The organism is Limnospira sp. PMC 289.06, assembly GCF_032350395.1.
Classification (GTDB): domain Bacteria; phylum Cyanobacteriota; class Cyanobacteriia; order Cyanobacteriales; family Microcoleaceae; genus Limnospira; species Limnospira platensis.
Genome location: NZ_JARPLC010000023.1, coordinates 1 through 49,014 on the forward strand (window position 1 = coordinate 1; position 49,014 = coordinate 49,014).

The following is a 49,014-nucleotide window of genomic DNA, read 5'->3' on the forward strand; positions in this document are numbered from 1 at the left end:
TCAGTAGCGTTACTCATTTTTTACTCACTTGTTACTCTGTTATGGTTTTGAGTAACACCTAAGTAACCGTAGAATAGGGGTTGTAGGCTATGTAGACGCTTTTAGTCCTGGCAATTCGCTCGGTCGCTGCCGGCGCTACCTGGTGGGATGCGATCGCCTCTAAAGAAATTCAAGCGGCTTTCGAGATCTCCGATTCGAGTCCTGAGTCTAACAATACCGCCTCTGACCTGCCACCTCTGACAAAGCGTGAGCAAGAAATTCTCGCTCTGATGGCTAAGAGCCAAAGTAACCAGGAAATTGCCGATGCCCTTTATATCTCACCTGGTACCGTCAGAGTCCATGTCCACGCTATCCTGCAAAAGTTGGATGTGCGCGATCGCACCCAGGCTGTTATCCTGGCTATGCAAAATGGTATGCTCAATTCCTGATAAGTAAGGCTTTCTTTTGAAGGGCGATCGCATATCATACCAGCAATGCTTGAAACGCCTGATTCCCCAGGCTTCGTTTATTTTGGTGTTCAACTCCTCGCCAGTCCAAAGAGTGTAGGAAAATCCGCGATCGCACTTCTGGGCTGTTGGTTTCGGGGGGGCGATCGTATCATGATCCTTGTTACCCGAGTTGAGTTTCACCCTTCTAGGCAGATATCATCTAATTTTAGACCATTCCCCATTGCTCAAATCTCGAAGTTCTGGCAACTCAAATTGAGCCTTTTTCCAAGCCGGAGTTTCGGCAAAAATATCTTCGAGTTTCAATAAGTGAGTTGGAATGTTTCCCGGAAAATTATCGTGAAATGCTTGTAAACGATCCGAATATCCTTGGGTGTAGCCAACTCCCGATAACATGATGCCAATATCTGCATTGTGAATCACCAAATTACCACAAAAATCCGCAGTAAATGAAGCATCTAAAGGAATGCGATAAAGTTTGCATTGAAAATATATTTTTTTGTTACCAAGTACCCCATAACCATCAATTCCGCCATCCTTTCCTGGGGAACCGGGATGCAAACCGAGGTGAGCAGCAAAACGCCGCCCCAAGTCTTGCTTGACTGCTTCTGATGAAGCAATGATGCCATTAACTAAAGCACCTATTTCCAAATAATCCATATCCCTAAACTTGTTTGTCCTTGACAATCGGCAAAGTTGCACCTAGGATTAAATTTTCATACATTAAACTGATTCCCAGAAAAATACATTCATCGATATTTTCTTTCATGCCCAATGCTTCCAGTTTATCAGATATTTCTGTATTTAGTTCGAGCGATCGATGATATCTGCTCTGTTGGGCTGGATGACTGATCCTGTCTTGTTGAATCTTCAAATCATGTCGATAGTTTTGGATTTGTTTTTGTTTCCATTTTGTCCAATTTTCTGCCAAGTCTTTTTGGGATTGTGTTTGTTCTGCTTGGATTTGCTGATTGACAAAATGAATATAGCTGATCGCCCAATCTGGCAACTGTTGAGTTCCAGTCCTCAGCGCTTTGGAGAGCGCGACTATTTTGTTAATTTCTGATTCGGTTAACTGATATTTTATGCTGTGATTTTCCTGGTTTTTTAGGCGCTCAAAGTTGTGAATACCTTGGGCGATCGCCTCATCTTCTATCCTCGTGCTTGATGAATCTTTTTTAACCATTGTATTGGCTCCTATTTTTCCTACAATTAATCCTCTATAAACTCAGCAAAATAAGAGTATAATTCTTGATGCTGTTCATCATCCCAAATATATTGATACTCTTCATAAATTGCATCTTGAATTTCATCTTGCAAATCTGGCATCTGGGAAGCAGTTCGACAGTTTCGAGGTTTTTCGTCAGATGGTATTCGGGATACAACATCCTCAACTGATTCGGCTGGTATACCTAAAGGTACAATAATAACTTTGGGGTTAAACCCGATTTTAGATTCGAGTTTCGAGATCACTTTTAGAGTTCTCGGAAGATTACGCAGAGCCTTCTTTTTTTGAGACTTATTGATGGGAACCAAAATTAAATCTGGATCGTTTCACAGTATCACCTGAACTGTATTTTGAAGAGGGGTATCAATATCTAAAACGACATGATCGAAATAAGCAGGATTAGCTTTTCCTTTGAGTGACCCTTTATCTTTATCCCAAATCAGTTTACTATTTTCTAGGTCTTCTGAATCTTTGGACTGTGTGGGTATTTTACCTTTGGTGAAGAATTGCCAAAGGTCTGCTTGATCATCACAATCAACGAGAAGGACGCTATATCCCCGACTGAGTAAGACACCCGCTATATGGACGGCTAACGTGGTTTTTCCCACCCCGCCATCGTTATGAGTACAGAGAATAATCAAATTTCCGCTTCTCCCCGGCTCATGCACAGACTAGATTATCCCAATTATAGCGGGAAAGATGGTGCGATCGCACTTCTGGGCTGTTGGTTTCGGGGGTGCGATCGCCAATCTTTATCTCCCGTTCTCATCCTCTCCCGGCAAAAAATCATCATTTAAAATATCCGCGATCGCGTAGGGACACTCCGCCGGCAATACCTCCAACGGCAACCCCGTCTCGTCCTTCCCCTGTCGTCGTGTCCGGGGATACGCCCACAAAATCGCCTCCGGTAAGTAATTCTTCAAACTCGGCGAATCTTCCAAAATATCTAAAATTCGCGTGCGATGTTCGGTGATACTTCCCGCCCAACTTCCCGTCCGCAACTCCGGTTGAAATTCCCACTTGAGTAAGTGCAATAGCGTCATCGCCAAATTGCTGCGAAGACTGCTGCGTTCCCGCTTACTCATATCCTCAATTTCTTCGAGCAAGTTTTCCCAGTCCACTTGGTCATAATTGCGATCGCGCAATTGTTCCAATGTCTCCTCAATCCAGAGGACGTAATCTTCGCAGTAAAGTGTTGTCAATTGCTGTTTCGATAACGTCATATCCGATGATCGCCGATACGGGGTTTAAGGTTGATTCTGAGTTTCGGAAGTTCGATCGCCCTTTGTGTAAGTTTTGACTTCAGAATAATTCAATATTTTTTGATCTTGAGTGAGTAAGAATGTGTCATAAACTTTGGCTGTGGCAACGATAATTTGATCGGCAGGATCCGAATGAAATCCAGACAATTGACTTGATTGAAGTATAATTGGAAGGCTCAGTTCTAAAATTTGAACTCCCGGATAGCTTAAAGCAAGTTCTAGCCATTCATCGACAGAACAACTAAAACTCAATCGGTTTTTCTCGACTAATTGAGCAACCTCCCAACAAGAAATGATGCTGATCCCCAGACCACTTTTTTGATGGGTTTGAATGCTCTCCTGGTTTTGGGGAGATAACTTGGGGTTTTCATCCACCCACCAAATCCAGATATGAGTGTCTAGAACGATCATAGCAATGCTTCCCAGTCATCTGCTGCGACGGGTTGGTAGGGATCGTCATAGTGAATCACCTTCCCATGCAGGGGTTGATCTTGGCAGGAAGGCTGTCGCGATCGCATATCCTTTTTGACCGTTTTCAAAATGGCTTCAATAATCAGGATACGCTCTTCTATCGATGTACCTTGTATTTTTTTCAGAATTTCTGATTCGATCATTTTTTTGGATGATATAATGGTTGTTTTGAGTGCGATCGCCAATCTTTATCTCCCGTTCTCATCCTCTCCCGGCAAAAAATCATCCTTTAAAATATCCGCGATCGCGTAGGGACACGCCGCCGGAAACACCTCCAATGGTAACTGAGTTTCCGCCCTCGCTTGTTTTCGCGCACTGGCATAACATTCGTCCACGACACTGGCGAGATAATTCTGCCAACTCGGAGAGGATTTTAACGCCCGACGGATACGCCGACGGTGTTCGATAATACTCCCCTCCCAGCTTCCGGTTCGCCATTTCGGTTGAAATTCCCACTTGAGTAAATGCAGCAATACCACCACCAAATTATTCTCAAGGCTGTGGCGTTCCCGCCGTCCCATGTCTTCGATTTCCTCGATTAAATTGTCCCAATCTACGTCATTATAGTGGCGCGATCGCAACTGGGCGATCGTCACTTCCAGCCATTGGAGATAGTCTCGATCGTAAAGCTGTTTGATATGGGATGGCGATGGTATCATAATTCTGGTGACTTAATCAAGTTTATTATAGCCTGAAAGATTGGGCGATCGCACTTCTGGGCTGTTGGTTTCGGGGGTGCGATCGCACTTCTGGGCTGTTGGTTTCGGGGGGGCGATCGCACTTCTGGGCTGTTGGTTTCGGGGGTGCGATCGTATCAAAAATTAAACGGGTTGAAAAAGCGATCACAAAATTTTCCCGATCAATCTAACCATTGGCCATGAAGTGGTTAAATGATGCTATCATCGACTACGTTTTATTTGTTTCAATCTCTGTAAAATCTTTTCGGCACAAGCAATCGCTTTTTCCTCTGTCATACAGTCTTTTGCTTGAACCCTTTCAACATAAACTCCTTCTCCATGAAGCATCTCAGTTCTTTCATGAGCTTTTGCTGGTGACTCTGTGTGGAAAGTATCTCCATCTACTTCAACAATCATAAAAACACCTTCTCGAACAATAACGAAATCAGGTTCAATTCTTTTTCTATTACAACCTCCTCGAACAAACACTGGTAGAGGAGCAAAGGTAATTTCTTGGGTTTGTAATGCTTTATATAAATTGATCTCAGGAGGAGAACGAAATAAAAGACCATCACATTTTCGCGAAGCTATGTTGTCTGACCTGACGCGACCTTGATTGTTGATTTTACCGGATTCACCAAATAACCATTGCCAAGCATCTTTTCTCCATTCGGGTTTGCTCTCAAGCTTTGGTGTAATTGTTACACCATTAACATTCTCATTAAAAGTCCGATTGACAATATCCTTGACGACAACGTGTATTTTTGATTCATAATCACCTATATTAGAACGTTCTTTAAATTTTCCATATATGTATAGCGGGACTTCTAGCTTGAGAATTTTTTCTTGTGATTTATTGTTGAGTTCGATATATGGATCAGAATCTACAAGAATGGCAACAATGTCCGTATCGCCCTCGTTTGCAAACGTTATAGCTACGACTCTAATTAACTCATCTATCTGGTATTCTAATTTTAGAGATGCCGGAATTATGCTGGACTTTTCACACGGAATATATTGAAAAATTGGTCGGCTTGATATATATTCTTGTGGGAGTAGCTTGCATCCATCAAGCATCAAATATTTATTGTAAATTTCAAGGATTTTTTGAACTTCATCAAAATGTCTGACGATGGGATGCAAGGTTTCACACAAGAAGTTTAGGAAATAACTGCTATCCTGATAATCATTTAGCCTGAAACGATCATCGTAGAATATCCAGTCATTTTCCCAATCATCATTGTTTATACGATGCTGCCAAATATCACTTTGTGCATTCTCAAAACGAGAATCTGTTGAGGGTAAATTTTCGAGGGTATAAAGCCGGTTCAAGAAGTCTATTTCAGGTAATCTGCCGTGCCAAGAATATTGTTCCCAATCAACGTTTTCAACAATATCGCGACGAGTAATCTCTGTAATTTCCATTTCTTTTTAACCAAATTTTGATGCCGAGACCTTAGTTGATTTTCTGACCCTGGGCGCAGGAGCGCCCCGCAGCATCCCTTCTGTACTCAAATCTTCATCAATTTCTTCCCAATGCAAACCATATCCACCGCCGCAAATCTCCCAAGCATCTCGCTGTTCTGGCGTGGCATGGTATAGCTTAGGATACCAAACTAAAGGGACGGAAATTGCACGGCCATCCATCAAAAAGACTTTTATCGAATCCTCATCAAACGAGACATCTTTCACCGCCGAAGTATTCATGTAAAAACCCCCATAAAATCTATCGGTTGTCTTGTACATTTTCTTCTATTTTACGCAACTCCCTTGCACTGAAACAAATATATCAGAAAATATCCTTAATTGCTGGCATTTCAAGCTACAGCAAACTCGGTCAACTTGCGAGTCTCCGGATCGTGAAACGCCAACACGATATCCTCCTTCGGTACACCCTCCCTCAACAACTCAGTTGCAATGCCCTCCTCCGTCCAATCCTCCTCAATATAAATTTTCTCATTTTTGATCCGAACATACACAGAAGCCGCATTCACTCGCCGATTATTTTTCCAACCTACATTAAACCAAAGATATTGACTTCTTTCATCGTCAAATATCAGGATTTCATCGATGTCTGGATCGGGGATTTGGGATGATAGCTTATCATATTGACTCAGAACGTCTTTGATGATATTTTGATAATGGGCTAATTTATCCATTCTACAATCTCCTCATTTTTAATATCAACAACTAACATTAAAACTTGAAATTTTTGCAAAATTAGTTCGATCGCAACCTGCTTAAAAAATTTTTCATAAATGCTTTTACCAACTGCCAAGTAAACGGGACTTCCAGGATGGGTGACAGAAAGAAAAGTTTGATAAATCAAATATTGACCCAATGCCGTCTCAAATTCGCCCATCGGAGAACGCCCGATAAAACTTTTCACTTCGATGACGATCTGTCGCCCTCCTTTCGTCGCGGAAATCGATTTTTTGCCAGCTAAATCTGCCATCAATTTGACTTCTGCATACTTGATGAAATATGGGTCGAAAGTAATCGTCTACCCGTCCTTTATCCGTGCATTTTTGACAGCATCATGGTAAAGATCCTTCGCTGGCATCGTCTTTCTTTATCACTGTGCAGGGAAGGCGCGATCGCCTCCCCACCATTCTACACCAAAGCCGGGAAGGCGCGATCGCCTCCCCACCATTAGATAAGCTAGTTGCTTAATGCACCAGCCGGGATACCCAAAACATCCTCAATTTTCGGCATTTGCTCAATAGGAATCACCCGACCCTCATCTTCAAACCCAGCAATTTGATCAAAATTCAAATAGCGGTAAAGATCCCCCGCAAACGGGTCGATTTTCTGGGTGATAATCTCCATATATTCCTCAACCGTAGGAATGCGACCCAACAGCGCACAAACCGCCGCCAATTCAGCCGAACCCAGATAAACCTGAGCCCCCTTACCCATACGGTTATTAAAGTTGCGAGTCGAAGTAGAAAATACCGTCGTATTATCTTCCACCCGTGCTTGATTTCCCATACATAGAGAACATCCAGGCATTTCCGTCCGCGCCCCAGCAGCCGCAAAAGTACCATAAACCCCCTCTTCCCGAAGCTGTTGTTCATCCATACGAGTAGGCGGACAAATCCACAGACGCACCTTCACCGGACCCGCACCTTCTAACACCTTAGCAGCAGCGCGATAATGTCCGATATTAGTCATACAAGAACCGATAAACACCTCATCGATTTTGTCACCCGCACACTCAGACATCAGTTTCACATTATCAGGGTCATTAGGTGCCGCCACAATAGGTTCAACGATCTCATCCAAATTGACCTCAAGAATATCCGCATACTCAGCATCTGGGTCAGCTTCCATCAACTCAGGATTAGCTAACCATTGTTCCATTTTAGCAATCCGACGGGTTAAAGTCCGAGCATCCTGATATCCACGAGCAATCATATTCCGCATTAGCGCAACATTCGATCGCAAATACTCAGAAATAGTCTCAGTTCCCAGCTTAATCGTACAGCCAGCACAGGAACGTTCCGCAGTAGCATCAGTCAACTCAAAAGCCTGTTCCACCTTCAAATCAGGTAGACCTTCCATCTCCATAATCCGGCCATTGAAGACATTTTGCTTATTCTCCTTACCTGTGGTCAGCTTACCTTGCTGCATCGCCACCCAGGGAATAGCATTAACAATATCCCGCAACGTCACACCCGGCTGTAATTGCCCCTTAAAGCGCACCAAAACCGATTCTGGCATATCCAAAGGCATCGCCCCCAAAGCCGCCGCAAAAGCCACCAAACCCGAACCAGCCGGGAAAGAAATACCCAAGGGGAAACGGGTATGAGAATCGCCACCAGTCCCCACCGTATCGGGTAACAGCATCCGGTTTAGCCAGGAGTGGATGATACCATCTCCCGGACGCAAAGCCACACCGCCACGGGTAGCAAAGAAGTCGGGAAGTTGCTTGTGGGTTTTGATATCCACAGGTTTCGGATAGGCTGCGGTGTGACAGAAACTCTGCATAGTCAGGTCAGCAGAAAACCCTAAACAAGCTAATTCCTTCAATTCATCCCGCGTCATTGGTCCGGTAGTGTCTTGGGAACCTACGGTGGTCATTATCGGTTCGCAGGAGGTACCTGGACGGACTCCGGGGAGTCCGCAGGCTTTCCCAACCATTTTTTGCGCTAGGGTAAAGCCAACTCCGGTATCTTCTGGCATAGCAGGACGGGCGAAAAGTTCACTGGGGGTTAGTCCCATTGCTTCGCGGGTTTTGTCGGTCAGGCTGCGACCAATTAACAAGGGAATTCGACCCCCGGCGCGTACTTCGTCTAGGATAGTTTCCGGTTTTAGGGTGAAGGTGGAAATAACCTCCCCGGCTTCGTTGGTAATTTCGCCTTTGTAGGGGTGAATGGTAATCACGTCCCCGGTTTCTATTTTGCTGACATCACATTCTATCGGGAATGCGCCGGAGTCTTCGGCGGTGTTGAAGAAAATGGGGGCGATTTTTCCACCTAGGATATAGCCTCCCCGCCGTTTGTTGGGTACAAAGGGGATATCTTCCCCAATATGCCACAGGACTGAGTTAATGGCAGATTTGCGGGATGAACCAGTCCCCACTACATCCCCAACATAAGCTACAGGATAGCCTTTTTGTTTGAGTTGGGCGATGGTTTGTATACCTTCGGGCATCCTTGACTCTAGCATGGCTAGGGCGTGCAGGGGGATGTCTGGTCGGGTGGTGGCGTGGGGGGCGGGGGAAAGGTCGTCGGTGTTGGTTTCCCCAGGGACTTTGAAGACGGTGACGGTTATGGCTTTGGGGACTTTCGGGTTGCGAATGAACCAGGCGGCGTTAGCCCAAGCGTCTAGGACTTGTTTGGCGTAAGGGTTGATATCTGACAGGGCTAGAATGTCGTTGAATGCGTCAAATACTAGGGTGATTTTGCTTAGGGCGTTGGCGGCTTCGCTGGCAATATTGGAGTCGGAAGACTTGAGGAAACTTACCAGGGATTGCACGTTATACCCCCCTACCATTGTACCTAGTAGGTCGATCGCTCCTTGGGGACAGATGAGGGGACTGCTGATTTCCCGTTTGGCGATCGCTGTCAGAAATCCCGCTTTCACATAAGCCGCTTCATCTACTCCGGGGGGAATGCGATCGCGCAATAGTTCCATCAGAAACTCTTTTTCCCCCGACGGTGGGTTTTTCAGCAGTTCGCACAGTTCTGAGGTTTGCTCCGCAGTTAGGGGTAATGGCGGAATTCCCTGTTGGGCGCGTTCGGCGGCCTGTTGACGATACGCTTCTATCATTCTTCTGTTCTCCTTGTCGTTTGATTATTTTATGCTACCTAGAATCCATCAAAATTGGCTAGGATAATTGACCCATTATCCTTCTGATTCCATCTCATGGTTTCCCCTTTGGGCTTTGACCATCAATAATTTCATTTCCCCGCTGGGCTCCATTGGAAACTAGATTAGCCACATAATATCGAGTCACATAAAACTGTATTTTAGGCAACATTTCCCGATTTTGGCTGCCTCCACTTCTCATCACCTCCTTGGTTCGGTGATTTTCTGCTGCTGAAAATACCCTACAAATTGCCGAGAAGAATTTGCCTGAACCGGAAGCTGCCACTACAATTTATGAACGCTAGTAGACTAATATTATACTACAATTACCGCCCAGATTATCTGTATATTAACTTTGATTATATAGATTGGCTATTGATCCCCAATCTGTTAAAATTTAGTAAATTTGTCTAACTATCTAGGTGTATTTGCTAGAAAAATAGTAAAATTATAGTGTAATATAGGAAGCATTAGACTACATGGGCATCTGCTCGGTAATCACAAGCTATTACCGTTGCGGTTGTTGATTCAATAATTTTCAGGACTCCCAAAGTGGCTGGCCAACATCAAAAAGCGTGTCAAGATCAATTTATAGACCCCAAGGGACAGAGCGATCGCCATCACACAGAATTTTCCTCGGAGAGTGAGAAAGTGTCACAAACCCCTCAAGAAATTATGTCAATGCTGGTCGAGTCTCTACCTCAACCAGCCATGGTGAGTGACGGTGATGGCATCATTATCTATTGTAACACAGCTTTGCTAGAAATATGGCAGGGGTCAAGAGAAAATCTCATCGGACATCAAGAATCCTTCATTTATACATCAATTAACCATTATCAGCAGATTCGGGAACAGTTTGAGCAAGGCAATGTCATAGACTCGGTGGAAATTCAAATCCGCCTGTCAGATCGGCGGACTGGTTGGGTATGCCTATCTATGCGATCGCTACCTTTAACCCCTGAACCGGTTATTCTGACAATTTTCTCACACATTAAGACTAATCTAAGCCGCCCCAACCAAAAGCAGCTAGACAATGAGGCTAGTTATCAAGCCGCCGTCGCCAAATTTGGACAAATTGCTCTCACCAGCCCTGACCTTGACTCTCTGATCGGGAAATTGATTACTCAGGTCAAGGAAACATTAAAAATTAGTCGCTGCATGGTTTTGGAATTACTACCCAATCATCAGGCTTTTTTACTACATTCGGGTATCGGTTGGCGACCAGGGCTAGTGGGGTCTGCTCAAATTACCGCCTCCCCTAATTCCCAGGCGGGTTACACTCTCCAACAGGGTGAAGCCGTAATCGTTCAGGATCTGCGAGTAGAAACTCGTTTCCCTGGAACCCCTCTGCTACACAACCACAAAATTGTCAGCGGTTTGAGTGTGATTATTCCCGGACCCAAAGGGGCTAACTCCAAGCCTTGGGGGGTGTTGAGTGTACATACCCGCCGACCTCATAACTTTACCTTAAATGAAGTACATTTTTTAGAGGCGATCGCTCACATTCTCGCCACGGCGATCGAGAGACAGCGGGCTGATGAACGGCTACAATTGATGGAACGAGCCATAAACAGCAGTCGCAATGGCATTATTATTACCGATGCTACCGACTCAGACAACCGGGTGATTTTTGCTAACTCAGGCTTTGAGAAAATTACCGGATATTCTCGCCATCAGGTCATTGGTCGCAATTGTCGATTTCTTCAGGGTAAAGACAGTGACCCCAAAGCCTTGGCGGAGTTACGGAATGCCATTGAACAGGGCAGAGAATGTAATATTGAATTACAAAACTATCGCCCAGACGGTAGCAGTTTTTGGAATGAATTGTCAATTTCTCCCGTCTACAACAGTCAAGGCTTTCTCACCCATTTTATAGGCATTCAAACCGATATTAGCGATCACAAACAGGCGGAAGTTACCCTGTTATCGAAATCCCAAGCCCTGGCGCAGTTTAGCAGCAAACTTAAACAACTACATCGCATTACTACCCGTCTTTATCCTAGCCTAGAAGCTAGGTTTCAAGACTATCTACAGACCGGGTGTGAATTGCTGCAAATGTCAACAGGTTTAATTGGTAAAATCTCCGCCGGAGTCTATAGCTTAGAATTTGTTTATCCTCACTCCGACTTATTTACCATCGGTCAAACTGCGAACATCGCCGACACCTTTTGTGCTAAACCATATCACACTCAGGAAACCGTTACCCAAACCCAAGCCGGTCTTGACCCGGAATGGAGTCAAGTCCAAGCCTACCAGACACTTACATTAGAATCTTATATCGGTACTCCCATTTGGGTAGGCGATCGCATTTATGGGGTACTGAGTTTTGTTCACCAACCACAGAGAACTGTACCCTTTAAATCAGAAGATCGCGAAATTATTGAATTGATGGCACAGGGTTTAGGAGACTTCCTCGCCGCCCAAGAAATTGAACAGCGACAACGAGAAGCTGAACAAGCCTTGCGAGAAAGTGAAGAACGTTATCGGATGTTAGTAGAACTCTCCCCCGACACCATTGCTATTTACTGCGATGAGCAAATTGTTTATATTAACCGCGCCGGGTGGCAATTGTTCGGGGCTGAAAAACCCGAAGATATCATCGGTCGTTCCATTTATGATTTTCTCGATTATGACCAGACCGCAGTTATTCTCAACCAAAAATTACCCGGAGAGTCACACCGTCAATCTGTGGGTCTTTTTGAACAACAATTAATCCGCTTAGATGCCAAAATGATTGATGTGGAAATTGCCGGAATTCCCACTAATTATCATGGTCGTGATGCCATTCAAATCATTATCCGCGATATTAGCGATCGCAAACAAGCCCAAGCCCAACTACTCCAAGCTGCCTTTTATGACCCTTTAACTGAACTCCCTAACCGCAGTTTATTTAACCAAAAACTCTCCGAAGCCTTACGGCGTTCTAAACAGGACTCTAATTATCAATTTGCGGTTCTATTTTTGGATCTAGATCGCTTCAAAGTTGTCAACGACAGTTTAGGTCATATCATCGGTGATTTCTTGCTCATAGAAATTGCTCATCGCCTAGAAGTCTGTGTTACCAACCCTGGGGATACCATCGCCAGATTAGGGGGGGATGAGTTTACCATTTTGGTTGATCACATTTCCGACCCCCAACAAGCCTTAGAATTAGCCGGAAAAATTCATCAAGAACTCAGCCAGCCTTTCTATATCCAAGGTCATGAAATTTTTACTACTGCTAGTATTGGTATTGTACCCAGTCGCGGGTACGCCTTGAAAAAATCAGCAAACACCGACAACTATCACTGTTTATTATATAACAATCCTGAAGATTTTCTCCGAGATGCAGATATCGCTATGTATCATGCTAAAGAACAGGGAAAGGCGCGATCAGAAGTTTTTGATTTATCAATGCACACCCAAACCCTCGCCCTTCTGCAATTAGAAACTGATTTGCGTAAAGCCATATTTGGATATCAGCAACTTAATCTTACACCCCATCACATCTCTAGCTCAGAGTCCAACCCGTTAGCCTCAGCCATCTCTGATGTATCTGTCATGCCTAATCAACTCCCCAGTTTAAATGACTTTATCATTCACTATCAGCCAATTGTCTGTTTAATTACTGGTAGGATAGTCGGTTTTGAAGCCTTGGTGAGATGGATACATCCTCGCCGAGGATTAGTGTCACCTGCTGAATTTATCCCTGTAGCTGAAGAGACCGGATTAATTGTTCCTTTAGGCGCTTGGGTCCTGGAAGAATCCTGCCGTCAGCTTAGTAGTTGGAAACAACAACTTCAAAGCTGGGATAGGTCTCCCCAATCCGTTTATTCTACCTTAACTATCAGTGTCAATTTGTCTGGTAAGCAACTCAATCAGCTTAATTTTATAGAACAAATTGATGCCATCTTAGCCAGAACTAATTGCGACCCGAAAAGCATCAAACTGGAAATTACCGAAAGTATGTTAGTTGAGAACTTCCAGACGGCTTTGATTGCTTTAGCACAACTAAAAGCACGCAAAATTCACCTAGCTATTGATGATTTTGGGACGGGATACTCCTCTTTGAGTTATCTGCATCAATTACCACTTAAAAGTTTGAAAATCGACCAATCATTTGTACAGCGATTACAGGAAGAACCCAGTCATTATATCGATAAATACAATCAGCCTCAGCAAATTATCAAGGCTATTATTTCCCTCGCTCATAACTTGGGGCTAGAAGTTACCGCCGAAGGTATTGAGACTCGACAACAGATGCAGTTTTTGCACCATCTTGGCTGTGATTATGGTCAGGGTTATTTGTTTTCTAAACCTTTACCTGCTGAAGAAGCTACTCAATTGATGCTTAACTCTGCGATCGCATATTCTAGCGAAAAATCACGCTTCTTTTACGGTTAATTTACCCTCCGTTGATGATGGTCTACAACCGTGAAGATACTCATCAAAATCCTGCCCATAATATAAGTTTTGCTAATTTGTCTGGGGAGATAAATTTGAATCGCAAAATATTGTTAAGAATTGTTGCGATTTTGTTGAAAATCCCTCGCAAATAGTTGACGAGATTATAGGGGTTGTGGTATCCTCAAATAAATCGCACCCAAGGGGTTACTATGCCTTGATTCAAAAACAGAGGCTACAACCCTCATTCTATCGCCCAAAAATTTATTCTCTGACCAAAATATTAAATTTGCGATTCACGAGTTTTTGGGTAAAATCCGGGGGCTATTTTTGGGGGTCTTGACAAAAACGACATTTTGTGCGTAGACGTTTTCCGGGTAGTTCAACTTCAGGGTTGACGGTAATAAATAATAATTTGTTTTCTAAACCTTTACCTGCTGAAGAAGCTACTCAATTGATGCTTAACTCTGCGATCGCATATTCTAGCGAAAAATCACGCTTCTTTTACGGTTAATTTACCCTCCGTTGATGATGGTCTACAACCGTGAAGATACTCATCAAAATCCTGCCCATAATATAAGTTTTGCTAATTTGTCTGGGGAGATAAATTTGAATCGCAAAATATTGTTAAGAATTGTTGCGATTTTGTTGAAAATCCCTCGCAAATAGTTGACGAGATTATAGGGGTTGTGGTATCCTCAAATAAATCGCACCCAAGGGGTTACTATGCCTTGATTCAAAAACAGAGGCTACAACCCTCATTCTATCGCCCAAAAATTTATTCTCTGACCAAAATATTAAATTTGCGATTCACGAGTTTTTGGGTAAAATCCGGGGGCTATTTTTGGGGGTCTTGACAAAAACGACATTTTGTGCAGTAGTAGCTTCCCCGGATAGTTGAACTTTAGCGTTGACTGTAATAATAATTAGTTTCCTGACGATCGCCATTAGCAACCATACCCAAAATGGGGACTCCAGCCATTTCCAACTCTCGCATAGCCAGACCAAAAGCTGATCGATCAGTTTTTCCCAACCCCACCACCATCATCAACCCATTGGTGTGGGAAGCCAGCAAATTAGCGTCAGCTAAACCCAACAGGGGAGCAGTATCATAGACAACTAAATCAAACTGTTGTCGAAGTTCAGCCATAACTTGCTGCATTCGCGCGCAAGCCAGCATTCGAGTCGGGTCAACTGGTAAAGGACCAGAAGTTAAAACAAACAGATTTTCGTCCGATGGCGATCGCCTAATCAAACTCTCGATCTCCATATTACCAGCGATCGCATCACTGAGACCCTGTAAATTAGACACCCCCAACATCGAATGAATACGGGGGTTACGCAAATCAGCATCTACCAATAACACCCGCTGACCCATCGCCGCCGCCCCAATCGCTAAATTTAGGGCTACAGTAGACTTACCATCTGCAGGTCGTGCGGAACTAATCACACAGGAGTTGATTGGTGATTCCGTAGCCAATTGGCGTAAATTAGCCGTAAGTGATCGGAAAGCCTCGTGAAACACAGAACAGGGGACCATCGACAAATTTGGTAAAACATCGCTCTCCCCAGTCAAGCGAGAATTAGCCGGAAGCATCAAAGCATCATCGCTGGCTGGAATTACCCCTAACAGGGGAATGGGAGTATTCTCGGCTATTTCTTCGCTGTTGTGGAACACATTATTAAGGCGATCGACCAATTGAGCTATAATCATTCCCAGGCCTAAACCCGCTAATCCTCCCCAAGCCAGATTTAGGGGAATATTCGGCGAAACCGTCTCTAGTTGTCCGGCTGGTAGGCGAGGAATCATTGGGGGGGCGATTAATTGCCAGGATCTAATAGGCGGTTCTATAGTTAATTCTAGTTCCGCCTGGCGATCCGATAAGTCATTTAGTCGGGTGGTAGCGGTTTCTAGCTCCTGATTTAAGTCCCTGTAGCGGCGGATGACTTCCGGTAAACTTTGAGAGTATTCTTGTAAACTGGTCGCTGCTGTTTGTAAAACGCGATCGCGTACCTGTAGCATTTCTATCTGATGGGCTGTTACCATCATCTGCTGAATTAATCCCATTCGCAGCGAGTCTTGGTGGCTTAAAATACTGGGGTCTACAGTAGTTAAATCTTGACCCAAAACCCGCACCGCCTCTTCTTGGAGTAATGGTAATAAATGATTGCGTTGGTCTAACAAAGATTGAATTTGTGGGGATGTTTCCTTAAACCTAGCCGACTCTACAGCTACCTCTGTTTCCACAGCCAAGAGTTTTTGTAGTAGGGTTTGATAGCGAGGAGAATTTGTTAAAGCCGAAGCCATCATCGCCTGTTGGGGGTCCAGTCCTAGCTGTTGTTGTAGAGTTAAATACCGAGAATTTTCCTCTTGGAGTTGGGTTTGGGTTTGTAGTCTTTCCGTTTCTATCATCCCTAAGCGATCGCTTATTTGACGACTGGTAACTTCCGGCGTAATCATCAGATGTTCCTGCTGAAGATTCACAATTTCTCGTTTGAGGTTATTTACCTGGGTCACTAGGGGATTAATTTTCTGGTTAATCATCTCCAGCTTTTGGCTAGTTTCCGACGGACGTTGTAACCCCCGATGATATTCCAGATATCCCGAAGCGATCGCCTCCAGAATAAACTTAATCTTTTGCGGTTCACTATCTTGGTAACTCACCTCTAAAATCTTAGTACCCTCTAGCATTTGCAATTCCAAGGGACTCCCAGAGTTATCATTAAATAGAAACCGATAATCAACTTCCGGGTAGCGACTTTGAATATTCTCCAAAATATCAGCCATCACCTGGGGACTTTTTAGCATTTTTAACTGAGATGCTTCGTCTAACCCCCCCAGTTCATCTGAGGAACTTATTAACAGTTGAAACGTCCCTCTATACTCAGGTAATTGTTCAACCGTCCACCAATAAACCCCCGTTACTGTTGTCGCAGCCACACCCAACACCACCAACCAGCGCCGACAAAACAGATCCGCAATTTTCCCAAATATTCCCCTCTGTTTAGCCGTCATTATCTCAACATTTCTCGCTTCCAAATCTCCCGGATACCAGGGGGAAAATTCCATCCCTCCCCTAGGTGAACTCCGAGTATAAATCATCGATAACTGAGAACGTCTAGCCTTCTTCATGATGCTACTTTAACCTTTACTATTTAGGTGCGCTAACTAATTATAAAATGAGTTTTTCACAGTCTGAAAATCCCCGCCCTAAAAGATACTTATAAACCGCAGAAAACCCAAAACATTATTAATCGGACTTAAAGTATTGACAACCGTACCCACACCCTCCCGAAAAGCCGCACCCCCTGAACGGTTCACCATAACTACATCGTTATTTCTCAGAACCGGATTATTAGCCTCATTCACATCATCCGATAGATTAACCGAGATCACCCTTCGAGAAACAGTCCCATCCGGAGATATACGGATTAGTTCTACCCCATTGGAGTCAGCCTGACCCCGTTTCAAACCCCCCGCCGCCAGAATCACCTGATTTAGGGAACTATTAGGCGGCACCGTAATTGTCCCCGGCTGTAGAACCTCCCCCACCACACTAACACGCATTATACCCGGAGAAAAACTAGCTGTTGCCACATTACCAGAAACTGTAGCATCTACAGCCTGGGCTTTAGGCACAATAATTGTATCCCCTCCCTGTAAAGTAATATCCTCCTGGAGATCCCCCTCTTGTAGAAGTTGCCATAGGTCAACTATAACAGTTTGTTCCGTCCCGGTGCGACTAATGCGCCGCACCCGAATTTGTCGAATATCTGCTTCCGGCGTAATTCCTCCCGCCACTTTAATAGCCCTGGTGACTGTAAACACCCCAACCAAATCAACTCCAGCTATACCTCGCAACTCCGATACATTTTCCCCCTCAGTCGCAGCCATGGTGTCAATGCTAAGGATATGGGTTCCCGGTCGGTTCACCTCCCCCACCACCGCCACATTAATCGGTCCGTCAGCATTACTAGCAAAATTAGCACTAGATAACTGACGCGCTTCGTGGCGATTAATATTTGTAACAGTCGGAATATATATCCTATCTCCATCTCTCAGGGCTAGATCTTGACTCAGATCACCATTTTGGAGAAGTTCCCACAAATCAAGATTAACAATAGTCTCCTCACCTCCCACCCCAGGACGACGGATTTTTACCTGGCGAATATCGGCGCTAGTAGTTATTCCCCCAGCCATTCGCAAAACCCCCGTTACTGTAGCAGCACTAGAAACACCCCCCATATTTTGCGGCTGGGAATTACCCGATACTGTATAAGAACCGGGTCTTTTAACTTCTCCGGCGATCGCCACTTGAACAGGTCTCCTCTCCCATAATTTTACCGTGATCAGTGGTCTTTGTAAATATTCCCCATATCGTTCTTTTAGCAGGTCAGAAACTTGCTCTATCGTCATTCCCTGAACCGCCACTCTCCCAATTAACGGGAGGTTTAAAGTTCCATCTACTGACACCTGATGACGGCCTCTTTCCCCACTATATTCCGGCACATTAAAAATATCAATTTCTATGCTATCACCCGACCCTAAAATATATTCCCCAGATAACACAGGAGACAAATTACTAGACCCATTATTATTAGACCCATTATTAATCGTCGGCATGGGTGGCGGTGGTAAAAACTGCCCCCAAGCTGGGAGAGGCATCAACAGCCAGGTCAAACAAACACCGGAGACTTTGAACAGGAAAAAATAGAGGTTTTCGGTTTTATAAATAAACCCGTTTTTGAGGATTTTATGTTTGATGATATTGTGCATTTAAAATTATCCGCCTATTTTCAGAATCGCCGAATTGTGTTATAAATATATTTTGTCATTGACAGTTGCCGGGATTCATGGAACAATTGAACACAGATGTTTTAGTAGTTGGTGGAGGTACAGGGGGAACCGCCGCCGCCCTCCAGAGTGCCCGTCGTGGCGCTCATACTATTTTAGTCAGTGAATTTTCCTGGTTAGGAGGAATGTTAACCTCCGCCGGAGTAGCTGCACCAGACGGTAACGAATTAGTAGCCTTTCAGACAGGTTTATGGGGTGCTTTTTTAAGAGAACTTAGACAAAAACAACCCACTGGTTTAGACTGGGGATGGGTTAGCTTTTTTAATTATGACCCCCGCATAGGGGCGCAAATTTGGTCAGACTGGGTAAAATCCCCAAAAAATCTACATTGGATTTCTGGATATGCACCCCTAGAAGTATTGCGGAAAGGCGATCGCATTACTGGGGTCAGATTCAAAGATTTTACCATTAATGCCCAAGTTACCATTGATGCCACGGAATTAGGGGATATTTTAGCTCAAGCTGAAATTCCCTATCGCTGGGGTTGGGAATGGCAACAGCAATGGCTTGAACCTAGCGCTCCCATTAAACGTAACCAATTTACGGATAATTGTCCAGTACAAGATCCCACCTGGGTAGTCTTATTACAAGATTTTGGCACAGAAGCCCCAGCCATTAAACCTACCCCAGAAGCAGATTTTAGCAAATTTCAGGGGGCTTGGGATGGTTACGACCCCCAACAATTCCTCAACTATGGTCGCCTACCTGGGGGGTTAATTATGATTAACTGGCCCCATAAAGGTAATGATTACGGAGTAGGATTAAATCGTTTGATGGCTTCAGCCCCACAAAAACAGGCATTCTGGCGGGAAAGTCTACAGCATAGTTTAAATTTCGCCGCCTTTATTCAACAGCACCTAGGAAGGCGCTACGGCTTGGCTGAGAACATATTTCCCCATACTCTATCAGCTTGGAAAACTGACCTAGGCTTAACTCCTCAGCAACTGGGCGCTTTTGCTATTCACCCCTACTACCGCGAAAGTCGCCGCCTGTGTGGAGTCCAAACTATTACAGAAAATCATATTTTACCTATCTCAGAAGGTCGCGTCGCCCCCTTACCTATAGACCACAATGGACAATGTGAGGCGATCGCCATTGGTAATTATCCCAATGATCATCACTACAGCGCCGGGTTACTACCAGTTAAACTTAAACTACTGCGCTGGGGAGGTCGCTGGACGGGAACCCCCTTTACTATCCCCTATAGTGCCTTAATTCCAGAAACTACAGAAGGCTTAATTGTCGCTGAGAAAAATATTTCCGTTTCCCATATCGCTAATGGCGCTACCCGTCTACAACCTGTGGTTTTGGGTATCGGACAGGCGGCGGGAATGGCTGCGGCTTTATCTGTCCAACAGCGCATATCTCCCCGAATGCTATCAGTGCGATCGCTTCAACAAGCACTATTAACTGACCCCATAGCCCCCGCCGCCATTATTCCCCTGTTTAACCTTACAGGCGATCGCCCCGATTGGCAAAAATGGCAACAATACTATTTAGACCACCCACAAGCCTATCCCATAACTGGCGAAATTCCCCAACCCTCCCCCAACCCTCCCCAATTCATATCACCCTCACTATCTGAATTTAGCGGACAATTTCACCGCCACCCAGACCAAGAATATACCCTCACCCTCTCTCAACCTCACTCACTCCTCGGTCAGGTCTGGAGTCTCGTCACCCTACACCCACACATCAATCAACAATTACAAACCATCCCTACCGCTACCCCCATCACTGTTTGCGGACGACACAACTCCGCCGGTCGCTGGCTACTCGTCGAAGTCATCAAAGAGTTATGTTAAGTTTTGTAACAAAAAAAATCGCCTTTTATGACTGGGGGGTTGACAAAAGCGATATCCCCGTGGTAGTCTATATCATAATAGGAATATTGACATTTTTTTAAAAAGTTAACAGATTTATATTATAACCTATACTTTTTTCATATTATCATGACTGTCCGAGAGCTGTCAACCCCTAGCCGTAGATGTCAGCGCCACCAGTACCGTAGGGGTGAACAAAAAAATTATCAGATTATCCTGATATAGGCCTATTAGATTGGTATCAGGAAATGGACGCTTTAATACGGACATTTCCATGAAACTCAACCCTACTTTTGGCTTTTCTATGTTGCTGTTGTTAGGCATTGCCAGTCCCGCGAAAGCGATGGAACTAGCCCCAACCACACAGCAATTAGAATCGATGACTAATCAATATATGCTATCAGCGCAAACGGAGCATCATGGCTCCCGCAGTCCCTGGCAAGGAACACCCCGACGGGGATTTGCTGAGACATTCGAGCAAACATCTCCATCAGAATCCCTGTTTCCCCATCGTGGCAGTGGCCGCTAATCAATGACTGATGATTCCGGTAGGAAAATCCCCTTCTAGTGTCATGTTTTAGCCCCAATAAATTTTAGAACATAAATCCGAGTATTTGTCAACAAATACAACCAATCTATAAAGACCACAACTGCCGAACATTTCCATGAGTTTATGGATGTTGGGCGGTTTTGTGTGTATAATAAGCATATCTAAACTAAACTAATCTCAATTGGAAAGCCCTGAGTGCCGAGGGTGCGTCCAAACTACTATATTACCAATTGAGGAAAGGCCAGGTAAGTTGTCTAATAAAATAGGTTGCGCCCGGTCATAAGTCCCCGTGGCAAACCCATACTAGCATCAGGGATAGAAACTGCGCGGTCTCCAGTCGTTTATTTATTTACTCAGCAATAGATCTGGGTAAGATAACCCATTCTCACTAATGGGGATAATACCATTCATCTCATATATTATTTATGAAATTCCAGGGATTGTCATGAAAAAAGATACAGATCTGATCAAAAGCCTTAGCCCCAGTGGCATGGATCAGATCATGCTTTATTTGGCTTTTAGCGCCATGAGAACCAGTGGGCATAGACATGGGGCATTTTTAGATGCGGCGGCAACTGCCGCTAAATGTGCTATCTATACAACTTATATGGAGCAGGGTGAAAACCTCCGCATGACCGGACACCTACATCATATTGAACCCAAACGGGTGAAAGTGATTGTTGAGGAAGTCCGGGAAGCACTGACCGAAGGGAAGCTCTTAAAAATGTTGGGTTCTACGGAACCTCGCTATCTGATTCAGTTTCCCTATGTGTGGCTAGAGCAGTACCCTTGGCAACCGGGAAAAGCCAGAGTCCCGGGTAGCAGTTTAACTCAAGAAGAAAAACGGGTAATTGAAAGTCGTTTACCCAAGTATTTACCCGATGCTCAATTGATCAACTCTTTTCAGTTTATGGAATTGATTGAGTTTCTCCATAGACGTTCTCAAGAAGACATCGAACCTAGTAGACGGATGCCATTAAGTGAAGCCTTAACAGAACATATTAAGCGACGCTTGATCTACTCTGGGACAGTCACTAAAATAGATTCTCCTTGGGGGATGCCTTTCTATGCTCTGACCCGCGCTTCCTATTCTCCCGAAGATCAGGAAGAACGCACCTATATTATGGTGGAAGATACCGCTAGGTATTTCCGTTTAATGAGGGACTGGGCGGAACGTCAGCCCAAGGTAATGCGGGTTTTGGAGGAATTGGATATTCCCAGCGATCGCATTGAGTCAGCCTTAGAAGAGTTAGATGAGATCATTCGCCAGTGGGCCGATCGCTATCATCAGACCGGAGGTGAAGCCATGGTTCTGCAAATGGTCTTTGGGCCCCAGGAGACCGATTAATCTCCCTTTGGTAATCTCTCTGGAAAATACCCGGTTTTTGTGGCTCGCCACAGGGTAGGATGTAACGATGTGAAAGCTATGGCAGAATCGACCATCCATGACCCATGACCAGATAGCCGAACAGCTTCTGGAGTTGGCGGCAAAAGCCGGAGCAGAAGTGGCGGAGGTATTCCGAGCTACGTCCCAAGCTCGCCCCCTCTTTTTTGAAGCTAACCGACTCAAACAAATCGAACGGATTGAATCAGAGGGAATTGTTCTGCGATTGTGGCGCGATGGCTGCCCCGGATTGGCTGTCGCCCACGGTGCAGTTCCCCCTCAAAAATTAGTCGAGCGAGCGATCGCTCTATCAGCCCTTAATCACCCAGAAACCATTACCATAGCCGATGATACTTCCCTAAATCACTATCCGGCGATCGGAAATTCCATCGAACTAGAACAGCTTATGGCCTGGGGAAAAGAGACCATTAGCTGCATTCGAGACATCTACCCAGATATTATCTGCTCAGGAGAATGGGATTGTGAAGTCGAATCAACCCGCCTGATTAATTCCAGAGGTCTTGATTGTAGCCACACCGATACAACCCTCAGCGCTTATTTGGAAACCGAATTAGTCCAGGAAAATGATTTTCTCTACATTTCCGACGGTCAGACTCAACGGGGTAGCCTTGAACCACAGTTATTGAGCCAACGCATTCTCCAGCGCCTGGAATGGGCTAGGGAAAACGCACCCCCCTTGGTTGGGCGCGTCCCCATTTTATTTACCGCCAAAGCCGCAGATATGTTATGGGGTACAGTTTCCGCTGCTCTCAATGGTAAACAAGTCCTAGAACGGTCTTCTCCCTGGAGCGATCGCCTCGGAACCCAAGTTGTGTCTACCTCCCTTACCCTCTCTCAGAAACCCGCCCTAGGGCCGTTTAGCTGCCCCTTTGATGATGAGGGAATTCCCACCCGTCCCATTGTCTTTATTCAAGATGGCATACTCAAGCTATTTTATACTGATTTAACTACCGGGCGCACCCTCGGTAGTGGTACCACAGGGAACGGGTTTCGAGCCAATTTGAATAGTTATCCTACCCCCGGATTATTCAATTTGTTAATTGAACCCGGACGCGACTCTATGCAAGACTTAATTAAACAGCTAGACCACGGTCTAATTATTGATCAGATGTTAGGAGCGGCGGCCGGAATTACTGGGGAATTTTCCGTTAATGTCGATCTGGGATATCGCATTGAAAATGGTCACGTTGTCGGTCGGGTTAAAAATACCATGGTTTCTGGAAATGTCTACACCGCCTTAAAGCAAGTAGTTAATGTCGGAGGAGATGCTAACTGGAATGGTTCTATTTATACTCCATCTGTTATTGTCGAAGGGTTATCCGTTACCGCCAGCAGTTAATTGCAACAGTCCATTAACGCCAGTTTTTCTCAGCCTGGTCTAACACATAGGCGGCGACCTGTTTGATTTCTGAGACACTCAGACGGTCAGAATAAGCCGACATATTGCTTTTACCATTAGACACAATTTCTGCGATCGCCTCTATGGAGTCGTAGCCATTGCGTTGGAGAGCCCGCTGTTTCAAATTTTTACCCCGCCTAATAATGTTACCACCCCCAGCATGACAGCCCACACAGTGGACGCTAAAAATCTCAGCCCCCTGATCAAAATTCAGATTATCTGCGATCGCCATAGGTGTTAAACACCCCCACAATAGGCTAACACTCACCAGTAAAATACTTAATAGATTTCTCATGATCATCAATTTCGGTTAATCGCCTTCTACCATTACTTCGACTTACTTCGACTTATTTGGACTTGGTTCGAGATATATTATAAGCCGGAATCGTAATCCTGAACTCTGTACCTTGACCAGGTTCCGAACAACAATTGATTTTACCTTGGTGCTTTTCTACCACAATTTGATAGCTGATCGACAAACCCAAACCTGTACCTAATCCTACAGGTTTAGTCGTAAAGAAAGGATCGAAAATACTAGCTTGAATGTTTGAGGGGATTCCTGGACCATTATCAGATATAGAAATTTCCAAGCAATCTTGACCATTATTTACATCATAAATTAAAGCAGTCTTAATCCTGATTCCCGGTGAAAAATCCTCCTCTGGATGCTGTTTAACATGAAATTCCAGAGCATCTATGGCATTACTTATCAGATTCATAAACACCTGATTAAGTAATCCCGCATAGCATTCTATAGGCGGAATATTACCATAATTTTTAACTACTTCAATAGTAGGATGATGAGGTCTAGGCTTCAGACGATGTTGCAGAATTAACAGAGTGCTATCAATACCCTCATGAATATCAACCGATTTGCGATCGGCTTGCTCCAGACGGGAAAAATTCCGCAGAGATAACACCAGTTGGCGAATTCTTTGGGAGCCTATCTGCATTGATGCCAGAATTTTCGGTAAATCTTCCTGAAGAAAATCTAGGTCGATTTCCGTTTCATAGTTTTCAATCTCCGGGTGTCTTTGGGGATAGTATTTATGGTAAAGGAGAATGAGTTGAAGTAAACTTTCGCTATACTCACTCACATAGCTTAAATTCCCAAAAATAAAGTTAATCGGATTATTAATTTCGTGAGCGACTCCAGCCACTAACTGACCCAAGCCTGACATCTTTTCAGTTTGAATAAGTTGGCTTTGCGTGCGTTTCAGTTCATCCAGAGTCTTTTCTAACTGTTCGGTTTTCACTTGTTCATTATCTAAAGACTGTTTGAGTTGAATCGTCCGCTGCTGTACCTGTTGTTCTAGGGTACTGTTTAAGTCTTGAACCTCTCTATACAACAGATATTGTTGAATTGCCATCGAAAAATGTTTCCCTAATGCTTGACCTAAGCTAATCTCATCCGCTGTCCAAGGTTGGGATTGACCTTGTTTGAACTCCCGCCACACTTCAAATGATTGTCTGGGCATCATTTGTTTTAAACTAGGATCAAAGCGTCCCGCCCAGATGGTTTCTGTGTCAATTTCATCACGAAAAATAGTCAGACATCCTAGGTTATTATGGCGGTATTTAATCGGAAACACTAACAAACCCCGAATGGCGGTAGATTTAAAAGCTGGGGTAAAAATTCGCAGTTGGGGTTCTTTATATAAATCCGTAATTGCCCAAATATTTCCGCCACTACCATCAAGCGATCGCTTCGCGCTGTTACTGTTACACTTAAACCCCTCCCTCAGCCACTTTTGCCAGAGGGGATGTTCTTCCATGATTGATTTGGTTTCCCATGAAGGCATCGTCGGCTGTTCACCACAATAAAATACCTCCGGGGTCTTTTCCGGATGAGATTGGATATATAGTCGCCCTCCTGAACCCTCAAAGTCCTCCACAGCCGCCTCTAAAGCCGCTTGTAACTCAATCGTCGGTTGTTCATGTAACAGAGAAGCTACCTTATTAATAGCAGCTTCTAACATCGCCTGTTTGCGGGTTTGAGCCAGCATATCAGCTTGACCAATGGCAATGGTCATCTGATCGACCACTAATTGCAAAATCTGCAATTCTAATGGCGAAGTTTCCCGTGGTTCAGAATGATGAGAAACCAATAACCCCCACAATTTATTTGATGAGGTTGAAAACTGACCAGATCGCGATTTATCATGATTTTTTCCCCTACTGTACAGAATCGGTACAACCACCGAGGATTGAACTCCCATGGCGGTCAGATAACTGATATGACAAGGATCTACAGATCTCGATTTGATTTCTGTCGTCGGTAGCGGTTCCCCACTTTCTGGACAGTCTAGGGGACTTATACTTATGGTTCCAGAGTGAACATTAACTATGGTTCGCTGTCTAAGTTTTACATAGCGATCGCGTGCCTCTTCCGGAATATCATCGGCCGGAAAATGCAACCCTAGCAGGGACGGGAGGCGATCGTCATAAATGGACTCTGCCACCACTTCACCACTGTCGTCTTGATCAAATCTATAGATCATAATCCGGTCCGTTCCTAAAAATGAACGGACTTCCCCTGCTGTCGCTTTCAGAATTTCTGGCAGTTCCAATGATTGCCGAATCCTACTAATGATTCGACGTAGCAAAACTTGATGATCTAGTTGAGATTTAAGGTCTTGTGCAGTGTCCACAGTGTACATAAGTTTCCTGATTGGGGGAGTTCGAGAATCCGGCTAAGATTCCCTCTATTTAGCTACAATGCAAAATTAGGTTTGACTATTTTTAGCAGATATGGGGCTGCTTTCCTGATTTAAAATGGCTGCTCTTTTCAGAACATTGGTGGCTGCTACGATATTTCGATTGTAGTTATTCTAACAAAACTATCGGAGATTCCCATTCAATACCTCCCCTGGGAACTTCATTTTAGCTTAATCCCAATCATGGACAATGGATAACTCATGATTACGGTTATGTTAAGTATTGTAACGAAAAATTAAGTTTTGTTGCGAAAAAATTTTTTTTCTGGGGGGTGCTTGCCTCGGCGGGCGGCTTCTGGTATACTTTTAGATAATGGGAATATTGACATTTTTAATATTTAGGCACAGATTTCTATTATATAACTGTATGTAAGTATATTACCATTAGTTCCCGGTGCTTGTCAATCCCTAAATTAGCAAAACTGATTCCCCGTGAAAATTAAAACGGACTCAATTTCTTGATGGCGCGACCAGCCACATCGCCATAGCGAAGGTCGCCACAAAGGATTTTACTCATCAACTCAGTAGCAGCAGGAACTTTAACCGCCGCCTTATAAGCAATACCAGGGAAACTGTAGAATACACCAGCCAACCGTGAAGCCCAAACCATATCTACACCCCATTCAGTCCGAATAATTTCGGTATATTTTTCCAGGGCGCTTTGGTCTCCACCGATCGCCGCATCGATCGCCTCTGCGGCTTTCACCCCAGTCAAAATAGCCGGGCGGATACCTTCCCCAGAGAGGGGGTCAACAATACTAGCAGCTTCTCCAGCAATCAGAGCATTTTGACCATGAAGGGTGCGATCGCCATCCCAAAGTCGCAGAGGATGTTCAACAATAGGGGAACTAGGATCTAACCCCAACGCTTTCAGATATTGACTCAAATCTTGGCTCAAATTTTTAGGGTCTTTTCCTCGGAAAGTAGCAGCGCTAACCGTGTAACCATCAGCCTTGGGAAACCCCCACAGACTGCCATTTTTCACCATACCAAATTCAAAAGTTGGCACATCTGATAATTGAGTAGCTTCCGTGACCATAGCCAGTCGAGGATTAGACTGTTTGAGGCGCAACCATGAGCCCACAGGTCCTTTTGCGCCATCTGCTGCAATCAGATAGCGACCTGTGAGGGTTTCACCATTAGCAGTAGTTAATTGCCAACTGTCGCCTTTAAACTTAATACCAGTAACTTCTGTATTAGGTTGGAAACTAGCGCCTTGATCTTGAGCCTGCTGCATCAGGAAAGCATCAAAAACATCTCGGCGCACCATCCACATAGGTTTTGATATAGCCGTTTCGGCGGGGTCAGCCAGTTTGAAAGTGTAACGGATTTTATCAACAGTAGTGGATATCGCGGGAGTAAAATCAAAATCAAACCAGGAAGCGATCGCCGGAGACACCCCACCACCACAGGGCTTATTTCGCGGCCAGGAGTTTTTTTCCACCACCAGAGGATTGCGCCCTCGTTTAGCGAGATGATAAGCCGCCGCCCCACCAGCGGGACCTGCTCCGACAATGATACAGTCAAACATAAATTTCAGCCATTAACTTTTGTTTACATCAATGGGGGTGCGGGTGGTTTTGGGGGATTAACCCCCATCAAAATACCTCAGACCGTCATAATATCCTTTTCTTTGACTTCGAGTAGTTCATCAACCTTAGCTGTGTACTTATCAGTAAGTTTTTGAATCTGGTCTTGAAGATCGCGGGATTCATCCTCAGAGATATCCCCGCTTTTTTCCTGTTTGCGAACCGAGTCGATCGCATCTCGGCGGACATTACGAACCGACACCCGGCCTTCTTCGGCGTATTTTCCCGCCAGTTTCACAAATTCTTGGCGACGTGCTTCCGTCAGCGGCGGAATATTCAGACGTACAACTGAGCCATCGTTATTAGGTGTCAGTCCCACATCTGACATAGAAATAGCTTTCTCAATGTTGTTTAGAGAATTGCGATCGAAAGGTTGGATAGTAATAGTAGAAGCATCAGGAGTGCTGATACTTGCCAAAGATTTGAGAGGAGTCGGACTCCCGTAGTATTCTACCGTAATCCGGTCTAATAGGGAAGCATTAGCCCGTCCGGTGCGAATCGTATTAAACGATCGCCCCGTAGATTCTAAGGCTTTTTTCATCAGGTTTTCAACATCAGCTAACTTCACAAGAACCTCCGACATAAGTTCCAACAGTGTCACCCACCACAGCCCGGCCAATATTGCCACGCTCAGTCAGGTTAAATACAATAATAGGAAGATTATTTTCTTTGCACAGGGCGATCGCCGTACTATCCATCACCCGTAGGTCATGGGTCAGCACATAGCCATAGGTAAGAGTATTATAGCGACGAGCATCAGGATTAACTGCCGGGTCACAATCATAAATTCCATCTACCTTAGTGGCTTTAAAAATCACCTCGGCATCAATTTCCGCCGCCCGCAGTGCCGCCGTCGTGTCCGTGGTAAAAAACGGATTACCCGAACCCGCCCCAAAAATCACCACCCGGTTTAGTTCCAAATGACGAATAGCTTTGCGTCGGATGTAGGGTTCAGCCACTTCCTGCATAGCGATCGCCGTTTGTACACGAGTTGGCACTCCTATTTGTTCTAGGGAATCTTGTAACGTGATCGCATTCATCACTGTAGCAATCATACCCACATAGTCGGCGGTCGCCCTATCCATTCCCGCAGAAGCTGCTTTCATTCCTCGGAAGATATTACCCCCGCCCACCACAATCGCCACCTGCACCCCTTTATTGACCACATCAGCAACTTCCTGGGCGATTTCCTGAACCACAATCGGGTCTATGCCATATCCCAGGCTACCCATAAGGGCTTCACCGCTGAGTTTCAGTAAGATCCGTTTATATTTTGTCCCCATTTAGATCCCCTATTGACAATGGCTATATACCATCTACGGATTACGCAGATATAAGGTTCGGTCCCAATTCAAGATACCAGAAAGCTGCTATTGATATCAGATTTTTTCTGAGAGGGAATCATCCCAGTGAGGTAGACCATCATCTTCGCCATTGAATCGGACTACCAATCGGCGGGGTAGTTTCCGGGGCAATCGCAACACTTGCCAATAATTGAGATACTGCGTTTTTGAGATAGTTGATAGTTACCGCTTCTGGGGATTCCGGGTTATCGTCCAAGCCACCTCGGTAGCGCAAAATTCCCTGGTTATCCAGGACAAAGGCTTCCGGGGTAGTTTCCGCGCCAAAACAGTGAGCCACATCCTGGGTCACATCCCGAATATATGGAAAATTCAGATCATGGTCTTGGGCAAAGATTTTCATCTGCTCAAAGCTGTCAGACGGCGATTGTAATGGGTCATTAGCATTAATCCCCACTATAGTCGCTCCCACCGTTTGCAAATAGGTTTGCAGTGCCTTCATTCTGCCTACATAAGATTGAACGTAGGGGCAAGAATTTGACATAAAGATAACGATGACAACCTGAAATTTTTGCAGATACCGGGCTAGGTGGTGAACTTCGTCATCCACCCCAGGTAATTCAAAGTCAGGAGCATAGCTGTTAATCAGAGTACCTTTCATAGCAGTTCAAAGTTTGATCGCTCAAGGTCGATATTATGAACCACCTCTCATTATCGCGCTTACGATTCTGGGAGCAAGTTCCTTGTCGGGGCGCGTGCCGGAGTCAGCCAGGAAAAAGACCAGCCAACTGCTACACGCGCCGGAGGCGGTGCGGAATTTCGGGTCAATGAATCCAACCTTTGGCTAACGCCTGATACCCTACCAGTTTATAGACCAGTTTGGCGGCGGTAAATTCAGAAACTACCGAATCCACAACAGGTGCTAATTCCATTACATCACAGCCAATCACTTCCTGGCATATAAATAACTGTCGCAGAAAGGCAATTAAATCATACCAGGAAAGTCCTCCCGGTTCTGGTGTCCCTACTCCCGGTATGATACTCGGGTCGATACCGTCTAGGTCTATGGTCAGAAATACCCGCCTGGTCTGTATACTGGCGATCGCTTTTTCTATCCAATCGGACCCCCTAGCAATTTCGCGGCCCCAAATTACCTTCATTTCCTGATCTCGAATTAGATCAGCTTCGGCTTTACATAGGCTACGAATCCCTATTTGTACCGTCGGTAAACCCATCTCTACCACCCTACGCATCACACAAGCATGATTGTAGATAGACCCTTCGTATTCGTGGCGTAGGTCACCGTGAGCATCGATTTGGACTACTGTAAATGGTTCCGTTGACCTTTGGCGGTAGGCTTCCACCACTCCCGCCGTGATGCCATGTTCCCCCCCCAGGGCGATCACAAACTTACCTTCAGCAGCTAGAGATTTTACCGTCTCTGTCGTCACCCGCAGCATTTCCTCCAGTGACACCGACTGGCCCTCGCGGGTATCCGCAATGGCTTCATGGGTGTAAATTCCCACCTGTAACCCCACCTCCGCTTCCAGTTCATCATCATAGCATTCTAGTTGTTGGGAGGCTTCTAAGATGGCTCCTGGCCCGTTTTCGCACCCTTTGCGATAAGTGGTGGTGGCTTCAAAGGGAATTGGTAAAATGGCTACTTTGTCGGTTTTCTGGTTCGGGACAATTTCTGAGCCTAAAAAGTCCACAACTGATTGGGCTGTAATGGTTGATTGCATATTTTGGCTTGACTTTAGATTTTGGGGGCGATCGCTAATATATAAATAATTTTGCCACGAATTTTGAACGTTCCACTAAAAATCACCACCTCAACCATCATGACCACCAACCAAGAATGGGGACCAGACCCTAACCTAGCCTATCCTTTAGCCAATTATGGGCAGTTGTGCTTTCTCAAAAATATTATAAAAAACTCCAATATTATTGTCGGAGATTACACCTACTATCATGATTTTGACCATCCCGAAAACTTTGAGAAAAATGTGCGCTATCACTTTGACTTTATCGGGGATAAATTAATTATTGGCAAATTTTGTGCGATCGCCAGCCATGTAGAATTTATTATGAATGGCGGTAACCATTGTTTAGATAATTTTACCACCTATCCTTTTGAAATCTTCGGTCATGGTTGGCAAAAAATTCAGCCTGATTCCGAATATAGCCGAGGAGATACTATCATTGAAAATGATGTCTGGATAGGCTACAAAGCTACTATTATGCCCGGTGTTAAAGTAGGTAATGGCGCGATAATAGCCGCCCATGCTGTAGTTACCAAAGATGTAGAACCCTATACTATTGTCGGTGGAAATCCCGCTAAAATAATTCGGCAACGCTTCCCAAATCCAGTAATAGAACAACTACAAAAATTGTGCTGGTGGGATTGGGAAGCCTCAAAAATTACCGCCCATCTTGAAGTTTTAGCCAGTGGAAATATAGACCAATTGCGAGAATGATCCTCAGATGGTCTTGTCTGATGTACCCTTTCTGGTTAACAATGATTGTGAAAATGATTGTGAATAGAATCGCACCAGGAGAGTGATTGTGAGCCAAGGTTTTGATTATGATTTGGTAATTATTGGCGCGGGTGTGGGAGGACATGGGGCGGCTATCCACGCCGTCAACTGTGGCTTAAAGACCGCAATTGTGGAAGCCGACCTTATGGGGGGAACCTGTGTTAACCGTGGCTGTATCCCCTCTAAGGCCTTATTAGCGGCTTCTGGAAGGGTCCGGGAACTTCGCAACGCCCACCATTTGCAGTCCCTAGGAATTCAGGTGGGGGCGGTTAATTTCGATCGCCAAACTATTGCTAACCACGCTGAAAATATTGTTACTAAACTGCGATCGGATTTAACTAATAGCCTTAAACGCCTGAAAGTTGATACATTTCATGGCTGGGGTAAAGTGGCGGCACCCCAAAAAGTCGCGATCGCTACTGAGGACGGCGAAAAAATTATCACCGCTAAGGATATCATTCTCGCCCCCGGTTCTGTCCCCTTTGTACCCCCAGGTATTGAAATTGACCATCAAACCGTTTTTACCAGTGATGATGCTTTGAAATTGTCATCACTACCACAATGGATTGCTATTGTCGGGAGTGGTTATATTGGCTTGGAATTTGCCGATATTTATACCGCTTTGGGTTGTGAAGTGACCATGATTGAAGCCCTCGATAATTTGATGCCTACTTTTGACCCCGATATTGCTAAATTAGCTGAACGGGTCCTTCTTTCATCCCGCGATGTCGAAACTTTCTCTGGTAAATTAGCCCTGAAAGTTACTCCCGGTTCTCCCGTGTTGATTGAACTGGCTGATGCGAAAACTAAACAGGTCGAACAGGTTTTAGAAGTTGATGCTTGTTTGGTCGCTACTGGTCGCATTCCTGTTAGTAAAAATATGGGATTGGAAACTCTCGGCGTGGAAACTCAACGGGGATTTATTCCCGTTGATAATTATTTGGGGGTTCTCTCCGGGACCCAACGAGTACCACATCTATGGGCTATTGGTGATGTTACTGGTAAAATGATGTTAGCCCATGCTGCATCAGCCCAAGGAGTCGCCGTAGTGGAAACTATTTGTGGACGCGATCGCCAGGTCGATTATCTCAGTATCCCCGCTGCTGCTTTTACTCACCCAGAAATTAGTTATGTCGGTATGACTGAACCCGCCGCTAAAGAGTTGGGTAAATCTCAAGGCTTTGAGGTCGCTAGTGTCAAAAGCTATTTTAAGGGTAATTCTAAGGCGATCGCTGAGGTCGATACCGAGGGGGTTGCTAAGGTTATTTACCGCCAAGATACCGGGGAACTCCTCGGAGTTCATATCTTTGGCCTCCATGCTTCCGATTTGATTCAAGAGGCTGCTAATGCGATCGCCCTCCGTCAATCTGTCAATACCTTAACCTTTCTAGTCCACACACACCCGACTTTATCAGAAGTTCTTGATGAAGCCTACAAGCGGGCTGCTACTATTGGATAATCCATAATCCTGTTGTAGGTTGCGTCAATTATCACGCACCCTACACAGCCCATCAGATATCATTAAAGCGCGGATTTGAGATTACCAAAATGTCCTTTTTTGTACCAACTTTAAAACAATGGGGTTATTTAGATTCTATTCATCTCACCCTCTGTATTGTCGGGTCCCGGAAAATAGATGAGTTTGCTGATTCGGATTATTCCCGCCAAGGTTGGGAAATCTTTGCCCCTAATTTGACTATTTATGGCTTTGATGCTGACCAAGAAGCCTGCGATCGCCGTAATGCTGAACTCGCTTCTCAAAATATTACTTGGACTGAAAAACATATCCCCCTCGCACTCTGGAATCACTGTCAAGGCGCTTCTTTATATGTTACTCAACATCCCGGTTGTTCCTCCCTATATCCCCCTAATGATGTCGTTATTGACCGATTATCAGAATATAGCGATCGCCATAAGTTAATCTCCACTACTCAGGTTGCTACCACTACATTGGATAATTTTTTTGTGAATTTACAAAGTCCCATTGATTTGATACAATTGGATGTACAAGGCGGAGAATTGAATGTTTTACTCGGAGGTAAAAATCACATTATCCCTGATGTCCTCGCCGCCGTGGTAGAGGTGAATTTTGTGGAATTATACAAGCATCAACCTCTGTTTGCAGATGTTGATCAATATCTGAGAAACTCTCAATTTACTTTGTTTGATATCGGTCAAAAATGGCATGGCTTGCGACAGGGAATTAGTCTCATGTCCCGACAACATCGCGGACAATTTGTCTGGACTGATGGCTATTATTTCCGTGATTTAATTCGACCTGACCAAAATCATCACCTTAAAACCCCAGACCGGATTCTTAAATTAGCCTGTCTCGCTGATATGTTGAGTTTTTATGATTACGCTTTGGAACTTTTGGGCTATTTAACTAAGCGATATGGTCTTAGCGATCGCCGTTACAATTTTGCTGATTGTATTATTCAATCTTTAGAAAACAATCCCGAAGCTGTCAAGCATGGAATTAATACTATTCCTTTTGTTACTGAACTCAGAAAATATACCTATCTTTCCTGATACCTAACCTGGTTATGTTAAGTTTTGTAACAAAAAAATTAAGAAATGTTACAAAAAATTTTTTTGGGGGGGGTTGCTGGCTTTTTGGCTGGGCTTATGGTATTATGCTATATAATGGGAATATATCCCTTTTTTTTATTAGCACTTAGATTTTAATTATGAGGCTATACATTAAAATACTATCATTAATGCCCGTAGCTGTCAACCCCCCCCACTGATTTTGGGGGGAGGGGGGGACAGGAGATTAGTTAATCAAATTAACCTGTAAAGACTGAGTTTCATGGTTTCTCAAATTCGGAAATTGATCCAGACAGACTTGATTAAAAAAGCCCGATGATCTTTCAATTTCAATTAAATCTCGTCCTTCCACATATCCCCCCAGACGCAAAATAAATTCCAGGCTGCAATTAACCCCTGATTGTGGTATATCTTGAGTAGCGATCGCTAACAGGATAATTTTTTGAGAGTTGAGATCCATTTGAAATCGGCGGATATGGGATTGATGCCAATTAGCGGTTTTAGGTTCAGTATTAAAGCCATTATAAGTAGCCACAAAACTGGTCAACTCTTCCTGTTCTAAAATACCATTATTGTTGGCATCATATCCGGTAAATTTTCCTTCCAGAATCCCCCCTTTAAACTCAGTCGAGAAGCTATAAGTTTGGGGAGAGTTAGCCTGGGCGCGAATTAATCCACCCATAGCCAACACTAAAGCAGTAGCCAACAATAAGTAATGTTTGAAGCCGAATTTTGGGTAACTCATTATATACTGTAACCAAACGGGACTAAATCGACAGAAGCACCCTAATTAACAGCCAATAATTGCCAGATTTTTTGACCAGGCAAGGGGCGTTTTTGTAACTGGGAATTGACCCAATCAGCCGCCGCCATTCCTGATTGTAACACACCATCAATAGATTTGGGGCTGCACCAATCTCCGGCCCCCACCAAAGGCAGGGGAGTTATAGTAGTTATACAGGGAGTTGATAAACACTCTTGACAAAAAGCATAACGCCATCGGTGAACCTGCATCCATTCCGGGGAGTTTAACCAAGAAAATAAGCGATCGCTCGCAGTTTGTAGGAGCATTCTTCCGGGGGTTTCTAAATCAGTCACATCAAGATATTGGCGGGCAAATTTCGGGGTACTATGGAAAACCAAAATAGGTGTTTTCGGGTTCTGGCGGCGGCTACTGTCCAAACTGACCCACTCCAGGCGATCGCCTTCGGGAAATTCTACCCCTTTCCAGAGCAGATTTCTGTTCTCTAATGCCGCCCATTTATCCTCACTATAACCCGCCATCACTGCCAGAGAAGGATCATAATTAAGCGATCGTATTTGTGCAATCATATCCGCCGGAATTTGCGCCCCTGGAGATTCTAATAACATTAACGCTTGGGGTGCAGGAATAGCTACAACCACCCCTTTAGCAGCGATATCTTTGGGAGTTTCCGGGTAGTTATCAGCCGTTATTGCCAAATCCAAAAACCAGCAGCCATTATCCTGGGGAGTAATCGACTCTACCCGGCGACCAAACCAAATATCCAAATCAGTCGCTAAGAATTTCCCCACCCCATTCATTCCCTGGGGACAAATATAACAGCCCTGCATTGGTAAGGCCTGAAATTCTCCCGACCGAAACTGATAAATCCTATCAGTCCACAGTTGCAGATCCGACCCCATAGCCGTGATTAACTTTCCCACAGTTTCCCCCGTGGGTTCGAGATACCGTAAACCATGATCAACCCTATCTTCACCTACCCGACGAGTAGCTGCGCGTCCCCCAACTCCCCGAGACTTCTCCACAACTACCACCGAATACCCAGCCCGCCGCAACTGTTGGGCGCAAATTAATCCGGCAATCCCTGCACCAATCACAATTATATCAACTTGGGTCATAATCGAAATGCAAATAGTAGATACTTTCGGGAAATCTGGTCAATTAGGTTAGCCAGGGGACTCCATACCTAGGGAACACCACTACCTTGATGCCAATCAATGTTATTGACTCTATGGCTACCGTCAAGGGTTCCCTGAACTCCTGTTTAACTTTTGATAGCCGGGCTCATGTAAAATATGGAATATGATATTATCTGGGGCTGAGGAGGGCATCGATTTTGGATGAACTGAGAACAGCATTAGAATTGGCAACCGAAGATGAGTTACAACAGTTAACTGAACTTCTATTTAGCCGTCGCTTTAACCCGTTGGATTATGTTAACACACCCCAACCTATTGACGTGCAGAGTCGCGATCGCCATGCGTGGTTAGATTCTTTGGAACAACGTTTTCGCTATCTGGCTGCAGACGGAATGACTGTCTTGAGGGGAAAAACCCAACAAGTAACCTATCGTCAAACCTTGATCCAGGTTTGTCGGTATCTCAAGATTTCCTATTCCAGACAACTGTCTACTACTGATTTGGAGGCGGAAATTTTTCTGTCCCTATTGGGTCGCGCTTGGGACCGTCTCCCGGTATCCGAACAGCAAGACCTGACCCGCCGTGTACAAGAGGCTTTAGCTAAATCCAAACCTATGCAGCCTTTACCGATATCTGTACAGAAAGACCCTTTAGGGCTGCTGTTTAAAGCCGGAAGCGCTGTAGCTATTAGTTCTGTAGTCAGACCTGTTATTCTGGGTCATATTGCCCATCAGTTTGCCTTGCATTTTGCTAAATATCAAGTCGCCCGCCAAACCTTAATTCAAGGGGGGACAGTGGCTGCTACCCAAATTCAGGGACATCTCGCGGCCCAGGCTGCTAATCGGGGTATGGCTTTGACCGCCGCCCGTTATGGCGCTACCCGCAGTATTTTGGGGTTTTTGGGTCCCGTGTTGTGGACTTGGTTTTTAGCTGACCTGGGTTGGCGCGCCATTGCTACTAATTATGCGAGGATTATTCCGACTATTTTCGCATTGGCGCAAATTCGGTTAACTCGTGGTGACTATAGTTGGCAAATGGTGTGATGGTTTTATATGACCGGGAAGTGGTTTAAAACTCACAGCGATCGCTCTTTACAAACTGCCTGGAATTGCATACAGTTGGGAGTGTTAGCCTTGCCCCTATTGCCTAATTTAGGGGCTATTGCCATCTTTGTAGCCGTCATTACTACCCTTAAACACAGATATCAACAGATACTTAATCTACCTAAAATCCGAGGCTTATTAGGATTAGCTGGACTGTTACTGTTAACCGTTATTTTTGCCGAAAATCCAGTTGAGGCAATTTTGGGCACTGCTAATTTTATCCCCTATTTTATCGTCTTTGCTGCTGTAGCAATCCTCCTTGAGAATTTTGCACAACTTCGATGGCTGTCTTGGTTATTGATTTTACCCGGAATTCCTATTGTGATTTTGGGTTGGGGACAGCAATTTCTGGGTTGGTCCGGTATCGAACTATTACAAAGTGTTTTAGGCTGGGTATTAGCACCAGGAGGAAACCCACAAGGGCGGATGGCTTCTGTGTTCATGTATGCGAATATTTTGGCTGCTTATTTAGTCATTGTTTTCGCCTTTTCTTTGGGTTTGCTAGTCGCAGAATTAGGGTTAATAACTGATGTAAATTATGAAAAACACGGGATTTTAACTAATGTTAATCCTCGATTTTTGCTGGTAACTGCTGCTACTACAACTCTACTTTCCGGGTTGGGTTTAATTGTCACTAACTCCCGTAATGCTTGGATTGTGGGGGTTTGTGTTAGTTTAGCATACGCCATATATTTGGGTTGGAATTGGTTGTTAGGGTTGGTCGGTGTAGTTGTGGCTGCGGTGTTGGGGGCTGCTTTTGCACCTTCTCCTCTTCGGGATAGTTTACGGGTAATTATTCCAGGCTATTTTTGGCAAAGATTAACCGATGAAAATTTCGATCGCCCCCTAGAAACTCTCAGGATAACTCAGTGGCGATTTACTTGGGAAATGACCCGACAACGACCAATTACTGGCTGGGGTTTGCGAAATTTTACCCCCGTTTATGAAGCCCAAATGAATGTTTGGATGGGACACCCCCACAGTCTACCATTAATGATGATGGCGGAAGTCGGTATTCCGATAACTATAGCTTTTTGGGCTGGGGTGGGATGGGTATTAGTAGATGGGGTAAAATTGATGGGGCGACCCTATTTAACTAAAGGCGATCGCCTAGTTTTATTTAGTTATATCGTAGCATTTGGGGCCTGTGTTTTATTTAACTTAGCCGATGTCACCATATTTGATTTTCGGGTGAATCTGTTAGGATGGTTACTGTTGGCGGGTATTTATGGGGTAACTAAGAATTAGTCTCCCGGGTTTTCTCTTCTGGGGAAGTCACAATTTCTTGAATTTGGTCTAAAGTTTTAACTACCAGTCGTTTCGCTTGTAGTTTCCATCCTAATTGCTGAATCGAAAAAGCCGCATAAAACCCCACCGCTGTAGCGATAAAATCCAGAGGCTGTGACCAGGAAATTCCGAACAATAGACCTAAGCCACCAATTCCCCAAAATGGCAAAGCTACCATTTGCCGATTTTCTTCCACTAATTTCGCCAAAAAATTATTAGGTATTTCCGCCATAATTTCTTCGCGGATTTTATGCTGTTGGGGATAGGGAACTGCAAAGCTAAATTTACGGCGCAGTTTCTCCATTTTGCGGGCTTCTGTACTATACTCCGTTAATTCATCTTCTGCCATTAAAATCAGTTGTTCTTTTTGACTCATGGTGCTTTGGTTGTTAAAATTTATGACCTGTCACCACCATAAACCCTACCGGATATTTTGGCAAGCGGGAAATCTGATCACCCGGAAAAAAAGCCCTAGCATTCAAACCTCCTATTTTTGGAAGCGTTTTTTAACTCGGGAAATCAGTAAATCCACTTCCGGTAATTTCATCTGTAACGCCCAGAAAGCAAACAACCCCAAACCAATAAATCCTGGAATAGACAGTTCCAATAATATGGCAAAAAATCCTCGGCTACCTAACCACTCCTCCAAACCGAGACGAATTACCCAGGCCACTAAGCCAACGACTATACTACCAGCAGCCAAGCCGAGAAATGGCCGACTCCACTCTTTCCAGGGTAAACCACCTAGGCGGATATGTAATAACCATAACATCATCACCATAGAGATTAAGTTAACTCCCACGGTAGCCAAAACTAAACCGGGCGCACCGAAAGCATTAACCAAAATGTAGTCTAATAGTGCATTCAGGAAAATGTTAAAGAGACTAACCCGAAAGGGAGTCTGTCCGTCTCCGAGACCGTAGAAGACTCTGACTAAAACATCTCGCCCCAGGTAGACAAACATTCCGCTACCATAGGCCATTAACATTAAAGCCACAAATTTGGAGGCGGCTAGGTCAAAGGCGTAGCGTTCATATACCACCCGCACAGAAGGCAATGCTAAGGCTACCATTAATGCACTCAGGGGTAACATGGTAATCGCCGTTAGGGTTAAAGCCTGACGGATACGGTCTTTTAATTCTGGCCAGTCGCTGGGGTCTCGCAAGCGGGAAAACAGGGGCAGGAATGGCACTAAAATCATGTTGGAAATGATGCCGAGGGGCGTTTGTACCATTAACCCGGAATAAGCCATGGCGGCGGCGGCTTGGGGTATGTAGGAGGCGAAAAATAGGTCGGTATAGACGTTAATTTGTAGCGTCCCTGATGACAGGGTGGCGGGAATCATTACTTTCATTACGTCTCGGACTCCGGGCTGTTGGAAGTTGAAGCGCAGCCGCAGTTTACCGAGTCCCGATCGCCACATGGCGGGAAGTTGTACAATCCACTGTAGGATAGCCCCAGATAGGGTTCCTCCGGCTAATACTAGCCCTCCTAACAGGGCGTATTGCGGTTGGGTGATACTTTCGCCCAAATATAGGGCGAGGGCGATTAAACTGCCAATCAGGGCGAGGCTGGAAAATAGGGGACTAATGGAGGGTAGCCAATACATATCGGCGGCGTTGAGGCTACCGAAGCCAATACCTATTAACCCAGATAAAAGGGCCATCGGAGCCATGATTTTGAGTTGCTGAATGGCGATCGCCCTAATTTCTATGCCTTCCGGGGTCTGGCTTAGTCCTGGGGCGACTAGATCAATCATAGGGGTGGCAAAAATGATTAATCCCACCGTCACAAATAGCAAGACAGTCCCCACTAGGGTGGTGATCGTTTCTACTAGGGGTTCGATTTCTTCCCGTTTACGTTTGGCCAACGCGCTGACGATCGCACTATGGAAGGGGCCGTTAATGCCACCTAATAAAATCAGCAGGAAGCCAGGAATTACATAGGCGTAGTTGTAAGCATCGATGGCTGGCCCTACTCCAAAGGCTGCAGCCATCGCCTGTTGTCTGACTAAGCCAAAGATTTTACTAATCAGAGTGGCGATCGCGACAATGGTGGCAATTCCCACCAGGGACCGGGTGACTTGTGGTGATTCTGACACAGAGTTTTAGGAAAGTAGGAATATATGGGACAGGGTTAATTAATAACTGTTAATTGTCAACTGTCAAGTTTTGGATTCGTATACAATAATCCGGTTTCCGCAAGGATCATAAGCGTAAATTTCCCGACCGTGGGAGGCGATGATAATTTCGCCCGGTGGTGGGTAGCCTAAATCGCGAAAATTCTTGATCGCTTTTTCTAGGTCACTTACCTGCAAGCATAAACTCATTGCGCCCTTAGGGGAACTAAATTCTTGGCGATCGCCGCTTCTGGGTTCAAATATCCCTAATCGTAAACCCGGTAATTGAAATTCCGCATACACTCCCTCAATATAGATCTGGGGTGGCATCCCCAATAAATCACTATAAAATTGGCTGAGTTGGGCCAGATTAGGGGTCGAGATGGTGACAACAGCCGCGTGACAGTGTAAAACCATATTTGGGAACTTAAAAAGGGGGGGCTTGACTACACTTGATCATCATAGTTACTTTTGGGATCAGGCGATCGGCATAATCTAGTCTTAAATATCATTGATTACTTTCATCGAGATCACTTAATTAATTGAACAATGGCGCGAATTTTTATATCTGCTGGTCATGGAGGTTTTGAGAATGGGGTTAGAGACCCTGGTATTGTAGCCGGGGGAACTACTGAAGCTCAAGAAATGATCCGAATTCGAGATATATTATTATCAGAATTGCGTTCTCGTGGGGTTCAGGCTTTGGCGGTCCCTGATGATCTATCTCAGGTCCAAACTATTGACTGGATTAATACTTATTCCCATCGTGGTGATGTGGCTATTGAATTGCACATGGGAGGCTCTCCTAATCCTTCTAATCGAGGGGTTACTGTATTTCATATAGCATATAATTCTCAACGCAAAAAAGATGCCGAGTTGATTCTCTGGTCCTTATTGCGGCGGGTTCCTCAGTTTCCCAGCCGTGGCGCTAAACCGGACACGGAAACTGGACTCGGACATCTAATTTTTTGCCGTTGGATTGCTATTCCTTCCTTATATATAGAAATCGGTTATTTGACTAATCCTAATGACCGGAATATTTTACAAAGCCGCCGCGCAGATATCGCTACCGGTCTGGCTGATGGTCTGGTGGCTTGGGTGAAAAGTGAACATATTAATCCCACCCCTCCTTTACCCCCAGGAAATCGGGTTTATGGTTCAATTGGGATTAGAATTAACGGTCAGGTTTATGGGGAAAGGGGACTTTTGGTTAATGGTAACTCTTATATACCTATCGATTTGGTAGACCGCCTAGGAATTGACTTAACCCAATTGGCTAGGGTGATTCGGATTCGATATAATAATATTGTTTATATTAAGGCGATCGACTTGCGGAATTTTGGTATTGCTGTCAGTTGGGATAATCCTAATCGGACGGTGGTTTTAAGGTCGATTTCTCGACTCTATAACGACCAAATCGATCGCATTATGGGGGGAGGATATACCACGGAAGTACAAATGATTGTATTTCTGAAGTCAGAAAATCCTGATGCGCCTAATCAGTTTCCCGAAATTGCTAAATTATATCGCCGTGAAGCTATGGTCGAAGGGGTTAATTATGATGTGGCTTTTTGTCAGATGTGTTTGGAGACGGATTTCCTCAAATTTGGCGGAATTGTCAAACCTTCAGACTATAATTTTGCGGGTTTGGGAACTGTTGGGGGTTCCTCGGAAATTGCTGCATTTGCTACTACTGAAGAAGGGGTGAGGGCGCATATTCAACATCTGAAAGCCTACGCTACCCATGAACCTATTGTTCAGGAAATTGTAGACCCTCGTTTTGATTATATCACTAGGGGGGTCGCTCCCTCTGTGTTTTCTTTGGGAGGAAGATGGTCTGATGACCCTCAATATGGCGATCGCATTGTGGCTTTAGTCCGAAGACTTTATGAAATGTCTGGCTTGCTGTAATCTATGGATTATCAAATATCTCCTAAATCACAGAATTTTAATATCCCTAACCCTCACAATTTTTTAATTGCTGAAAACGGCGATTTATTTCTAGATATTGTGCAGCAAACTCTGGGCGAATTGATTAATTATCATCAAGAATATGGGAAAACAGCGACTATTTTAATGGCGGAACCTGATCCGGTCATATTTTTAGCCACCTTTTGGGCGGGTATTATGGCTAACTGTTCCCTGATTTTAGCTAATCCCAATTGGACTATTGGGGAATGGGAACAGGTGTTTAATCGCATAGGTCAAACGGATTTACAATTTGGGAAGATTCCCAAGATTGCCAATATTGATCATGTCAATAATCCCGTAAATATGAGGCGATCGCCTTTTCCTGATGGGTCGATATTAATTCCCACAGGTGGTACATCAGGAACCATAAAATTTGCCGTTCACACCTGGGAAACCCTCACCGCTTCCGCCATAGGATTTCAACAGTATTTTGACCAATCCCAGATAAATAGTTTCTGTATTTTACCCCTATTTCATGTGAGTGGGTTAATGCAATTTGTGCGATCGCTAATTACTGGGGGACAGTTGGTAATTTGGTCTGGCAAAAATTTAGAAAATCGTGACTATCCCCAACTAGATATTTCCGATTTTTTTATTTCCCTAGTTCCCACCCAACTACACCGCCTTTTACACCATCCCCAAACCGCTAATTGGTTATCCAAATTTACCACCGTTTTATTGGGGGGAAGTCCCCCTTGGTTAGAGTTACTCAACCAAGCCAGACGACACCAAATTAGACTTTCTCCCACCTATGGAATGACCGAAACAGCTTCCGGGGTTGTCACCCTAAAACCTGATGATTTTTTAGCCGGAAACAATAGCAGCGGTCGCGTCCTTCCCCATGCTAAGGTCATGATTGTAGATCCACAGGGTCAACCGGTAAAATCTCCCGAAATTGGATTGATTAAAATTCAGGCTAATTCTCTCAGTTGGGGTCATGACACACAGATAAATCAACCTAGACTCAGCCAGTTGATTACTGATGATTTGGGATATTTTGATGAATGTGGATATTTAACCCTGGTGGGAAGACAGGGAGATCAAATTATTACTGGGGGTGAAAATGTTTTTCCGGTGGAAGTAGAAGCCGCTATTTTAGCCACGGGAATGGTGGCTGATGTTTGTGTGGTGGGAATTGGCGATCGCCACTGGGGAGAAGTGGTCACGGCGGTTTATGTTCCCCATGACCCTCCGGTATCTATTCAAATATTAGCCAATTCTTTAGGCGATCGCCTCAGTCGTTATAAACATCCCAAAAACTGGATAGCAGTTGATACATTACCCCGCAATGACCGAGGTAAAATTAACCGCCAATTGGTCATTCAACAAATCCAAAACTGATTTGATTTGGGATGATCAATTATTCCGATTGATTACTTGACAAAATAGACCAAGCCTGGTATAATCCCGCCGAGGAAAACGCCGGAGTATGGGGGTCGAGGGAAAATCGCCGCCTTAACGAGGCGGGTTTCTGTCTGGTTGGCGGGACTGTTTCCCTAAGTTATCAATCCATTCCAGTAAACGGCGCGATAGTTGCCAGTTGCGGTTTAAAATTTCATCGGAAGCCACAATAGCCCCCAGTAGTAGCGCCACTGATAATATATCCATAATCCCTGATACTTGCTAGATTTTACAGTTTGAGTGCTACTGGAGCATCAGGATAGACTGTACAGTGTGATTTTGTCAAACCCAAAACTGAAAAACCCTGTCTTATGTGGGATATAAGGGTTATCTATGGAGACGATCGCGACAAAGTATTTAACATATCTTAAGATTCCGTTATAATAGCGGGCGATAGCAAGCGAGCAAAGGGAATGGTACAGGCTTTGTTTGGAAGCAGTCCGATTCAGACCCCAAGTGGCGATCGCCTGGTCAGTAAAGTTGTCGGGGCAGCGATCGCCTCATTATTCAAACGTTCTGATCACATAGAAGCTAACGTCCGTGCCGAACCCGTGGCCAAGCTGTTACAGGGAAGCGTAGATGGATTTGACTTCATTGGCAAAGGAATGCTGATGTACAATGGTCTGCGGATCGCAGTGATGGAACTCTACCTAGAAGCAGTGGCGATCGACTTTAGCGCCATTTTTTCGGGTCAAGTCCAACTGCGACAACCGACAATGGCAGTGATGCGAGTAGTTTTGACCCAAGAGGATCTGACAGAATCCTTTAATACCCCCTTCATTGTAGAGAAGTTACAACGTCTCCAGTATCAGGGCGAACCCCTAAAGTTTCAGAAAACCCAAATGCAGGTCAACCCAGATAATACCCTGGGGTTTCAGTCTCAGATCAGGATTGGCGACTCTCGGAGTTTAACCTGTGTAGATTTTTGCGCCCAGGTCGAAGTACAAAAACGTCGGCATATCCAATTTGTCAACGTCCAATATAACGGGGACCAAGAGGCTGTCAACCTAGGTAAAGCCATGATTGATCACGTCAACAATTTACTTGATCTCGATAAGTTTGCCCTAGAAGGTACACAACTACGGGTTGATCGGATGCGGATTCAGAATGAGTCCCTAATTTTCTACGGTTCAGCGCAAATCAACCAATTTCCCAAGGGAAAAAGGGGTTAATCGTGGGTTGATGGTCACTAACCCCAGCCTAGGGCCTATTGTCTAAGCCCTAGGCAGTCAACTACCACCGGATAGGTGGGTTAGGATTTAGGATCATCCTTACCAACTTTAGGGATAAAATCGGGGCGATCCTTACCTTCCCAACCGGGGGGTCGTTTAGAATTGTACCAAGCGATCGAGCCAATACTCACAGCAGCAATAAAACCCACAACCAACACAGCTACCGGAATCCAAAGGGTATTTTCCATGATAGATATTTCCTTTCACTTCACCAATGTATTAACGATTATCCTACCTGATAGAGCAGGCTAGGAGTTTTTCACTTCCATTTGGGGTTACACTGCAATACATACATTGCGCGCTGTAGAGGAAAAATTCCCAATGCCACCTTGGGTTTTTGGATTATTGATGATGGTCGGTAGCTTTGTGTTAGGGGGACTTCCCCTAACCAGTTGGATTGTCAAAGGGTTAACTCGCATTGACTTAGCCAAGCAGGGTAGCGGTAACGTCGGGGTTGCGGCAGCTTTTACCCAAGCCGGGAGGGTCGCGGGCATTTTCGCGGCTGTAGCTGAAGCGCTCCGAGGTATTATCCCAGTAATTGTCGCCCGATCGCTATTTCCTAGTGAATGGGAACCCTTAGCCCTAATTTCCCTAGTTTTCCTGGTAGTCGGTCGATATCTGATCGCCAAAGGCGGCGGTGTCACTAATGCCACTTGGGGGGTTTTAGTTTATTCTCCCCCAGTGGCTATCTCCGCAGGGATTAGCGGTCTATTACTGTGGCGGTTAGCCCTGACTATTTGGCCGAGTCAACCTACCCGCGCCCGACTGCGGGCTATGCGTTTCGCCTGTTTAAGTAGTCCCCTCTGGTTGTCTGCTTGGCATAGTCTCCCGGATCATCGTGATTTATCATTAGCAGAACTCCTAGCAGCGATCGCTTTAGCTTTGGTGTTGATTATAATTAACCTGCGCCAAGGTGATGATTTTGGCTTGTTTATGAAACAGCAATTATTATCCTTAAATGACCCCCTAGATCTTGATAGCTGTGGTGAAAAAGCCACCCGGCTTAGTCAACTAAAACAAGCCGGGTTTAAAGTTCCTTCCGGCTGGGTTTTACCAACTATGGGCAATCAGGAAATTGCCCGAGATAGCCAATCTCAACATCAAGACGAAATCGACTATTTTCAACTGCCAACACCAACTTATCATTATCCGTTAATTGTGCGTTCTTCCGCCTTGGGAGAAGATGGAGATAGCAGTTCCGCCGCCGGACAATATACCACCGTTGGTCTGATTACATCTGAGGCACAATTGCGGTCAGCGATCGCCCGTTGTAGAGACTCTTACTGGAGTGCGGAAGCCAAAGCCTATCGCCACCAAAGGAATTTATATGACACCGGAATTGCCGTTTTAATTCAACCCTATATTAGCGCCCAGATATCTGGGGTCATGTTTACCCGGAATCCCTTAGATGGAGGTTCCCAGGTGGTCATAGAAGCCTTAGCCGGGGAAGGAGATGTCGTAGTTTCTGGGCAAAATACCCCCGTACATTTAGAAATAGACACCGCCACAGAAACGGCTACTTATGAGAGTTTAAATAAACTGGGAGATGATGGTTTATTATCGCGATCGCTACTAGGGGATTTAGTAGCAGAAGCACAGGCGATCGAAGCCTTTTATCATGGTTTACCCCAAGATATAGAATGGGTTTGGGATGGCGAACAGATTTGGATATTGCAAACTCGACCCATTACCAACCTGCGACCTATTTGGACTCGGAAAATTGCCGCCGAGGTAATTCCGGGGGTAATTCCTCCCCTCACTTGGTCAATTAATCGGCCTTTGACCTGTGGAGTATGGGGGGAAATTTTTAGCCTGGTTTTAGGGAAAAAAGCCAGTCAACTAGACTTTCAAGAAACCGCGACCCTCTTGGGTTCCCACGCCTATTTTAATGCCACCCTGTTGGGGGAAATTTTTAGGATGATGGGATTACCAGAACAGGGTTTAGAGTTTCTGTTGCGGGGGGAAAATATGGGTAAACCACCCCTAAAAACTATGTTGGCTTCTGTACCAGGTTTATGGTTATTGGTACAGAGAGAGTTGGCGCTAGTCCATGAATTTGAACGCGATCGCGACAAGATTTTCGATCCGGGTTTACAACGATTAGAAGCTGATAGTTATTATGAAACTCGCCTACCAAGTTCCCTATCTTTACCACAGTTGATCCAACGGGTTGACCGGATTCAAGAAATCCTGAAATTAGCAACTTATTACAATATTTTGGGACCCATTGGCTTGGCAATTCGGCGATCGCTTTTTCAAGTCCCAGAGGAATGGCTACCCGTGGCTAATTCCCCCGAAGTCGCTTCCATGCGAGAGTTGCAGAAAATTGCCGATCACCTCCCGGAAGGGGAAAATTTACAGGTATTAGCAGACCAGTTTTCTCAAAATCCTGAGTTGCAACAACAGTTTAAACAATGGTTGCGCGAGTATGGATATTTAAGTGAAGTGGGAACCGATATTTCCGTCGCGACTTGGTGGGAACAACCCCAGACATTTCGGCAGATGTTATTCACTATGGCGGAAAATCCCGCCAGCGGCACTAATCGCAATGTAGGCGGATTTAGTGTCTGGCAAAAATGGCGGCTCAATCGGTGTTATAAACGAGCTGTAATTAAGGGTGAAATTGCCGAGGTTTATGGTAAATTATTGGCTCATTTGCGCTGGACTTTTTTGGCAATTGAAGCCGTCGCCTTAGAGTCGGAAATTCTCACGCAACCGGGGGATATTTTCTTTTTGAAATTATCCGAAATTCGCAGTTGGATAGAGTCGGGAATTGATCCGCAATGGCGGGAAGTGGTCAAACGGCGGCGACAACAGTATGAATGCGATCGCGATCGCACCGTCCCTCCCGTAGTTTATGGGAATTTGCTACCCGAACCATTACCAGAACCCCTCGAAGGCGCTTTACAGGGAATTCCCGCCAGTGTCGGCTCCGTGGAAGGCTATGTACAGGTTTGTCGGAATTTGGCGGAAGGCTTGGAAAATGGCATCGAAAAGCCCATTGTGGTAGTCCCCTATACTGATGCGGGTTGGGCTCCTTTACTCATGGGGGCGGCGGCGATTATTTCTGAGGTGGGGGGTCAGTTATCCCATGGGGCGATCGTCGCCCGCGAATATGGCATTCCGGCGGTGATGAATGTCTCCCAAGCCATGTCCCGCCTCAAAACAGGTCAACGGGTCCGGGTTGATGGCTACCGGGGGACGATCGAGATTTTGGACGATTCCAATTAATAATTATCACCCTCGTAGGGTGCGTCAGAGGGATAACCTATCGGGTCAACCGCCAATTTTATTCATCTGACGCACCACCCCTATCGTGGTCAAGAAACCCGGTTTCTCAATTCTCAATTATCGTTCGTAGGGTGCGTCAGAGAGATAACCTATCGGGTCAACGGCCAATTTTATGGCTCTGACGCACCACATTAATTATCGGGGGTGGGGCGGGTTTATTCAGATAGTCCTAGGGATGGAAAATTGACAGCCACAGAGGGGG

The 49,014-nt window shown here is 44.9% G+C and carries 45 protein-coding genes; 15 read left to right on the forward strand and 30 right to left on the reverse strand.

The genetic code is table 11. The features are described from left to right. The first annotated feature begins 236 nt into the window (after positions 1 to 236). Entirely contained in the window at positions 237 to 428 is a 192-nt protein-coding gene (locus tag P5674_RS26570; RefSeq protein ID WP_353912627.1) for a response regulator transcription factor, read from the forward strand. Positions 429 to 644: 216 nt separating this feature from the next. Here the strand turns inward: P5674_RS26570 and P5674_RS07415 are convergent, their stop codons facing one another. The 14 genes from P5674_RS07415 to acnB all read right to left on the reverse strand — a co-directional run bounded on the left by P5674_RS07415 (position 645) and on the right by acnB (position 9,358). Next, on the reverse strand, positions 645 to 1,106 hold the full coding sequence (locus tag P5674_RS07415) for a hypothetical protein (protein WP_006616396.1): 462 nt from the start codon (positions 1,104 to 1,106) through the stop codon (positions 645 to 647). A 4-nt stretch (positions 1,107 to 1,110) separates the two neighbouring features. Continuing rightward, positions 1,111 to 1,632: a hypothetical protein gene (locus P5674_RS07420; protein ID WP_006616395.1), complete on the reverse strand. Its 522-nt coding sequence runs from the start codon at positions 1,630 to 1,632 to the stop codon at positions 1,111 to 1,113. Positions 1,633 to 1,658: 26 nt separating this feature from the next. Then, positions 1,659 to 1,982 carry a hypothetical protein gene (locus P5674_RS07425; protein WP_014274737.1) on the reverse strand — a complete coding sequence of 108 codons (324 nt, stop codon included), beginning with the start codon at positions 1,980 to 1,982 and terminating at the stop codon, positions 1,659 to 1,661. Between the two features lie 18 nt (positions 1,983 to 2,000). After that, the gene (locus P5674_RS07430; RefSeq protein WP_006616393.1) at positions 2,001 to 2,315 is read right to left on the reverse strand and encodes a ParA family protein; all 315 of its coding nucleotides are present in this window, start codon (positions 2,313 to 2,315) and stop codon (positions 2,001 to 2,003) included. Positions 2,316 to 2,426: 111 nt separating this feature from the next. Next, entirely contained in the window at positions 2,427 to 2,897 is a 471-nt protein-coding gene (locus tag P5674_RS07435) for a DUF29 domain-containing protein (RefSeq protein WP_035736242.1), read from the reverse strand. Between the two features lie 24 nt (positions 2,898 to 2,921). Further along, positions 2,922 to 3,347 carry a type II toxin-antitoxin system VapC family toxin gene (locus P5674_RS07440; RefSeq protein WP_006616391.1) on the reverse strand — a complete coding sequence of 142 codons (426 nt, stop codon included), beginning with the start codon at positions 3,345 to 3,347 and terminating at the stop codon, positions 2,922 to 2,924. After that, positions 3,344 to 3,550 carry a hypothetical protein gene (locus P5674_RS07445; RefSeq protein ID WP_014274734.1) on the reverse strand — a complete coding sequence of 69 codons (207 nt, stop codon included), beginning with the start codon at positions 3,548 to 3,550 and terminating at the stop codon, positions 3,344 to 3,346. Before P5674_RS07445 ends, P5674_RS07440 begins: the two co-directional genes overlap by 4 nt. Positions 3,551 to 3,595: 45 nt before the next feature. Then, complete coding sequence (locus P5674_RS07450; RefSeq protein ID WP_006616389.1) at positions 3,596 to 4,066, reverse strand: DUF29 domain-containing protein; 471 nt, start codon at positions 4,064 to 4,066, stop codon at positions 3,596 to 3,598. A gap of 25 nt (positions 4,067 to 4,091) precedes the next feature. Then, on the reverse strand, positions 4,092 to 4,253 hold the full coding sequence (locus tag P5674_RS07455; protein ID WP_014274733.1) for a hypothetical protein: 162 nt from the start codon (positions 4,251 to 4,253) through the stop codon (positions 4,092 to 4,094). A 53-nt stretch (positions 4,254 to 4,306) separates the two neighbouring features. Further along, positions 4,307 to 5,509: a hypothetical protein gene (locus tag P5674_RS07460; protein WP_006616345.1), complete on the reverse strand. Its 1,203-nt coding sequence runs from the start codon at positions 5,507 to 5,509 to the stop codon at positions 4,307 to 4,309. Positions 5,510 to 5,515: 6 nt separating this feature from the next. After that, a complete protein-coding gene (locus tag P5674_RS07465) occupies positions 5,516 to 5,830 on the reverse strand; it encodes a DUF2442 domain-containing protein (protein ID WP_006616344.1) in 315 nt (104 codons plus the stop codon). Positions 5,831 to 5,901: 71 nt separating this feature from the next. Continuing rightward, positions 5,902 to 6,243: a XisI protein gene (locus P5674_RS07470; protein WP_006616343.1), complete on the reverse strand. Its 342-nt coding sequence runs from the start codon at positions 6,241 to 6,243 to the stop codon at positions 5,902 to 5,904. Then, a complete protein-coding gene (locus P5674_RS07475; RefSeq protein ID WP_286131324.1) occupies positions 6,231 to 6,584 on the reverse strand; it encodes an element excision factor XisH family protein in 354 nt (117 codons plus the stop codon). The genes P5674_RS07470 and P5674_RS07475 overlap by 13 nt, the downstream gene beginning before the upstream one ends. A 161-nt stretch (positions 6,585 to 6,745) precedes the next feature. Then, the gene (gene acnB / locus P5674_RS07480; RefSeq protein ID WP_014274732.1) at positions 6,746 to 9,358 is read right to left on the reverse strand and encodes a bifunctional aconitate hydratase 2/2-methylisocitrate dehydratase; all 2,613 of its coding nucleotides are present in this window, start codon (positions 9,356 to 9,358) and stop codon (positions 6,746 to 6,748) included. A gap of 591 nt (positions 9,359 to 9,949) precedes the next feature. Here acnB and P5674_RS07485 point away from each other — a divergent pair. Continuing rightward, positions 9,950 to 13,780 (forward strand): EAL domain-containing protein, encoded by a 3,831-nt coding sequence (locus P5674_RS07485; protein WP_190490209.1) that lies wholly within the window; start codon positions 9,950 to 9,952, stop codon positions 13,778 to 13,780. Positions 13,781 to 14,684: 904 nt separating this feature from the next. Here P5674_RS07485 and P5674_RS07490 read toward each other — a convergent pair. Together P5674_RS07490 and P5674_RS07495 are read right to left on the reverse strand one after the other, a co-directional pair. Then, positions 14,685 to 16,913, reverse strand: coding sequence for a polysaccharide biosynthesis tyrosine autokinase (locus P5674_RS07490; RefSeq protein WP_315669902.1), 2,229 nt, complete (start codon positions 16,911 to 16,913; stop codon positions 14,685 to 14,687). A gap of 78 nt (positions 16,914 to 16,991) precedes the next feature. Beyond that, positions 16,992 to 18,557 carry an SLBB domain-containing protein gene (locus tag P5674_RS07495; RefSeq protein WP_315669903.1) on the reverse strand — a complete coding sequence of 522 codons (1,566 nt, stop codon included), beginning with the start codon at positions 18,555 to 18,557 and terminating at the stop codon, positions 16,992 to 16,994. Positions 18,558 to 18,634: 77 nt separating this feature from the next. Here P5674_RS07495 and P5674_RS07500 point away from each other — a divergent pair, with 77 nt between their 5' ends. The 4 genes from P5674_RS07500 to P5674_RS07515 all read left to right on the forward strand — a co-directional run bounded on the left by P5674_RS07500 (position 18,635) and on the right by P5674_RS07515 (position 23,752). Next, the gene (locus P5674_RS07500) at positions 18,635 to 20,440 is read left to right on the forward strand and encodes an FAD-dependent oxidoreductase (protein WP_315669904.1); all 1,806 of its coding nucleotides are present in this window, start codon (positions 18,635 to 18,637) and stop codon (positions 20,438 to 20,440) included. A gap of 253 nt (positions 20,441 to 20,693) precedes the next feature. After that, positions 20,694 to 20,987, forward strand: a complete 294-nt coding sequence (locus P5674_RS07505) for a hypothetical protein (protein WP_231852115.1) — start codon at positions 20,694 to 20,696, stop codon at positions 20,985 to 20,987. Between the two features lie 466 nt (positions 20,988 to 21,453). After that, a complete protein-coding gene (hetR, locus tag P5674_RS07510; protein ID WP_014274725.1) occupies positions 21,454 to 22,356 on the forward strand; it encodes a heterocyst differentiation master regulator HetR in 903 nt (300 codons plus the stop codon). A gap of 97 nt (positions 22,357 to 22,453) precedes the next feature. Beyond that, positions 22,454 to 23,752: a TldD/PmbA family protein gene (locus P5674_RS07515; protein ID WP_014274724.1), complete on the forward strand. Its 1,299-nt coding sequence runs from the start codon at positions 22,454 to 22,456 to the stop codon at positions 23,750 to 23,752. Between the two features lie 13 nt (positions 23,753 to 23,765). Here the strand turns inward: P5674_RS07515 and P5674_RS07520 are convergent, their stop codons facing one another. The 7 genes from P5674_RS07520 to speB form a co-directional block, all read right to left on the reverse strand. Continuing rightward, positions 23,766 to 24,113 (reverse strand): c-type cytochrome, encoded by a 348-nt coding sequence (locus tag P5674_RS07520; protein ID WP_006618509.1) that lies wholly within the window; start codon positions 24,111 to 24,113, stop codon positions 23,766 to 23,768. A gap of 46 nt (positions 24,114 to 24,159) precedes the next feature. Continuing rightward, the gene (locus P5674_RS07525; protein ID WP_315669905.1) at positions 24,160 to 26,472 is read right to left on the reverse strand and encodes an ATP-binding protein; all 2,313 of its coding nucleotides are present in this window, start codon (positions 26,470 to 26,472) and stop codon (positions 24,160 to 24,162) included. Positions 26,473 to 26,968: 496 nt separating this feature from the next. Further along, the gene (locus P5674_RS07530; protein WP_014274722.1) at positions 26,969 to 28,060 is read right to left on the reverse strand and encodes a geranylgeranyl reductase family protein; all 1,092 of its coding nucleotides are present in this window, start codon (positions 28,058 to 28,060) and stop codon (positions 26,969 to 26,971) included. Between the two features lie 77 nt (positions 28,061 to 28,137). Then, the gene (frr, locus tag P5674_RS07535; protein ID WP_315669906.1) at positions 28,138 to 28,686 is read right to left on the reverse strand and encodes a ribosome recycling factor; all 549 of its coding nucleotides are present in this window, start codon (positions 28,684 to 28,686) and stop codon (positions 28,138 to 28,140) included. Next, positions 28,673 to 29,401, reverse strand: coding sequence for a UMP kinase (gene pyrH / locus P5674_RS07540; RefSeq protein ID WP_006618911.1), 729 nt, complete (start codon positions 29,399 to 29,401; stop codon positions 28,673 to 28,675). Before pyrH ends, frr begins: the two co-directional genes overlap by 14 nt. A 139-nt stretch (positions 29,402 to 29,540) precedes the next feature. Then, a complete protein-coding gene (locus P5674_RS07545) occupies positions 29,541 to 30,080 on the reverse strand; it encodes a thioredoxin family protein (protein ID WP_006618910.1) in 540 nt (179 codons plus the stop codon). A gap of 163 nt (positions 30,081 to 30,243) precedes the next feature. Beyond that, on the reverse strand, positions 30,244 to 31,161 hold the full coding sequence (gene speB, locus P5674_RS07550) for an agmatinase (protein ID WP_006618909.1): 918 nt from the start codon (positions 31,159 to 31,161) through the stop codon (positions 30,244 to 30,246). Between the two features lie 99 nt (positions 31,162 to 31,260). Between speB and P5674_RS07555 the strand changes: the two genes are divergently transcribed. The 3 genes from P5674_RS07555 to P5674_RS07565 all read left to right on the forward strand — a co-directional run bounded on the left by P5674_RS07555 (position 31,261) and on the right by P5674_RS07565 (position 34,488). Next, on the forward strand, positions 31,261 to 31,896 hold the full coding sequence (locus tag P5674_RS07555; RefSeq protein ID WP_006618908.1) for a CatB-related O-acetyltransferase: 636 nt from the start codon (positions 31,261 to 31,263) through the stop codon (positions 31,894 to 31,896). Between the two features lie 88 nt (positions 31,897 to 31,984). Further along, a complete protein-coding gene (lpdA, locus tag P5674_RS07560; RefSeq protein ID WP_006618907.1) occupies positions 31,985 to 33,415 on the forward strand; it encodes a dihydrolipoyl dehydrogenase in 1,431 nt (476 codons plus the stop codon). Positions 33,416 to 33,504: 89 nt separating this feature from the next. After that, positions 33,505 to 34,488 carry an FkbM family methyltransferase gene (locus tag P5674_RS07565; protein ID WP_006618906.1) on the forward strand — a complete coding sequence of 328 codons (984 nt, stop codon included), beginning with the start codon at positions 33,505 to 33,507 and terminating at the stop codon, positions 34,486 to 34,488. A 244-nt stretch (positions 34,489 to 34,732) separates the two neighbouring features. On the opposite strand, the gene P5674_RS07570 is transcribed toward P5674_RS07565, so the two are convergent. Together P5674_RS07570 and P5674_RS07575 are read right to left on the reverse strand one after the other, a co-directional pair. After that, positions 34,733 to 35,251 (reverse strand): hypothetical protein, encoded by a 519-nt coding sequence (locus P5674_RS07570; RefSeq protein WP_006618905.1) that lies wholly within the window; start codon positions 35,249 to 35,251, stop codon positions 34,733 to 34,735. 41 nt (positions 35,252 to 35,292) lie between these two features. Next, complete coding sequence (locus tag P5674_RS07575) at positions 35,293 to 36,387, reverse strand: FAD-dependent oxidoreductase (protein ID WP_315669907.1); 1,095 nt, start codon at positions 36,385 to 36,387, stop codon at positions 35,293 to 35,295. Between the two features lie 218 nt (positions 36,388 to 36,605). Here P5674_RS07575 and P5674_RS07580 point away from each other — a divergent pair, with 218 nt between their 5' ends. Both P5674_RS07580 and P5674_RS07585 read left to right on the forward strand, forming a co-directional pair. After that, positions 36,606 to 37,451, forward strand: a complete 846-nt coding sequence (locus P5674_RS07580) for a YaaW family protein (protein WP_006618903.1) — start codon at positions 36,606 to 36,608, stop codon at positions 37,449 to 37,451. A gap of 9 nt (positions 37,452 to 37,460) precedes the next feature. Then, entirely contained in the window at positions 37,461 to 38,759 is a 1,299-nt protein-coding gene (locus P5674_RS07585) for an O-antigen ligase family protein (RefSeq protein WP_315669908.1), read from the forward strand. On the opposite strand, the gene P5674_RS07590 is transcribed toward P5674_RS07585, so the two are convergent. From P5674_RS07590 to P5674_RS07600, 3 genes are all read right to left on the reverse strand, one after another. After that, positions 38,749 to 39,174, reverse strand: a complete 426-nt coding sequence (locus P5674_RS07590) for a hypothetical protein (RefSeq protein ID WP_006625221.1) — start codon at positions 39,172 to 39,174, stop codon at positions 38,749 to 38,751. The genes P5674_RS07585 and P5674_RS07590 overlap by 11 nt on opposite strands. Positions 39,175 to 39,285: 111 nt before the next feature. Next, positions 39,286 to 40,899: a murein biosynthesis integral membrane protein MurJ gene (gene murJ / locus P5674_RS07595; protein WP_006625222.1), complete on the reverse strand. Its 1,614-nt coding sequence runs from the start codon at positions 40,897 to 40,899 to the stop codon at positions 39,286 to 39,288. A 63-nt stretch (positions 40,900 to 40,962) separates the two neighbouring features. Further along, positions 40,963 to 41,334, reverse strand: coding sequence for a VOC family protein (locus P5674_RS07600; protein ID WP_006625223.1), 372 nt, complete (start codon positions 41,332 to 41,334; stop codon positions 40,963 to 40,965). Between the two features lie 132 nt (positions 41,335 to 41,466). Here P5674_RS07600 and tftA point away from each other — a divergent pair, with 132 nt between their 5' ends. Next, the gene (gene tftA, locus P5674_RS07605; RefSeq protein WP_006625224.1) at positions 41,467 to 42,828 is read left to right on the forward strand and encodes a hormogonium tapered terminus morphoprotein TftA; all 1,362 of its coding nucleotides are present in this window, start codon (positions 41,467 to 41,469) and stop codon (positions 42,826 to 42,828) included. Between the two features lie 3 nt (positions 42,829 to 42,831). Continuing rightward, on the forward strand, positions 42,832 to 44,229 hold the full coding sequence (locus P5674_RS07610) for a 2-succinylbenzoate--CoA ligase (RefSeq protein ID WP_006625225.1): 1,398 nt from the start codon (positions 42,832 to 42,834) through the stop codon (positions 44,227 to 44,229). A 114-nt stretch (positions 44,230 to 44,343) separates the two neighbouring features. Here P5674_RS07610 and P5674_RS07615 read toward each other — a convergent pair whose 3' ends face one another. Then, positions 44,344 to 44,496, reverse strand: coding sequence for a hypothetical protein (locus P5674_RS07615; RefSeq protein ID WP_006625226.1), 153 nt, complete (start codon positions 44,494 to 44,496; stop codon positions 44,344 to 44,346). A gap of 206 nt (positions 44,497 to 44,702) precedes the next feature. Between P5674_RS07615 and P5674_RS07620 the strand changes: the two genes are divergently transcribed. Then, complete coding sequence (locus P5674_RS07620; RefSeq protein ID WP_006625227.1) at positions 44,703 to 45,461, forward strand: LmeA family phospholipid-binding protein; 759 nt, start codon at positions 44,703 to 44,705, stop codon at positions 45,459 to 45,461. 80 nt (positions 45,462 to 45,541) lie between these two features. On the opposite strand, the gene psb35 is transcribed toward P5674_RS07620, so the two are convergent. Next, the gene (gene psb35, locus P5674_RS07625) at positions 45,542 to 45,709 is read right to left on the reverse strand and encodes a photosystem II assembly protein Psb35 (protein WP_006625228.1); all 168 of its coding nucleotides are present in this window, start codon (positions 45,707 to 45,709) and stop codon (positions 45,542 to 45,544) included. Between the two features lie 133 nt (positions 45,710 to 45,842). Here psb35 and P5674_RS07630 point away from each other — a divergent pair, with 133 nt between their 5' ends. After that, positions 45,843 to 48,752, forward strand: a complete 2,910-nt coding sequence (locus P5674_RS07630) for a glycerol-3-phosphate acyltransferase (RefSeq protein WP_315669909.1) — start codon at positions 45,843 to 45,845, stop codon at positions 48,750 to 48,752. Positions 48,753 to 49,014 lie beyond the last annotated feature (262 nt).

Excerpts from the sequence above, each read along its gene's own strand:
- P5674_RS07435 (WP_035736242.1), bottom strand. The coding sequence starts at position 2,897 with ATGACGTTATCGAAACAGCAATTGACAACACTTTACTGCGAAGATTAC.
- P5674_RS07495 (WP_315669903.1), bottom strand. The coding sequence starts at position 18,557 with ATGCACAATATCATCAAACATAAAATCCTCAAAAACGGGTTTATTTAT.
- P5674_RS07590 (WP_006625221.1), bottom strand. The coding sequence starts at position 39,174 with ATGAGTCAAAAAGAACAACTGATTTTAATGGCAGAAGATGAATTAACG.
- P5674_RS07615 (WP_006625226.1), bottom strand. The coding sequence starts at position 44,496 with ATGGATATATTATCAGTGGCGCTACTACTGGGGGCTATTGTGGCTTCC.
- P5674_RS07610 (WP_006625225.1), top strand. The coding sequence starts at position 42,832 with ATGGATTATCAAATATCTCCTAAATCACAGAATTTTAATATCCCTAAC.
- P5674_RS07620 (WP_006625227.1), top strand. The coding sequence starts at position 44,703 with ATGGTACAGGCTTTGTTTGGAAGCAGTCCGATTCAGACCCCAAGTGGC.
- P5674_RS07445 (WP_014274734.1), bottom strand. The coding sequence starts at position 3,550 with ATGATCGAATCAGAAATTCTGAAAAAAATACAAGGTACATCGATAGAA.
- speB (WP_006618909.1), bottom strand. The coding sequence starts at position 31,161 with ATGCAATCAACCATTACAGCCCAATCAGTTGTGGACTTTTTAGGCTCA.
- P5674_RS07415 (WP_006616396.1), bottom strand. The coding sequence starts at position 1,106 with ATGGATTATTTGGAAATAGGTGCTTTAGTTAATGGCATCATTGCTTCA.
- P5674_RS07520 (WP_006618509.1), bottom strand. The coding sequence starts at position 24,113 with ATGATCATGAGAAATCTATTAAGTATTTTACTGGTGAGTGTTAGCCTA.
- P5674_RS07565 (WP_006618906.1), top strand. The coding sequence starts at position 33,505 with ATGTCCTTTTTTGTACCAACTTTAAAACAATGGGGTTATTTAGATTCT.
- acnB (WP_014274732.1), bottom strand. The coding sequence starts at position 9,358 with ATGATAGAAGCGTATCGTCAACAGGCCGCCGAACGCGCCCAACAGGGA.
- P5674_RS07530 (WP_014274722.1), bottom strand. The coding sequence starts at position 28,060 with ATGTTTGACTGTATCATTGTCGGAGCAGGTCCCGCTGGTGGGGCGGCG.
- P5674_RS07555 (WP_006618908.1), top strand. The coding sequence starts at position 31,261 with ATGACCACCAACCAAGAATGGGGACCAGACCCTAACCTAGCCTATCCT.
- hetR (WP_014274725.1), top strand. The coding sequence starts at position 21,454 with ATGAAAAAAGATACAGATCTGATCAAAAGCCTTAGCCCCAGTGGCATG.
- P5674_RS07500 (WP_315669904.1), top strand. The coding sequence starts at position 18,635 with ATGGAACAATTGAACACAGATGTTTTAGTAGTTGGTGGAGGTACAGGG.
- P5674_RS07630 (WP_315669909.1), top strand. The coding sequence starts at position 45,843 with ATGCCACCTTGGGTTTTTGGATTATTGATGATGGTCGGTAGCTTTGTG.
- P5674_RS07525 (WP_315669905.1), bottom strand. The coding sequence starts at position 26,472 with ATGTACACTGTGGACACTGCACAAGACCTTAAATCTCAACTAGATCAT.
- P5674_RS07575 (WP_315669907.1), bottom strand. The coding sequence starts at position 36,387 with ATGACCCAAGTTGATATAATTGTGATTGGTGCAGGGATTGCCGGATTA.
- P5674_RS07515 (WP_014274724.1), top strand. The coding sequence starts at position 22,454 with ATGACCCATGACCAGATAGCCGAACAGCTTCTGGAGTTGGCGGCAAAA.
- P5674_RS07470 (WP_006616343.1), bottom strand. The coding sequence starts at position 6,243 with ATGGATAAATTAGCCCATTATCAAAATATCATCAAAGACGTTCTGAGT.
- P5674_RS07460 (WP_006616345.1), bottom strand. The coding sequence starts at position 5,509 with ATGGAAATTACAGAGATTACTCGTCGCGATATTGTTGAAAACGTTGAT.
- P5674_RS07440 (WP_006616391.1), bottom strand. The coding sequence starts at position 3,347 with ATGATCGTTCTAGACACTCATATCTGGATTTGGTGGGTGGATGAAAAC.
- P5674_RS07585 (WP_315669908.1), top strand. The coding sequence starts at position 37,461 with ATGACCGGGAAGTGGTTTAAAACTCACAGCGATCGCTCTTTACAAACT.
- P5674_RS07450 (WP_006616389.1), bottom strand. The coding sequence starts at position 4,066 with ATGATACCATCGCCATCCCATATCAAACAGCTTTACGATCGAGACTAT.
- P5674_RS07570 (WP_006618905.1), bottom strand. The coding sequence starts at position 35,251 with ATGAGTTACCCAAAATTCGGCTTCAAACATTACTTATTGTTGGCTACT.
- P5674_RS07545 (WP_006618910.1), bottom strand. The coding sequence starts at position 30,080 with ATGAAAGGTACTCTGATTAACAGCTATGCTCCTGACTTTGAATTACCT.
- psb35 (WP_006625228.1), bottom strand. The coding sequence starts at position 45,709 with ATGGAAAATACCCTTTGGATTCCGGTAGCTGTGTTGGTTGTGGGTTTT.
- P5674_RS07465 (WP_006616344.1), bottom strand. The coding sequence starts at position 5,830 with ATGTACAAGACAACCGATAGATTTTATGGGGGTTTTTACATGAATACT.
- pyrH (WP_006618911.1), bottom strand. The coding sequence starts at position 29,401 with ATGGGGACAAAATATAAACGGATCTTACTGAAACTCAGCGGTGAAGCC.
- P5674_RS07420 (WP_006616395.1), bottom strand. The coding sequence starts at position 1,632 with ATGGTTAAAAAAGATTCATCAAGCACGAGGATAGAAGATGAGGCGATC.
- P5674_RS07490 (WP_315669902.1), bottom strand. The coding sequence starts at position 16,913 with ATGAAGAAGGCTAGACGTTCTCAGTTATCGATGATTTATACTCGGAGT.
- P5674_RS07600 (WP_006625223.1), bottom strand. The coding sequence starts at position 41,334 with ATGGTTTTACACTGTCACGCGGCTGTTGTCACCATCTCGACCCCTAAT.
- tftA (WP_006625224.1), top strand. The coding sequence starts at position 41,467 with ATGGCGCGAATTTTTATATCTGCTGGTCATGGAGGTTTTGAGAATGGG.